This window comes from Faecalitalea cylindroides (genome assembly GCF_028321995.1).
Lineage (GTDB): Bacteria > Bacillota_I > Bacilli_A > Erysipelotrichales > Erysipelotrichaceae > Faecalitalea > Faecalitalea cylindroides.
The window spans coordinates 57,672-115,342 of the sequence record NZ_JAQLXG010000004.1; the positions used below are offsets into that span (position 1 = coordinate 57,672).

60 protein-coding genes and 7 tRNA genes (2 of these 67 cut by a window edge) are annotated in these 57,671 nt (G+C 33.9%); 47 read left to right on the forward strand and 20 right to left on the reverse strand.

Features of this window, described 5'->3' with window-relative positions; all coding sequences use genetic code 11:
* The 3 genes in view from rimO to PND65_RS03615 are tightly spaced (each overlapping or abutting the next) and all read left to right on the forward strand, a layout consistent with a single transcriptional unit that may run on beyond the window.
* Positions 1–485, forward strand: partial view of a 30S ribosomal protein S12 methylthiotransferase RimO gene (rimO, locus tag PND65_RS03605; protein ID WP_022356085.1) — the 3' portion only. It extends 820 nt beyond the left edge of the window; only the last 485 of its 1,305 coding nucleotides appear in the window; the start codon falls outside the window, past its left edge; its stop codon occupies positions 483–485.
* Positions 470–952: a DNA-deoxyinosine glycosylase gene (locus PND65_RS03610; protein WP_195294968.1), complete on the forward strand. Its 483-nt coding sequence runs from the start codon at positions 470–472 to the stop codon at positions 950–952. Before rimO ends, PND65_RS03610 begins: the two co-directional genes overlap by 16 nt.
* Positions 945–1,445 (forward strand): dCTP deaminase/dUTPase family protein, encoded by a 501-nt coding sequence (locus PND65_RS03615; RefSeq protein WP_022356087.1) that lies wholly within the window; start codon positions 945–947, stop codon positions 1,443–1,445. The genes PND65_RS03610 and PND65_RS03615 overlap by 8 nt, the downstream gene beginning before the upstream one ends.
* Positions 1,446–1,586: 141 nt before the next feature.
* On the opposite strand, the gene PND65_RS03620 is transcribed toward PND65_RS03615, so the two are convergent.
* Positions 1,587–2,468 carry a YitT family protein gene (locus PND65_RS03620; protein WP_035402215.1) on the reverse strand — a complete coding sequence of 294 codons (882 nt, stop codon included), beginning with the start codon at positions 2,466–2,468 and terminating at the stop codon, positions 1,587–1,589.
* 197 nt (positions 2,469–2,665) lie between these two features.
* Here PND65_RS03620 and PND65_RS03625 point away from each other — a divergent pair, with 197 nt between their 5' ends.
* The 4 genes from PND65_RS03625 to PND65_RS03640 all read left to right on the forward strand — a co-directional run bounded on the left by PND65_RS03625 (position 2,666) and on the right by PND65_RS03640 (position 7,253).
* Positions 2,666–4,573, forward strand: coding sequence for a BglG family transcription antiterminator (locus PND65_RS03625; RefSeq protein WP_271990583.1), 1,908 nt, complete (start codon positions 2,666–2,668; stop codon positions 4,571–4,573).
* Positions 4,574–4,588: 15 nt separating this feature from the next.
* The gene (locus PND65_RS03630) at positions 4,589–5,179 is read left to right on the forward strand and encodes an RDD family protein (RefSeq protein WP_015535902.1); all 591 of its coding nucleotides are present in this window, start codon (positions 4,589–4,591) and stop codon (positions 5,177–5,179) included.
* Between the two features lie 100 nt (positions 5,180–5,279).
* On the forward strand, positions 5,280–6,638 hold the full coding sequence (locus tag PND65_RS03635) for a PTS sugar transporter subunit IIC (RefSeq protein ID WP_271990585.1): 1,359 nt from the start codon (positions 5,280–5,282) through the stop codon (positions 6,636–6,638).
* Between the two features lie 93 nt (positions 6,639–6,731).
* On the forward strand, positions 6,732–7,253 hold the full coding sequence (locus PND65_RS03640; protein ID WP_271990587.1) for a GrdB-related putative oxidoreductase: 522 nt from the start codon (positions 6,732–6,734) through the stop codon (positions 7,251–7,253).
* A gap of 96 nt (positions 7,254–7,349) precedes the next feature.
* Here PND65_RS03640 and PND65_RS03645 read toward each other — a convergent pair whose 3' ends face one another.
* A complete protein-coding gene (locus PND65_RS03645; protein WP_271990588.1) occupies positions 7,350–8,453 on the reverse strand; it encodes an acyltransferase family protein in 1,104 nt (367 codons plus the stop codon).
* A 158-nt stretch (positions 8,454–8,611) separates the two neighbouring features.
* Between PND65_RS03645 and PND65_RS03650 the strand changes: the two genes are divergently transcribed.
* The 7 genes from PND65_RS03650 (at position 8,612) to PND65_RS03680 (ending at position 14,076) form a co-directional block, all read left to right on the forward strand.
* On the forward strand, positions 8,612–10,030 hold the full coding sequence (locus PND65_RS03650; protein WP_271990589.1) for an NAD(P)/FAD-dependent oxidoreductase: 1,419 nt from the start codon (positions 8,612–8,614) through the stop codon (positions 10,028–10,030).
* Positions 10,030–11,280 carry an NAD(P)/FAD-dependent oxidoreductase gene (locus PND65_RS03655; protein ID WP_271990590.1) on the forward strand — a complete coding sequence of 417 codons (1,251 nt, stop codon included), beginning with the start codon at positions 10,030–10,032 and terminating at the stop codon, positions 11,278–11,280. The genes PND65_RS03650 and PND65_RS03655 overlap by 1 nt, the downstream gene beginning before the upstream one ends.
* Positions 11,277–11,651 (forward strand): DUF1667 domain-containing protein, encoded by a 375-nt coding sequence (locus PND65_RS03660; protein WP_271990591.1) that lies wholly within the window; start codon positions 11,277–11,279, stop codon positions 11,649–11,651. The genes PND65_RS03655 and PND65_RS03660 overlap by 4 nt, the downstream gene beginning before the upstream one ends.
* An 80-nt stretch (positions 11,652–11,731) precedes the next feature.
* Positions 11,732–12,451: an SIS domain-containing protein gene (locus PND65_RS03665; protein ID WP_270460593.1), complete on the forward strand. Its 720-nt coding sequence runs from the start codon at positions 11,732–11,734 to the stop codon at positions 12,449–12,451.
* 217 nt (positions 12,452–12,668) lie between these two features.
* Positions 12,669–13,220, forward strand: coding sequence for a TetR/AcrR family transcriptional regulator (locus PND65_RS03670; RefSeq protein ID WP_271990592.1), 552 nt, complete (start codon positions 12,669–12,671; stop codon positions 13,218–13,220).
* Positions 13,221–13,233: 13 nt separating this feature from the next.
* A complete protein-coding gene (locus PND65_RS03675) occupies positions 13,234–13,650 on the forward strand; it encodes a hypothetical protein (protein WP_271990594.1) in 417 nt (138 codons plus the stop codon).
* 3 nt (positions 13,651–13,653) lie between these two features.
* A complete protein-coding gene (locus PND65_RS03680; protein ID WP_271990596.1) occupies positions 13,654–14,076 on the forward strand; it encodes a DUF2871 domain-containing protein in 423 nt (140 codons plus the stop codon).
* Between the two features lie 51 nt (positions 14,077–14,127).
* On the opposite strand, the gene PND65_RS03685 is transcribed toward PND65_RS03680, so the two are convergent.
* On the reverse strand, positions 14,128–14,967 hold the full coding sequence (locus PND65_RS03685) for an HAD family hydrolase (RefSeq protein ID WP_271990598.1): 840 nt from the start codon (positions 14,965–14,967) through the stop codon (positions 14,128–14,130).
* A 3-nt stretch (positions 14,968–14,970) separates the two neighbouring features.
* Positions 14,971–16,902, reverse strand: a complete 1,932-nt coding sequence (locus PND65_RS03690; RefSeq protein WP_271990600.1) for a BglG family transcription antiterminator — start codon at positions 16,900–16,902, stop codon at positions 14,971–14,973.
* Between the two features lie 188 nt (positions 16,903–17,090).
* Between PND65_RS03690 and PND65_RS03695 the strand changes: the two genes are divergently transcribed.
* From PND65_RS03695 to ltrA, 8 genes are all read left to right on the forward strand, one after another.
* Positions 17,091–17,408, forward strand: coding sequence for a PTS sugar transporter subunit IIB (locus tag PND65_RS03695; RefSeq protein WP_271990601.1), 318 nt, complete (start codon positions 17,091–17,093; stop codon positions 17,406–17,408).
* 115 nt (positions 17,409–17,523) lie between these two features.
* Positions 17,524–18,759, forward strand: coding sequence for a PTS sugar transporter subunit IIC (locus tag PND65_RS03700; protein ID WP_271990603.1), 1,236 nt, complete (start codon positions 17,524–17,526; stop codon positions 18,757–18,759).
* A gap of 35 nt (positions 18,760–18,794) precedes the next feature.
* Positions 18,795–19,121, forward strand: coding sequence for a PTS lactose/cellobiose transporter subunit IIA (locus PND65_RS03705; protein ID WP_271990604.1), 327 nt, complete (start codon positions 18,795–18,797; stop codon positions 19,119–19,121).
* 13 nt (positions 19,122–19,134) lie between these two features.
* On the forward strand, positions 19,135–20,580 hold the full coding sequence (locus PND65_RS03710) for a glycoside hydrolase family 1 protein (protein WP_271990606.1): 1,446 nt from the start codon (positions 19,135–19,137) through the stop codon (positions 20,578–20,580).
* A 60-nt stretch (positions 20,581–20,640) separates the two neighbouring features.
* A complete protein-coding gene (locus tag PND65_RS03715) occupies positions 20,641–22,089 on the forward strand; it encodes a glycoside hydrolase family 1 protein (RefSeq protein ID WP_271990608.1) in 1,449 nt (482 codons plus the stop codon).
* Between the two features lie 136 nt (positions 22,090–22,225).
* Complete coding sequence (locus PND65_RS03720) at positions 22,226–23,563, forward strand: MATE family efflux transporter (RefSeq protein WP_271990609.1); 1,338 nt, start codon at positions 22,226–22,228, stop codon at positions 23,561–23,563.
* A gap of 34 nt (positions 23,564–23,597) precedes the next feature.
* Positions 23,598–23,909, forward strand: a complete 312-nt coding sequence (locus PND65_RS03725) for a rhodanese-like domain-containing protein (protein WP_271990611.1) — start codon at positions 23,598–23,600, stop codon at positions 23,907–23,909.
* Positions 23,910–24,526: 617 nt separating this feature from the next.
* A complete protein-coding gene (gene ltrA / locus PND65_RS03730; RefSeq protein ID WP_271990613.1) occupies positions 24,527–25,819 on the forward strand; it encodes a group II intron reverse transcriptase/maturase in 1,293 nt (430 codons plus the stop codon).
* Positions 25,820–25,911: 92 nt separating this feature from the next.
* Here ltrA and PND65_RS03735 read toward each other — a convergent pair whose 3' ends face one another.
* The 5 genes from PND65_RS03735 to PND65_RS03755 form a co-directional block, all read right to left on the reverse strand.
* Positions 25,912–26,568, reverse strand: a complete 657-nt coding sequence (locus tag PND65_RS03735) for an ABC-2 transporter permease (protein WP_271990616.1) — start codon at positions 26,566–26,568, stop codon at positions 25,912–25,914.
* 3 nt (positions 26,569–26,571) lie between these two features.
* Positions 26,572–27,417, reverse strand: a complete 846-nt coding sequence (locus PND65_RS03740; RefSeq protein ID WP_035402199.1) for an ATP-binding cassette domain-containing protein — start codon at positions 27,415–27,417, stop codon at positions 26,572–26,574.
* A gap of 3 nt (positions 27,418–27,420) precedes the next feature.
* On the reverse strand, positions 27,421–27,792 hold the full coding sequence (locus tag PND65_RS03745) for a GntR family transcriptional regulator (protein WP_015535905.1): 372 nt from the start codon (positions 27,790–27,792) through the stop codon (positions 27,421–27,423).
* A 197-nt stretch (positions 27,793–27,989) separates the two neighbouring features.
* Positions 27,990–28,664, reverse strand: a complete 675-nt coding sequence (locus PND65_RS03750; protein WP_418766641.1) for an N-acetylmannosamine-6-phosphate 2-epimerase — start codon at positions 28,662–28,664, stop codon at positions 27,990–27,992.
* A gap of 322 nt (positions 28,665–28,986) precedes the next feature.
* Positions 28,987–29,127, reverse strand: a complete 141-nt coding sequence (locus PND65_RS03755; protein ID WP_271990619.1) for a hypothetical protein — start codon at positions 29,125–29,127, stop codon at positions 28,987–28,989.
* 181 nt (positions 29,128–29,308) lie between these two features.
* Between PND65_RS03755 and PND65_RS03760 the strand changes: the two genes are divergently transcribed.
* From PND65_RS03760 to PND65_RS03835, 16 genes are all read left to right on the forward strand, one after another.
* A tRNA-Arg gene (locus tag PND65_RS03760) sits at positions 29,309–29,385 on the forward strand.
* 9 nt (positions 29,386–29,394) lie between these two features.
* Positions 29,395–29,471: transfer RNA gene (locus PND65_RS03765), tRNA-Pro, on the forward strand.
* Between the two features lie 12 nt (positions 29,472–29,483).
* Positions 29,484–29,560, forward strand: a tRNA-Met gene (locus PND65_RS03770).
* Positions 29,561–29,571: 11 nt separating this feature from the next.
* Positions 29,572–29,648 (forward strand) — tRNA-Ile (locus PND65_RS03775).
* A 15-nt stretch (positions 29,649–29,663) separates the two neighbouring features.
* Positions 29,664–29,754 (forward strand) — tRNA-Ser (locus PND65_RS03780).
* A 14-nt stretch (positions 29,755–29,768) separates the two neighbouring features.
* Positions 29,769–29,845 (forward strand) — tRNA-Met (locus PND65_RS03785).
* Positions 29,846–29,848: 3 nt separating this feature from the next.
* Positions 29,849–29,924, forward strand: a tRNA-Phe gene (locus PND65_RS03790).
* A 104-nt stretch (positions 29,925–30,028) separates the two neighbouring features.
* A complete protein-coding gene (locus PND65_RS03795; protein ID WP_430734187.1) occupies positions 30,029–31,456 on the forward strand; it encodes a TldD/PmbA family protein in 1,428 nt (475 codons plus the stop codon).
* Entirely contained in the window at positions 31,449–32,774 is a 1,326-nt protein-coding gene (locus PND65_RS03800; protein WP_271990621.1) for a TldD/PmbA family protein, read from the forward strand. Before PND65_RS03795 ends, PND65_RS03800 begins: the two co-directional genes overlap by 8 nt.
* Before the next feature lie 4 nt (positions 32,775–32,778).
* Positions 32,779–33,552, forward strand: coding sequence for an enhanced serine sensitivity protein SseB (locus PND65_RS03805; protein WP_015535910.1), 774 nt, complete (start codon positions 32,779–32,781; stop codon positions 33,550–33,552).
* An 83-nt stretch (positions 33,553–33,635) separates the two neighbouring features.
* Positions 33,636–34,946 (forward strand): CCA tRNA nucleotidyltransferase, encoded by a 1,311-nt coding sequence (locus tag PND65_RS03810; protein WP_271990624.1) that lies wholly within the window; start codon positions 33,636–33,638, stop codon positions 34,944–34,946.
* 4 nt (positions 34,947–34,950) lie between these two features.
* On the forward strand, positions 34,951–35,898 hold the full coding sequence (locus PND65_RS03815; protein ID WP_087320168.1) for a DNA recombination protein RmuC: 948 nt from the start codon (positions 34,951–34,953) through the stop codon (positions 35,896–35,898).
* Positions 35,895–36,446 carry a macro domain-containing protein gene (locus PND65_RS03820; RefSeq protein ID WP_015535913.1) on the forward strand — a complete coding sequence of 184 codons (552 nt, stop codon included), beginning with the start codon at positions 35,895–35,897 and terminating at the stop codon, positions 36,444–36,446. The genes PND65_RS03815 and PND65_RS03820 overlap by 4 nt, the downstream gene beginning before the upstream one ends.
* Positions 36,418–36,951 carry a tRNA (mnm(5)s(2)U34)-methyltransferase gene (locus PND65_RS03825; RefSeq protein WP_022356416.1) on the forward strand — a complete coding sequence of 178 codons (534 nt, stop codon included), beginning with the start codon at positions 36,418–36,420 and terminating at the stop codon, positions 36,949–36,951. Before PND65_RS03820 ends, PND65_RS03825 begins: the two co-directional genes overlap by 29 nt.
* Positions 36,952–37,030: 79 nt before the next feature.
* Entirely contained in the window at positions 37,031–37,588 is a 558-nt protein-coding gene (locus PND65_RS03830) for a glucose-6-phosphate isomerase family protein (RefSeq protein WP_015535915.1), read from the forward strand.
* Positions 37,581–39,308 (forward strand): class I mannose-6-phosphate isomerase, encoded by a 1,728-nt coding sequence (locus PND65_RS03835; protein ID WP_271990627.1) that lies wholly within the window; start codon positions 37,581–37,583, stop codon positions 39,306–39,308. Before PND65_RS03830 ends, PND65_RS03835 begins: the two co-directional genes overlap by 8 nt.
* A 160-nt stretch (positions 39,309–39,468) precedes the next feature.
* Here PND65_RS03835 and PND65_RS03840 read toward each other — a convergent pair whose 3' ends face one another.
* Positions 39,469–40,071 (reverse strand): YitT family protein, encoded by a 603-nt coding sequence (locus PND65_RS03840; protein ID WP_271990630.1) that lies wholly within the window; start codon positions 40,069–40,071, stop codon positions 39,469–39,471.
* Positions 40,072–40,169: 98 nt separating this feature from the next.
* Positions 40,170–40,484 carry a cyclic-phosphate processing receiver domain-containing protein gene (locus PND65_RS03845; protein ID WP_271990633.1) on the reverse strand — a complete coding sequence of 105 codons (315 nt, stop codon included), beginning with the start codon at positions 40,482–40,484 and terminating at the stop codon, positions 40,170–40,172.
* A gap of 729 nt (positions 40,485–41,213) precedes the next feature.
* Between PND65_RS03845 and PND65_RS03850 the strand changes: the two genes are divergently transcribed.
* On the forward strand, positions 41,214–41,543 hold the full coding sequence (locus PND65_RS03850) for a hypothetical protein (protein ID WP_022356413.1): 330 nt from the start codon (positions 41,214–41,216) through the stop codon (positions 41,541–41,543).
* A 78-nt stretch (positions 41,544–41,621) separates the two neighbouring features.
* Complete coding sequence (locus PND65_RS03855; RefSeq protein WP_271990636.1) at positions 41,622–42,509, forward strand: PHP domain-containing protein; 888 nt, start codon at positions 41,622–41,624, stop codon at positions 42,507–42,509.
* Between the two features lie 27 nt (positions 42,510–42,536).
* On the opposite strand, the gene PND65_RS03860 is transcribed toward PND65_RS03855, so the two are convergent.
* Genes PND65_RS03860 through pfkB form a run of 4 tightly spaced genes read right to left on the reverse strand, consistent with a single transcriptional unit; the run spans position 42,537 to position 47,217 of the window.
* Entirely contained in the window at positions 42,537–44,009 is a 1,473-nt protein-coding gene (locus tag PND65_RS03860) for an ATP-binding protein (protein WP_271990638.1), read from the reverse strand.
* Positions 44,006–45,316, reverse strand: coding sequence for a vWA domain-containing protein (locus PND65_RS03865; RefSeq protein WP_271990641.1), 1,311 nt, complete (start codon positions 45,314–45,316; stop codon positions 44,006–44,008). Before PND65_RS03865 ends, PND65_RS03860 begins: the two co-directional genes overlap by 4 nt.
* A complete protein-coding gene (locus tag PND65_RS03870; RefSeq protein ID WP_035402688.1) occupies positions 45,317–46,252 on the reverse strand; it encodes a leucine-rich repeat domain-containing protein in 936 nt (311 codons plus the stop codon). It lies immediately after the preceding gene.
* A gap of 53 nt (positions 46,253–46,305) precedes the next feature.
* On the reverse strand, positions 46,306–47,217 hold the full coding sequence (gene pfkB, locus PND65_RS03875) for a 1-phosphofructokinase (RefSeq protein WP_271990644.1): 912 nt from the start codon (positions 47,215–47,217) through the stop codon (positions 46,306–46,308).
* A gap of 172 nt (positions 47,218–47,389) precedes the next feature.
* Between pfkB and PND65_RS03880 the strand changes: the two genes are divergently transcribed.
* The 3 genes from PND65_RS03880 to PND65_RS03890 are packed head-to-tail and all read left to right on the forward strand — an operon-like array spanning position 47,390 to position 51,363.
* On the forward strand, positions 47,390–48,652 hold the full coding sequence (locus tag PND65_RS03880; RefSeq protein WP_015536380.1) for a zinc-binding dehydrogenase: 1,263 nt from the start codon (positions 47,390–47,392) through the stop codon (positions 48,650–48,652).
* A 60-nt stretch (positions 48,653–48,712) separates the two neighbouring features.
* Positions 48,713–49,465, forward strand: coding sequence for a DeoR/GlpR family DNA-binding transcription regulator (locus PND65_RS03885; protein ID WP_271990646.1), 753 nt, complete (start codon positions 48,713–48,715; stop codon positions 49,463–49,465).
* Between the two features lie 47 nt (positions 49,466–49,512).
* Complete coding sequence (locus tag PND65_RS03890; RefSeq protein ID WP_035402682.1) at positions 49,513–51,363, forward strand: PTS mannitol transporter subunit IICBA; 1,851 nt, start codon at positions 49,513–49,515, stop codon at positions 51,361–51,363.
* Between the two features lie 22 nt (positions 51,364–51,385).
* Here PND65_RS03890 and PND65_RS03895 read toward each other — a convergent pair whose 3' ends face one another.
* Positions 51,386–51,979: a phosphohydrolase gene (locus tag PND65_RS03895; protein WP_271990649.1), complete on the reverse strand. Its 594-nt coding sequence runs from the start codon at positions 51,977–51,979 to the stop codon at positions 51,386–51,388.
* A 355-nt stretch (positions 51,980–52,334) separates the two neighbouring features.
* Here PND65_RS03895 and PND65_RS03900 point away from each other — a divergent pair, with 355 nt between their 5' ends.
* The 3 genes from PND65_RS03900 to PND65_RS03910 all read left to right on the forward strand — a co-directional run bounded on the left by PND65_RS03900 (position 52,335) and on the right by PND65_RS03910 (position 53,869).
* Positions 52,335–52,583: a hypothetical protein gene (locus PND65_RS03900; protein WP_087320151.1), complete on the forward strand. Its 249-nt coding sequence runs from the start codon at positions 52,335–52,337 to the stop codon at positions 52,581–52,583.
* A gap of 109 nt (positions 52,584–52,692) precedes the next feature.
* Positions 52,693–53,295, forward strand: a complete 603-nt coding sequence (locus PND65_RS03905; protein ID WP_271990650.1) for a hypothetical protein — start codon at positions 52,693–52,695, stop codon at positions 53,293–53,295.
* A 154-nt stretch (positions 53,296–53,449) separates the two neighbouring features.
* Positions 53,450–53,869, forward strand: coding sequence for an Hsp20/alpha crystallin family protein (locus tag PND65_RS03910; RefSeq protein WP_022355382.1), 420 nt, complete (start codon positions 53,450–53,452; stop codon positions 53,867–53,869).
* A 78-nt stretch (positions 53,870–53,947) separates the two neighbouring features.
* Here PND65_RS03910 and fucO read toward each other — a convergent pair whose 3' ends face one another.
* Complete coding sequence (fucO, locus tag PND65_RS03915) at positions 53,948–55,093, reverse strand: lactaldehyde reductase (RefSeq protein WP_271990653.1); 1,146 nt, start codon at positions 55,091–55,093, stop codon at positions 53,948–53,950.
* A gap of 91 nt (positions 55,094–55,184) precedes the next feature.
* Positions 55,185–55,730 carry a TetR/AcrR family transcriptional regulator C-terminal domain-containing protein gene (locus PND65_RS03920; protein ID WP_015536375.1) on the reverse strand — a complete coding sequence of 182 codons (546 nt, stop codon included), beginning with the start codon at positions 55,728–55,730 and terminating at the stop codon, positions 55,185–55,187.
* A 164-nt stretch (positions 55,731–55,894) separates the two neighbouring features.
* Here PND65_RS03920 and pyrE point away from each other — a divergent pair, with 164 nt between their 5' ends.
* Positions 55,895–56,560 (forward strand): orotate phosphoribosyltransferase, encoded by a 666-nt coding sequence (gene pyrE / locus PND65_RS03925; RefSeq protein WP_015536374.1) that lies wholly within the window; start codon positions 55,895–55,897, stop codon positions 56,558–56,560.
* A gap of 45 nt (positions 56,561–56,605) precedes the next feature.
* Here the strand turns inward: pyrE and PND65_RS03930 are convergent, their stop codons facing one another.
* Both PND65_RS03930 and PND65_RS03935 read right to left on the reverse strand, forming a co-directional pair.
* Positions 56,606–57,499 carry a D-2-hydroxyacid dehydrogenase gene (locus PND65_RS03930; protein WP_271990656.1) on the reverse strand — a complete coding sequence of 298 codons (894 nt, stop codon included), beginning with the start codon at positions 57,497–57,499 and terminating at the stop codon, positions 56,606–56,608.
* A protein-coding gene (locus tag PND65_RS03935; RefSeq protein WP_022355384.1) for a xanthine phosphoribosyltransferase crosses the window boundary here: on the reverse strand, positions 57,487–57,671 show its end. The gene runs 385 nt beyond the window's last position; the window shows 185 of its 570 coding nt (coding positions 386–570); its start codon lies off the right edge, out of view — the gene reads right to left on this strand; the stop codon is at positions 57,487–57,489. Before PND65_RS03935 ends, PND65_RS03930 begins: the two co-directional genes overlap by 13 nt.

A 57,671-nucleotide genomic window follows, 5' to 3' on the forward strand; every position in this document is an offset into this window, starting at 1 on the left:
CGTTGATCCATAAGATTCGCACTATGTTCCCTGATGCCACTTTAAGAACGACAATGATTGTTGGTTTCCCAGGAGAAACGGAAGAAGAATTTGAAGAGTTGATTGACTTTATCAAAGAGGTGAAGTGGGATCGCATGGGTGCTTTTACTTATTCAAAAGAAGAAGATACCCCATCCTATGATTATCCTGATGAAATCGATGAAGATATACAAAATGAAAGGTTATCTGCTTTGATGGAAATTCAAAGAGAAATCTCACTTGAAAAGAATAAAGAAAAGATCGGTAAAGTAATTGAAGTACTTGTAGAGGAAAAAGAAGGATTGACAAATCGTTATCGTGGACGTTCGAAAGCGGATGCGCCAGATGAAGTTGATGGGCAGGTAATTTTCAGATGTGATGAAGATTTAGATATAGGTTCATTTGTACAAGTTGAGATTACAGATGCAAAGGAATATGATTTATTTGGAATATGGAAAGAATCATAGGGTTTGAACCAATTGTTCATGGTGATGATACAATCTTGATCTTAGGCTCAATGCCAAGTGAAGAAAGCTTAAAACAAAACATGTATTATGCTAATAAAACAAATCGGTTCTGGAAAATTTTGACAAGTCTCTATCAAAGGCCTAGTAATACACTAGAAGAAAAATTTGCTTTGTTGGAATATGCGCATATTGCCTTGTGGGATATTTGTCATTCATGTGTTCGCCAAACAAGTGCGGATGCGAAAATTCGTGATGTAATGGCAAATGATATCGATAGTTTGTTACAGAAAAATCCATCGATTCAAAGGATTATTTGTAATGGGAAAACGAGTTATCATAATTTATGCCGTTTCTTTCCACAATTGATTGAGAAAACAATCGTATGCCCGTCCACATCGGCGGCAAATGCTAAGTTTAGCTTAGAAGATTTGATCTATGAATATGAAAGGGTCTTGAAAAATGAGTAAATTATATTGGGCAAAAGTAAAAGAGGATGCTATTATCCCTACAAAACGTGATGAAGACGCGGGGTATGATCTTTATCCTTGTTTTGAAGAAGATTATTTGGAAATTAAACCATTACATACACGCCTAGTACCATTAGGTGTAGCTACGGCATTTGATGCCAGTTATGTAATGATCTTAAAAGAAAGAGGTTCTACAGGAACGAAAGGAATCGCTCAACGTTCTGGAGTTATTGACTCAGGATATCGAGGCGAATATATGGCTCCAGTCACAAATGTAAATGATAAACCGATTTGTATCATTAAAGAAGCGGCATTGGAATCATGGAGCGAACAGAAAAAAGAAGAGTATATTATTTATCCTTATGAAAAGGCTTTGTGCCAGGGCGTGCTTTTGCAGATGCCACAATTGGAAAGTGAAGAACTTTCTTATGAAGAACTGCAGAAGATGGAGTCTAAGCGAATGTCGGGCTTATTAGGAAGTTCGGGGAAATAGACTAAATCAATCGTGTTTTAAGGAGACCGTCAGGCCTCCTTTATTTTTGGGCAAAAAGAAAAAACATCTTTCGATGTTTTTCATTAATTAAGAAGTACTAAGTGATATTGAGCAATAAAGATTTATTGAAAGAAGAAAACTTTACTCAATGGGTTTATGATAAAAACTACCATAAAAGTGATTGGTTTTATAAGAGTTGATGATCACATTTGGGTTGATACTTCTTATACAATCAACAACGTCGGCTTCTTCATAACTACTTACGACAGCTTTACAAATATAAAAGTGTTTCTTGCTGAAAGCTCCATAAGCATCTACTACACTCATTCCATGTCTAAAATTAGATATAAAGGCTTCTGTTACAGGTTCTGGATCATCTGTGGTAATCTCTACTGTGATCTGTGCATATCGATGATGGAAACTGGAAATCATGCGGGTAGAAATAAACTGGAAGATAATTGAATATCCAGCGGCTTTCCATCCAAATAAAGCTCCAAAGATAATGATCATACAGGCATTAAAGATAAATACATAATCCCATATGCTTTTATGAAGTTTATCTGAAATATAGAGTGCGATAAAGTCGGTTCCTCCAGTTGATCCATCAGCTTTTAAAGCGAGTACGATGCTCATTCCATAAAGAGCTCCACCAAAGAAGACATTTAGTACCAGGTCATCGAAGAATGGATCAAAGGAAAGCGTCTGCAAGAATAGAGAAGTTAGTCCAAACTGCAAACAACTAAGAAAGGTAAAACGTTTGGACACGCTTTTAAAACACAATAGAGCGGCTGGTATATTCAGTGCCAAGATTGCCAGAGATGTAGATATGTTGACACCAACTAAAGTACCTATTTTATTAAGTAAAATAGCGACTCCGGTAAAACCGCTGGATAATAAGTTGCAAGGATCCATAAAAACCTGGATCGTATATACCTGCAATAAAGAACTGGCAATGGTCATAATGACTGAAATGACAAAGCGTACCCATTTATATTTTCTTAGGTTTTTAATTTGTTTAGCCATAATAACTCTCCTCTAAACACAAATGATATTATAGTGATAAATTGAAAATATGATTATAAGATTGTTTCCTAAGCATTGGGAAAAGTGCCATTTCCTAATATTAGGAAATGGCAAGGCAAACAAAGTGAATGAATGTAAGTTATAATGAATAAGCTGATAATGCCATATTAATTATATGGAGAAAGGATAATGAAAATATGTTAAACAAGCGACAGGAGAAGATAATCATGTTGCTGGATGAATCGAAAAGTTGGATCACCGGAAAGGAAATTTCACGGTTGATGAACGTTTCGGATCGAACAATTCGAAGTGATATAGAGAATATTAATCGATTTTATGATAAACAGCTGATCGAATCCAATTTACGAAGTGGATATCGTATCAATGCAGATGTTCTTGTTACGCTACCTATTGAATTAAATTCAGCAATTCCTCAGACACCACAGGAAAGGTGCGTGTATATCATACAAGAATTATTATTTGAAAAAAAAGAAATTAATTTATTGGATCTGCAGGATCAGGTCTTTATTAGTGGATATTCAATAGATAATGATATAAAACGAATTAAAATTATGTTGGAACCTTATGATAATTTAAAACTGGTTCGTTCTAGAAATTGTATTCGTTTAGAAGGCAGTGAACAGAGCAAACGATTACTATATAAAGAACTCTTGTCGCAGGAAACGCAAGGAAATTTCTTGAATTTAAATAAATTATCTAGCATGTTTGTGGATTTTGATTTATTGAAAGTAAAAGAATATTTAGAAGAGACATTAGATAAATACAATTATCATGTTCGTGAAATGGCAATGCCTTTATTGATGATTCATGTAGGTATTTCAATTGAACGTATGTTTCGCCATAACTATATTGAAACAACACGTAATGTACAGGATTTAAAGAAACGAAAAGAATACGTCATTTCAAGAGAATTTTTCACAAAACTGTCTAAAAAGATGCCTATCGAAGTTAAGGAAGATGAAGTTATTTTGTTTGCTTTGCAATTAATGGGAAAACGTTCGATAGATGTACAAAGTGATCTGGTAGTCAAAAAGACAGGAATGAATGTTGATGAATTTATTGAAGATATCATTAAGATGATCAAAGATGAATTTGATATAGATTTTTCTAAAGATTTAGATTTAAAAAATGGATTGGCAGTGCATTTACAAGGCGTAATGGAACGCATCAATCGCGATATGGATATCTCTAATATTTATCTTCAGGAACTGAAGCGTAAATATCCGCTGGTATTTGAATTGGCTGTTCGTGTTGGAAGACAAATGGAAAGTACTTTGGATATGAAAATATCTGAAGATGAAATAGGTTTTCTTGCTTTACATCTAGGGGCAGCTTATGAAAGAACAAGTATCTATTCAAAATATAGAGCTGTGATGATCTATCCTGTAGAGCAGGCGATGAGCAATATGTGTTTAAGAAAGATTGAAAATCTTTTCTCTGAAAGAATGGATATTGTAGAATGCGTTAGTTTTTTTGAAGAAAGTGCAATACGTAAATTAGAACCAGATCTAATATTGACAACACTTCAGCTTAAACATAATTTGGATATCCCAACTGTACAAATTTCGTTGTTTTTGAATACAGAAGATGAAAGCAAAATTTTTCAAACATTAAATGTTTTGGATCGAAATACATTTAAAAGAGATTTTGAAGACAGTTTGATCGGATTGATTCAAAAAGAAACATTCCATTATGATCTAGATCTTAAAACACCTTCAGAAGTTATTACATATATATGTGATCATTTAGAGAAACTTGGCTATAGCAATGCTGAATTCAAACAGTCTGTATTAAAAAGAGAGGAAATGGCAGCAACGAGTTTTGTATATTCTTTTGCGGTTCCACATGCTTTGAATGTAAGAAGTTATCGTCCGGCTATTTCTGTTGCATTTTTGAAAAAACCAATTCAATGGGGTGAATTTGAAGTAAAGATGGTCATACTTTTAGCAATCGATGAGGAACATCAGGATGTATTGCGAATGTTCTTTACCTGGTTAAGCAACATGATCAATGATGCAAATCATTTTGCCTCATTGTTAGAAACGAAAGATTATGAAGATTTTCTTACAAAAATTGTAGACTAAAGAAAGGATGAAGACATGAGTAAAAATCAAAATGGAAAATTTGGAGTTCAGCTAAAGAAAGTCAATGTGAATAACTTTTCCCGTATCGTTGCCTATATTATAGACTGGTATGTCGCAACGATGGTTTCCAGTATTCCTATCGTAATCATTACATCTATAGTCAATCATACGACTGTAATTACTCAGGAATTGAATAAATTGCCTTTGATGTGGGGTGTTATTACGGGGATTTTAGCGATTATATTCTATTTAGGATATTATTTTGTCTTGGAGCTAAAAGTATATAAAGGCCAGACTTTTGGAAAGCGCATTATGAAATTAAAGGTTGTAAAAGATGATGGAAATGATGTTGATTTTAAATCAATCTTATTGCGTGAAGGACTTGGCGTGATGATTATTGAAGGGTATCTTGCGAACAGTTCAAGTTATCTTCGTCAGATCATTCAGCTATTTACGGATGTAAATATAATGGATATATCCGTATATCTGTTTGGGATTATTAGCGCTATCTCTATTTTGATGGGTGTAGCTAGTCCAAGTCGTAAGATGATCCACGATCATATTGCCAAAACACATATCATTTCTACAAAAGAAGAACAAGTGTGAGAAAATGGAAAGAACTTCCTAAAATCTAGGAAGTTTTTTAGTTTTTAAGGAAAAACAAAATAATATAGAATACTTTATAGAAAGAGAGGGTGTATTTATTATGATGGATAAACTTGAAAAAATCCTGATGCCTTTAGCCGATATTCTTACAAAGAATAGAGTGCTGATCGCAATCCGTGATGGCTTCTTGATCACTACACCACTGTTGATCGTCGGATCTATTTTCTTGTTATTTGCAAACTTCCCAATTCCTGGATGGGAAGAATTCTGGACAGGAATCCTAGGCACTGATTGGGCAGGATGGTTTACAGCTGTATCAAGAGCATCATTTAACTGTACTGGTTTGTTAACTGCACTTGGTACAGGTTATGCAATGGCTAGAGAATTTGGTGGGGATAAGATCCAAGGTGCTGCTGTTGCAATGGTTGCATTCTTTATCATGATGCCAACATCTCATTTAGGTTCTGATGCAGATGGAAATTTAGTTGAAGGAGTTACTGTTTCTGGATTAAGCTTTGACTATATTGGTCCAAATGGTATCTTTATGGCATTGATTGCTGCAATTTTAGGCGTTTGGTTGTTCTGCTATGCTTATAAAAAAGGTTGGACAATTAAGATGCCTGCAGGTGTTCCTCCTGCTGTAACAGATTCATTTGCGGCTTTGGTACCAAGTGGTATCGTTATGGCTGCAGCATTCTTGATTCGTATCTTGTTCTCATTCACAGAATTTGGTTATGTACAAGACTTCGTAGTTGCTGTACTTCAAACTCCACTTTCTGGATTAGGAGATACTTTAGGAGCTAACGCTTTATACACATTCATGTGTTCATTCTTATGGTTCTTCGGTATCAATGGTCCTGCTGTATGTAACTCTGTTTACTTCATCGGTAACGTATTGACTGCAGAACAGTTGTTAGCATTCGAAGCTGGTGAACCATTACCTTATATCTTTACTAACCCATTCTCAAACTTCTTCACAAACTTCGGTGGTGGAGGTTCTACCCTTGGATTAGTAATCTTAATGTGTACAGTATGTAAATCTCAGCGTATCAAACAATTAGGTCGTTTATCAATTGTTCCTGGATTCTTCGGAATCAACGAACCAATTATATTCGGTCTTCCAGTTGTTTTGAACCCAATTATCATTATTCCATTCATGTTGTGTCCACTTTTGAACTTGATTCTTTCATACTTTGCAACAGTTGCGGAAATTATTCCAAAAACAACGGGTGTTAACTTACCATGGACAACTCCAATTGGATTCTCTGGCTGGTTATCAACTGGATCTTGGACAGCTAGTGTTTGGCAGTTATTCTTGTTAGCAATGAATATGGCATTATACTTCCCATTCATTAAGACTTTGGATAGAAAATATCTTGAAGATGAAGCTAATGCAGAAGCTAACGCTGGTGAAGAGGAAGAAATTTCATTTGATGATTTAGATCTTGATGATCTATAGGATGTAAAATAAAAACAGGCCATCTGATCTAAGAGCCTGTTTTTATTGTATAGAAAGGGTTATAATAAATACATAAAAGGAGTTGAAAAAATTATGAAAGTAATGATGATATTTGACCAAACTCAAGCGGGTTTAGGTGGAAAAGAATCTCCAGATCTTCCAATGGGCGGAAAGCCAATGGCCATTGGTTCATGTGGTATGTTCCAACGTTTTATGGATCAAAATGATGGAAAAGTAATCGCTACATTATGGTGTGGTGATGGAACGTTCAAAGAAGATCCAGAAAAAAATGCAAAGAAATTCGCAGCTATGGCTAAAAAATTTCAACCAGATGTAGTTATCTGTGGTCCTTGTTTCAACTATGCAGGATATGGATTGATGGCTGCAAAAACAGCATTAACAATTAATGAATTGGTTGGTATTCCTGCTTTTGCGATCATGTCTAAAGAATGTGAACAAGCGATTGAAGAATACAAAGATAAAGTTACAATCTTGAAAATGCCTAAAAAAGGTGGAACAGGGTTAAATGAAGCTTTAAGTGAGATGTGTAAATTTGCTAAAATGCTGACAGATAAAGAGGATACTACAGCATTTAAAGCTGAGCATGCATATTAATATTAAATGACTATTTCTATAAAATAGTTGAAAGTGTTTTTCATTTTTTGAAAAACACTTTTTTTATCTTAATTTAGAGAAATTGCAATTATCTAATTACATAGGTAAAGAAGGATAGTGTTTTTTGATATATAAACATACTAAAGTTAGAATATGTGTCATTGTCAAGGATAGAAAAAATATCAAAGGAATACTATACGATGCTTTGAAGTAGAATAATAGTTCTAAAACAAAAGGATGAACGAAAAAATAATATTTAGATAGTCTACGAAGTTTTCTTTTATCAATAAATGGAAGAAGTTGCGGTGAGTATAAAACACGGAGAAAAAGGAAAAAAACAAAGAAAGGTGCACTAATTAAAATATTTCGATCTATTCCAGGAGTTGTTTGCGCAATCATACAATCTAAGGTAAAAAACAAAAGTGTAATAATTAACAAATAGTTGTATTGATTTTTCCAAACAAGTTGTTTCTTTTGCATCATGTATCCTAGGGTCACATAAAAGAGTCCGAAGAAAAGAAAATTTCTTGTTGTGTAAAAAATAGAAAAATAATAGGTTTGAAAAATGTTTTGCCAAAAGTCATTAAAATAACCAAAATAACTTTCAGATGAGCCGATAATCAGTAAAAGAAATGAAATAAAAGTTAATAGAGAAATAGACCATCTTTTCTTCCAAAAAGATAGAATGCATATTGAAAAGAAAAGGGCAGGAAAATACCATAAATGATAATAAATTCCTATATATAAGATACCTAGTAAAATAGCAATAGGATATAAATACCAAGCAATATGTAGGTTTATTATGTATCTTAAACCAAACGGAAGATATAAAATGCTCCAGAAAAGGTATGTTTTAAATAATTCTATTAAGTAGTTTTTGATGTAATTGGGTCCCTTGTTTTCATTTTGAGCAATTAGAAATCCTGCAATAGTAAAAAAGAAAGGCACGGCAAGGCGAGTGATGACATCTGTGATTATAAAATCTATCTTATAAACCACTTTCATATAAATATTGATATGAAATAATATTATGAGGATAGAGGAGATATATTTCAGTATATCTAGGTTTTCGTAACACATTTGTCTTGTTGTTCTTTTTTTGTAAAAGAGAATATAAAGTATATAAATGAAAATAAGTAAAAAAAGAATTAGAAAACTATAAAATTTTTCATTGGAAAATTGAATAAGATTGTTAATCATAAGAACTCCTTTTAAATGATTCTATCACGATTATATCTATTCTGATATAAATTCGGTAAAAAGACTTTAAGGAACATTGTTTTGAAAAAGTAGAAGTTATAAAATGAGAACAGAGATAACTTATTAAAAAAATTAAATAATATAATGGGAGGACAAAAATGCAAGATATTGTGATAATTGGTGCAGGTGTTGTCGGTAGTTTTCTTGCTCATGATTTGTCTAAGTATGATTTAAAAGTCACGGTGATAGACAAAGAAAATGATATTGCAAATGGAACCACGATGGCTAATAGTGCGATTATTCATACTGGATATGATCCTGAGGATGGAACATTGAAATCTGAATTGAATGTAAAAGGTGCAAAAATGTATCCAGAGATATGCAAAGAGCTAAAAATAGACTATCAAAAATGTGGTGCATATGTAGTTGCATGTGATAAAGAAGAAATCAAAATACTTGATCAACTAAAAAATAGAGCTGATAAAAGAAATATTAGAGCACATTATATGGAGCGAGAAGAAATTGTAAAAAATGAGGTAAATATATCAGATGATGTAATTAAGGCAATTAGTTTTCCAGACACAGCAATAATATATCCATGGCAATGTGCAATCGCTTTGATGGAAGAAGCTGTTATAAATGGGGTTGATTTAATCTTGGGGGAAAAGGTTTATAAAATTGATGAAAAGCAAGGTTTTTTTACTGTTTATACAGAAAAAAAGGCTATCAACACCAAGGTGATTATTAATGCAGCAGGTTGTGGAGCTGAAAAAATAGCTAATATGATTGAAAAATCTCCATTTCATATAGTTTATAAAAAAGGAGAGTACTTTGTTTTGTCTAAGCAGGCAAATAAATTTGTGAACCATATCATTTATCCAGTTCCAACGAAGGTTGGTAAGGGTGTTTTGGCAGTTCCTACAACGCATGGGAATATATTGTTAGGCCCAAATAGCAATATTTGTGAAAGCGAAGATCTTTCTACAACTTCTGAGGGATTGGAATATGTTAGAAATCATTTGAATCGAATTGTCAAGAATATTCCTTACCATGAAGTGATCCGGAGCTATAGTGGATTACGTCCAACAGGAAATAATGGTGATTTTTATATTAAGCCTTCATATAAAAATAAAAATATTATTCATTTAGGATGTATTGATTCACCGGGGTTGGCTAGTGCACCTGCTATTAGTGCATATGTCATTCAAGAGTATATAAAAAAATGTTTAGATTTATTACCAAAAAGGAAATATGTCAAAAGAAAAGCGCCACCGGTAATGAATCAATTGTGTGAGAAAGAAAAAAATGATATGGTCAAAACTCAGCCTTTATATGGAAAAATTGTTTGTAAATGTGAAAAAATATCTTATCAAGAAATTGTAGATGCCATACATTCTCCATGTGGTGCAAAGACCATAAAGGCAATAAAAAAACGCGTTCGTCCAGGCATGGGAAAGTGCCAAGGTGGTTTTTGCGAAATAGAGGTTGCAAAAATTTTATCTAAAGAGTTAAACATTCCGCTAGCTCAGGTTCTGTATGATGAAAAACATTCAAATTTAGGGACGGAGGCAAAATAATGGTAAATATAGATGTTGCAGTAATTGGCGGAGGAAGTGCTGGAATGGCAGCTGCCCTATCTGCTAAGGAAAATGGAGTAGAAAATATATTGATTTTAGAACAAGGAAATGAGCTTGGAGGTATTTTGCAGCAATGTATTCATAATGGTTTTGGTCTTCAAATATATAATGAAGAGCTAACAGGTCCTTCTTTTGCTCAAAAATTAATAGACGAAGTTAATAACAATAACATTGATTATCGCTTAGAAACGACTGTTATATCAATAACAAAAGATAAACAGATTACTTATGTAAATGAAAAAGAGGGCTATGTTTCAGTAAAGGCAAAATCTATTATTCTCGCATGTGGTTGTTATGAAAGAAATCGTGGAGCAATTTCAATTCCAGGAGTACGAGTAAAGGGAATATATACAGCAGGAGAAGCACAAAAGCTTTTGAATATTGAGAATATATTAGTTGGAAAAAGAGTGTTTATTTTAGGTAGTGGTGATATAGGGTTGATCATGGCCAGAAGAATGATGTTAGAAGGGGCGAAAGTATTGGGGGTTGCGGAAATAATGCCTTATTCTAATGGTTTAATGAGAAATATTGTACAATGTTTAAAAGATTTCGATATTCCGCTTTACTTATCACATACAATAATAGATGTTCAAGGTAAAGAGCATGTTGAAAAGATTACGATTGGCAAAGTGGATAAAAACAAGAAACTAATAAAAGGAACTGAGAAAGATTTTTGGGTTGATACATTGTTATTAGCTGTAGGATTGATTCCAGAAACGAGTTTAACACAGACTGCAGGTATTCAATTAGATGCTCATACTAAAGGCCCACTCGTTAATGATCGGTTTGAAACAACTGTGCCGGGCATTTATGCATGTGGAAATGCTTTGCATGTTCATGATTTGGTTGATTTTGTAACAATGGAGTCAAAATTAGTAGGACGTTTTGTAGCAGAAGACATTTTATCATATACAACAACGCCAAATTTAATCAATGTATTTCCACTTGAGGGAGTTAATTATGTGCTTCCGCAAAGATTAAACAAGGATGTAAAAGAAAAAGTTACATTTTATTTTCGTGTTAATAAACCCTATAAAGAAAGTAAAGTTGAGTTTCTAGATGGAGATAGAGTAATAAAATCTGTTAAGAAAAAATATATGTTACCGGCAAATATGGAAAGGATAACTTTAAAAAAAGATGAAATAAATAATATTTCATTCGACTTGAAAGTGAGGGTGAGTGAAATATGATCAAAGAATTAATATGTATTATTTGTCCAATGGGATGTCATCTACAAATTGAAATGGATGACATGAAAAATATAAATTTAGTGACAGGAAACTCATGTCCAAGAGGGGAAAAATATGCTTGTAAAGAGTTGATTCATCCGGAACGTATACTTACATCAACTGTGAGAATTGAAGGTGCTATTCATCCTATGTTACCTGTTATGACAGATAAAGCAGTTGCCAAAGACAAAATGTTTGACGTAATGAAAAAGCTAAAAGAAGTAAGGATAAAAGCTCCAGTCAAATATGAAGACATCATAATAGAAAATGTATGTGATACAGGAGCAAATATCATAGCTTCAAGAAGCATGGATAAATATGAAAAACTATAATATCAAAGTAAGAAGAAGTTTATGATATGAAGATATGCTCTATAATAAATATATACAATTAGTATATAAAGGAGAAACTTATGAACGAAGTGTTTAAAGAGGGATTAAAAATTTTAAATAAATTACAGGAAACACAAGGCGATAAATTAGAACTAGCCGGCAGAATCATCGGTAAATCATTTATGGAAGGACATAAATTCTTTGTTACAGGAAGCGGGCATTCTCATACTATGGCAGAGGAATTTTATGCACGTGCTGGCGGATTGGCATTTGTGGTTCCAATTTTGACAACTGAATTAACAATGACAGAACACCCAACCAAAAGCTCTTATATTGAGAGACTCTCTGGCTATGCCAAAATATTAGTGGAATTATATAATGTTTCTAAGGGAGATGTCGTATTAATCACATCGAATTCAGGTAGAAATGCATATCCGATTGAAATGGCACTAGAAGCTAAATCAAAAGGAGCTTATGTTATTGCGGTTACTAGCAAAAACCATTCAGATAGTGTCACTTCAAGACATAAGAGTGGTAAGAAATTGATTGATATTGCAGATTTAGTTATTGATAATTGTGGTGTTGTTGGTGATTGTATACTACAAGTTCCAGGACTTCATGAAAAAATGTGTCCTACGAGCAGTATGGCGAATGCTTTTATTGCTCAGAGCATCAACGTAGCCTGTGCAAAGTATCTGATTGAAAATAATTGCGAAGTTCCTGTTTTTGCATCTTTAAATTGTGATGGTAATGAGGATCATAATGAAGCCTATTTTAACAAATACACAAGGATGTATTAGTATAGTTCAATATTGATGATCTTGGAAAAAAATCATATATATAAGCTTGGACCATTGAGTGCAGTAAGTATTATATGAATGGCTATAACTATAAGATTTGTTTGATTTCTAACTAGATATATTAAAAAGCCTAAAATGATATGTATCCGAAGTTTGGAATAATTGACAATCTGTCTATAAAACTATAATATGAACAATGTTCATATAGGAGGATATAGTGAAAAACAAATCAACATCAAATTCGGAAATTATAAATGCGTGCAAAGAAATTTTTAAAGAAAAAGGGCTAAATAGTTTGAATATGAGGGAAGTTGCCTCTAGGTGCAATGTTGCTCTTGGATCTATATACAATTATTATCCAAGCAAGAGCATGTTGTTGTTAAATACGATTGATTCTATTTGGAAAGAAATACTGCATAAATTCAATTTTGAAGGTAATCGCTTTGATGAAAAAGTACGTGATTTATTTTATTTGATTCAAGAAGGAAGTGAAAGTTATCCTGATTTTTTTAATGTACATGTTTATATTCTACCAAAAATGGAAAAAGCACGAGGTAGAGCTGCAATGGAGAAGTATTTTCAAAATATTAAAAACAAGTTGTTAGATTGCCTTAATCAAGATAAAGAAGTAAATCCAGTTTTTTTTAATGAAGAAATGGCGAAAGAACAATTTGTTGAATTTGTTTTTGATAATTTGATTAATTTGCTTTTGCGAAAACAAGATAATTGTGATGGATTGTTATATGTTATTCGCAGATGTATATATTAGAAAGTGAGGAAATATGAAAGTAAATAGAAATTGGTTATTAGCTATAGCATCTTTAGTGTGGTTTATAGCAGGATTTAATATTTTGAGAATCGGAGTTCAAGCTTATAAACATAGTGTATATTTATCAAATGTTATTCTATCAGTTTTAGTGTTTAGCATTTTTGATATATTTATTTTTAGTCGATTAGTTAAAAAACATACGATTCGAATAAGAGCTCTAGAGAGTGAGAAACAATATTTTTGGAATTTTTTTGATAAGTCATCATTTTTAATCATGGCATTTATGATGACTGGGGGAATTTTATTAAGGTATTCAGGTGTTGTACCTACTTTGTTTATTGCTGTGTTTTATACCGGACTAGGTGCTGCGTTAACAATGGCAGGAATAATGTTTGGTGTTAATTTTATTGATGAAAAAAGGAGGGCTTAAAAAATGAAAAAATATTTTAATTTAGCTATTATTTATGCAATTTTAGCGATGATTAGTGGAGTGTTTTACAGAGAATTTACAAAATTTCTTGATTTTGAGGGGACTACAACCCTTGCATTTACGCATATTCATTTTTTTGTGTTAGGAACCATAATGTTTTTGATTCTAGCGTTGTTCTCTATGCATACTGATTTAGAAAAGATTAAAGGAATGCGTAATGCGATTATTTTATATAATATAGGCTTGCCTTTGATGGTTTTCATGTTTTATGTTCGAGGAATCTTACAGGTTATGGGATATGATCTTAGTGCAGCTATGAATGCGTCATTATCTGGTGTTGCTGGGATTTCACATATTATTTTAGGGGTTGCCATTGTTTGGATTTTAATGTGTTTAAAAAAAGTGAAAATAGGATTGAAATCATAGTTTCTAATAAATGGATTTTAATATAAAAACTCAAACGATATGTTTGAGTTTTTATATTAAATGAAAATATTGTAATGCATATGCTAGACCATCATCTCCAATATCTTTTGTAACAAAATCAGCTCTTTCTTTTAGTTCTTGGACTCCATTTCCCATGGAAATTCCAATTTTTGCATGCTTCAACATTTCGATATCGTTTAAACTGTCGCCAATCGCAATGGTATCTGATAAGCTTGCATTCTCATAAGCGATTATTTTATCAATACCTGTGGCTTTGTTGATGCCTTTCATGGAAATTTCTCCATTGACCAGACCATAGTTTTTATTCTTATAAATAAAACCTTGTAATGAGTCCGGGATATGATCCATCAGATCCTGACAGCGTTCCCAGTTAGAGGAGAACAAAGATATTTTGAGAATTTGCTCAAGATCTTTTTCTTGAAATTGATCAAGATGATACATTCGTTTTTGGGCCATTTTAGCACGAGCCAATTCGGAATTTTGATTTTCATTTTGCAAGATCAAACTGGAAAATATATGAAAAGCTTCATCGCTGAAATAGCTTTTTTTATAGCCATCTAAAGCAAATCCTATATCATTTTTTAACATATATTCCATTAACTGTGTCAGTTCATTTCTTGGATAGTTTGCGAGATAAATGATTTTATTATCTACAATAACTTGTGCTCCACAAGAGAGAATCATACCTGAAATTGGTAGAGCAGAGTATTCATAATCGATTTCGGTATTGGCTCTGCCGGTACTTAAATAAATCTTATGGCCTTTTTTGTGAGCTTTATTTAAGGCTATAAGTGCACTCTCTGGAATACTTTCTGTACTATGATCAAAAAGAGTACCATCAATATCGATAAAAATATATTTTTGGTTCATTAATCAACTCTCCTTTTCGCCAATCCATGTATAGATGTAGGATTCAAATTCTTTAAAGCTGTTACAGTTTCGCATTTCTTGTAAGATTCGGTTATCTGAAAATAAAGAAATCAAAGATTCATATAAATTTCGAAAAGTTCTTCTATCTGCTTTATTAATCGCAAGCAGGAAGACGACATGAACTGTGTTGTTTCCCCATTGAAAACCGTTTTTTGATATGGCTACAGCAACACTTGTTTTAATAGCATTCATTTCTGCTGCATGAGGTATTGCGATATTTCCAAATGCAGTTGTAGCAGCATTTTCTCTTCTATAAACATTTTCTTCAAAATCTGAATCAACATAGTTTTTACATAGGAGTTTATCACAAAGATAGGTAATGATTTGCTGTTTGGAATTAAGGTTTGGGTTTGCAACAAAAAGATCTTCTTCAAAGAAATTGTGAAAATTTATTTTTAGCTTATTATCTCGGTATTCTTCTTGGCTTTTTAGTATGGCGTTTTGAATAATATCAAATTGTGACTGTAAATTGATTGGTGAAAAATGAACAATAGAGATATTTGGCAAAGCCTGATGTATAGGGACTGCTGTCAACAAAATCGCGATAGGGTTTGTAAATTTATGAATATCGTTTTCGTTATGTATACAGCCTAATAAATTGATTTGATTGCCAAAATTCATCATTAGGGTATTCATGGTCTGTTGAACGATGTCATGATAATTTGGACATAATAGAACGACAGGGATTTTTGTTTTATTGTCTGCTTGACGTTCGATCTCGGCACCGACATGCATGGCTAGAAAAGCAGTTTCATCTTCGTTGATATTGATATGAAAACGATCCATGAGGTCTAAGGAAATATAGATCGCAATGTCAAAAACAACGGGACTGTTATTTCTAATCGTATCAGCCATTGGATTACTGGTAAAACGTCCTTTCTCTGCTCTAAAAAGTAGGTTTTTAAGGTGCAGAGAAAAGGGTGTTGTAAAAGTATCACTTGAAAGATCGATCATATAAAGTGAATTAATATCTTTTACATATTTTTGCGTTAGTTCCAGTATATCAATACCAACCACACTCTTAAGATCAGTATTGGAAGAAGACAAGGAGAAATTCGCATTGGCTTTAAAAAGCATATAAATTTCAAATCGCTCAAATGGGTTTATTTGGATGTTGAATTGAGATTCTAATCGTGATTGGAGCTCGTTTAAAAATTCTTTTTCTTGAATGGTATCAAATTCAAATTGATCTTTTCCAGAATTTAAATGATTACCATTCATCTCACAATCTACAATGATCAATATGTGTAACAACAAATTAATGGCCGAAAAGTCATTAAGATAGAAATTATGTTTTTTGAAAGTCGTAAGAATGATTTTTTGAAGTTCGTCAATATCAATAGAATTAAAATTTGACTTTAAAATTGCGGTGTTCATAAAACTGTTTTTAGATTCTTCGTTGATCACGTAACTTAAAAGTTTACGTTTATTGATTTCATCACCCTGTATGCGAACACAGTCATTTTTACATGTAAATTCAATATTATAAGTAGAAAAAGATTTATTCATTTTTGAAATGATTGATTTGATCGTAGAGTAGCTAACGCATAAATAATCACATAAATCAAAAATTTCGATTTCTTTAGAATGATTTAAGATCAATTGCTTGATAATATAAAAAGAACGTTCTTCTAAAGTTTGTGGAATGGCCGTGTCTTCTTTGGATAATAGCAAAGAATAATTACTAGTAGGATTTAACTCATAACCTGAACGTGAAGATAAAATGATATTTTTTCCATAAAGCTCATTGATTTCATGTACATAGTTTTTAATGGAGCGCGAAGATATATTTAAAGCATGAGCTAGTTCTTTACTATTTACGGGCTTGTTGTTTTCCGATAAATATTTAATTAACTCGCTTTGTTTTTTCTTCATATTTCGCCCTCACTTTTCTTTAGATATTATAGCAATTCAGATATCCTGTGTCGATTTTTAACTTTCACCGTAGAGTGCAAATTCATATTTTATGGTTATGCCCCCTAAAGTGAAAAAGACAAGTTGAGGCATAATAAAAAAAATAGAATAATGATGGTGTCAGAAATAAAAAAGAAAGGAGGATCATTATGGAAAATTTAAGAGTATTACTTTGTTGCGGTGCTGGTATGTCTAGTGGATTTTTAGCAAGTGGAGCTAGAAAAGCAATTAAAAAGCAAAAACTTCCAATGACTATCGAAGCAAGAAGCGTTACAGAAGCAGGAGACTTCATGAGCAGTGTTGATGTTATGTTGCTTGGTCCACATTATGCAAAGGATTTGGAAAAATACCAAGAAATTGCAAAACCTTATGGCGTACGAGTTGGTGTGATTTCAGATAAAATCTATGGATCATTAGATGCGAATGGATTGATTGAACTTGCACAACAAATCGCAAAAGGCGAATAAAAAAAAGCTAAGACGGCAATCTTAGCTAAAAAGAAATCTACATGTGAAAGACTTCTCTTTGAATATTGTATAACAAAGAGAATAAATTAGTAAAGATGATTAGGAGAATAAAAATATGAACAAATTTATGAGTTGGCTAGAGGATTCATTTGTACCAAAGGCCAATAAACTATTTAGTAAACCATTTATCGCTGCATTCTCATTAACGATGCAGAAGATTATTCCATTTATTTTAACAGGGTCAGTTATCTATTTCTATAATGTTTTCAAATCATTTGTTCCTGTATTACCTGATTTAACTCCAATTTTAACGTATAGTTTTGGCATTATTACAGTCATTGTTACATTTATGATGGGAAACCAATTGATGGAAAAACTTGGACATCCAGATTATGTAATTAATGCTGGCCTATGTGCTGTAGGTACATTGTTGATGGTTGCGATGCCATTAGGAGATAATGCCGACAGTATTTCAAGTTTAATGGGTAATTTAGGAGCTGCAGGTATTGCGGTAGGATTAATTGTTGGTTTATATGTAGGAACTGTTTTCCATTTATGGGGAAAACTTCATTTCTTGCAAGATAGCAGTTGTCCAGACTTCGTTGTAGCTTGGGTCAATACGATTGTTCCAAATATAATTACTTTAGGAATTGCGATGGTTTTGATCAATGTTTTGAAATTAGATGTATATTCATTGGTTATTGCAGCCTTTATGCCATTGGCAAACATTGGACAAACTTTACCAGGATTTATCTTAATTTGCTTAGTGCCTGCATTCTTCTATACAATGGGAATTTCAAGTTGGACGTTTGGTGCAATAACAACTCCAATTTTTATGGCTGGTATCCAAGCAAATATTGATGCAGTTGCAGCTGGTGGAGTCGCAACAAATATTGTTACGAATGAATCTGTATTCACATTAGCATTCATTACAATGGGTGGTATGTGCGCTACTTTAGGTTTAAATGTATTGATGTGTTTCTCTAAATCAAAACAATTGAGAATGTTAGGACGTGTGTTTATTGTTCCTTCAATTTTCAATATCAATGAACCTGTGATGTATGGTGGAAAAGTTGTAATGAATCCAGTGTTAATGATTCCTGGTTGGTTAAATTCAATAGTTGGACCAATCTATGTATGGATCTTAATGAGTACAGGGTTATTAAATATTCCTTCAAAAATGATTCAAGTAGGACAAATTCCTGCACCAATCTGTAGTGTTATGATTACCGAAGATATGAGAGCTATATTATGGTGGGCTGTATTATTTGTGATTTACTTAGCAATATGGTACCCATTCTTTAAAGCTTATGAAAAAATAAAATTAGCAGAAGAAGCAGAAGAAAATTAATAAACTAGAAAGATCATAAAGAGGTAGAAAAGTGTATGGATAAACAAATGGAATTGGTACAGGTAGCAATGCAGATTATCTTGCATGCAGGAGATGCAAGAAATTACGTAACAGAAGCTTTAAAGGCAGCCAAACAATTTAATTTTGAAATAGCGGATGAGAAGATGAAGCAAGCAAATGATTGTATTTCTTTAGCTCATAAAGCTCAAACTACAACTGTTCAAAGTGAAATGAGCGGAGAAAAGTATGAATATTCTATGTTGTTTGCACATGCTCAGGATACTTTAATGACTATTATGTCTGAAATTAATATGAGTCTAGAAATGATTGATATTTTAAAAATCATAAAAAATAGCAAATAGGAGGAAAGAATACATGGATAATAAGTTTTCTGAAGATTTTTTATGGGGTGCAAGTACAAGTGCTTATCAAGTAGAAGGTGCAGCAACGAGTCATGGTAAAAAATTAAGCCAACAGGACGTAATTAATAAAGATAGTTATGAAAAATTTGGCTTTGCGACTGCAGAAATCGCAAGTGATGAATATCATCATTACAAAGAAGACGTTGCTTTAATGAAAGAAATGGGATTTAAGGCATATCGCTTTTCGATTGCATGGTCTAGAGTATTCCCAGATGGAATAGGGCCAGTTAATGAAGAAGGTATTCAATATTATCGTGATTTAATTGACGAACTAAAGGCAAATGATATTGAACCAATTGTAACTTTATATCACTATGACTTACCGATGGCACTGGTGGATAAGTATGATGGATGGATCAGTCGTGAAGTCGTAAAAGACTTCGAATATTATGCTCGATATGTCATTAATGAATTTAAAGATAAAGTAAAATATTGGACAACAATCAATGAACAAAGTATTATTGTACAATTTATTGAACAGAAGTGTTATATTCCTGAAAAATATAAGGGGAATAATCAAATTCGTTACCAAATAAATCATCATATGAATTTAGCACATGCAATTGCATGTAAATTGGTACATGAATTGGTTCCAAATGGATTAGTTGGTGCAGCAATTGGATATGCTCCAGTCTATCCATTAACATCAAAACCTGAGGATGTAATGGCAGCACAAAATGCAAATGATCTACATAATCAATATTATTTAGATATTTATTTTAAAGGTCATTATACTAAGTCAGCTATGATTTATCTGGAAAAAACAGGCATGGCACCAAAAATCGAACCGGGAGATATGGAATTGATTAAAGAAGGATATTCAGATTTTTTGGCACTAAATTATTATGCGAGTGAATGCGCAAAAGCGTGTCCTGAACAAGAAGGAAAAGAAATCCGCTTTGCAGGAGTAAATCGTTCTGGTAAAAAAGGTGAAATGTCTGGATATGAAACACAACCTGGATTCTTTGAAATGTGTAAAAATCCTAATCTCGATACAACGGATTGGGATTGGGCAATTGATCCAACAGGATTGGAATATATTTTCCGAGATATTTATTGCCGTTATGAAAAACCATTGATGATTACAGAAAATGGTTTGGGAGCTTATGATGAATTGACAAAAGATGGCAAAATTCATGATGAATATCGTATTGATTATTTAAGATCTCATATTAAGGCGATGAAAAAAGCGATGAATTATGGAGTTGAAGTATTAGCTTATTGTCCATGGTCAGCTGTTGACTTATTGTCAACAAGTAATGGTGTGAAGAAACGTTACGGATTTATTTATGTAGATAGAACAGATGATGATCCAAAAGAATGTGCCCGAATCCGCAAAGATTCATTCTATTGGTATCAAAAAGTGATTCAATCACAAGGAACAGATTTAGAATCTTGATAAAACATAGGCACACGATTTATTCATGTGCCTAATTTAGTATGAGGAGGAAATAATAATATGAAACAATTACCAACAGGATTTAATAAAGATTTTTTATGGGGTGGAGCAGTAGCAGCATGCCAAATTGAAGGAGCTTATGATGTCGATGGTAGAGGACTTTCTACTTCCGATATCCGTGCTTATGATAAAAACATGAATCGTGCTCATATTGAAAAAGAAGGGGGAGGAACTCTTGCAGAAATCAAGACATTGATTCAAGATACAGAAAGCTATTTTCCTAAACGTCATGGAATAGATTTCTATCATACATATAAAGAAGATCTTGCCTTATTAAAAGAATTAGGATTAAAGGCATTTAGAACAAGTATCTCATGGTCAAGAATTTTCCCAAAAGGAGATGAATTGGAACCCAATGAAGCAGGACTTAAATTCTATGACAACTTGATTGATGAAATTATCAAAGATGGAATGGAACCAATCATTACCATGTCACACTATGATATTCCATTATATCTAGTCACAGAATATGGGGGATTTGCGAATAAGAAGACGATTGAATTCTTTGTTCGTTATGCCAAAGTATTATTAGAAAGATATAAAGGGAAAGTTAAATATTGGATCGTATGTAATCAAGTGAACTTAGTTCCAACTGTACAATTTGGATCCTTAGGAATCTATGATGATCAAGCAGAGAACATGGAAGAATTGATGTACCAAGCCGTTCATAATCAATTTGTAGCTGGAGCTAAAGTAGTAGAATTAGCTAAAGAAATAGATCCAGAAGCAGTAATGGGAACAATGCTTGCGGATGGTACTCTATATCCAAAAACTTGCAACCCAGAAGACATTGTAGGTACTTTAAAGAAAAATAGAATGCAACAATATTTCTTTTCAGATGTACAACTTCGTGGAGAATATCCAGTTTATGCATTACGCCATTTTAAAGAGAAAAATATTGATTTAAAAATGGAGGCTGGAGATGAAGAGCTTTTAAAAAATAATAAGATGCAATTCTTGGCAATTTCATATTATACTTCACATGTATTCAATCATGAAACAGATGATGGAACTCCATTTAAAGCAGAAAAGAATTCTTACCTTAAACCTACACCTTGGGAATGGAGAGCAGATCCATTAGGCTTCTATAATTGTTTAAGTCAATTGTGGGATCGTTATGAAATTCCTTTGATGATTGCAGAAAATGGATTGGGAGCTTTGGATACGATTGAAGAAGATGGATCAATTCATGATCCATATCGTATTGAATACTTGCAACAACATATTGAACAATTAAAAGAGTGTGTAAAAGATGGTGTTGATATTTTAGCTTACTTAAGTTGGGGACCAATTGATATTGTTTCTTCATCAAGTGCTGAAATGAGTAAACGTTACGGATTTATTTATGTAGATTTAGATGATTTAGGAAAAGGCTCTGGTAAACGATTGAAGAAGGATAGCTTCTATTGGTATAAACATGTTATCGAGACAAATGGAGAAGAATTATAATAAATATCAAATCAGCGACCTATGGTCGCTGATTTGTACTTGAATAATAAACGGGTTACAGATTAAAATAATATCGTCGTTTTTCTTGAACATCCCCTATGAAACTGTTCAGGGAATAAGTAAGGAGTGAAAATAGATGACGACAAATAAAATGGAAGTAATGGAGATAAAAAAATTGGTTTTGACAATGTCAATTCCAATTATGATTTCAATGTTAGTTCAAGCACTTTATAATATTGTTGATAGTATGTTTGTTGCTCGTGTAAGCGAAGATGCTTTGGCAGCAGTATCATTATGCTCGCCCATTCAAACGATCATGGTGGCAGTAGCTTGTGGAACCGGAGTTGGTATTAATGCAATGATGTCTCGTTATTTAGGGCAACATGAGCAAAAAAAAGCACAATCAGTATTGTGTCATGGTTTGATATTATCGGTAATAAGTGGAATTGTTTTCGCTATTTTAGGATTATTTGGGACTAAGTTTTTTTTAAATCTTTTTACGCATGATTCATTGATTATTCAATTAGGAGAAGAATACTTGTCTATTTGTACTTCTCTTTCAGTATTTGTATTTGTCCAAATTGCATATGAAAGAATAATGCAGGCAACAGGGCATGCTTTTTATAATATGATTATGCAGGGCGTAGGTGCTTTGATAAACATTATTTTTGATCCAATATTTATTTTTGTACTTGGTTTTGGGGTTAAAGGAGCCGCAATTGCAACCGTACTTGGTCAAATGATAGCAATGATGATTGGAATTTGGATTACGAATAAAAAAATCAAAGAAGTCGAAGTCAATTTTAAAGATTTTTCTCTTAATTGGATAGTCATTAAAGAAATATATCAGATTGGGGTTCCAGCAATATTGATACAGTCTATTATGAGTTTCATGACAGTTTTTATGAATATGATACTTATAGCTTATGGCGCACTTACGGTTTCAGTTTTTGGCATTTATTTTAAGCTTTCTACGTTTATTTTTATGGCTGTAAATGGAATCAACAATGCTTTGATTCCAATAGTTTCTTTCAATTATGGTGCTCGTCATTTTGATAGAATTTTTAAAGCAGTTCGTTTTTCTTTATTGTTAACGATATGTATAATGTTTTTAGGTACATGCTTAGCTTGGGGGATGCCTGATCTTTTGTTGGCGCTATTTGATGCAAGTAAGCAAATGTTAGATATTGGTATTCCAGCAATAAGAATAATAGGTTTATGTTTTATACCGGCAGGAATAAATGTTATTTTGGGGGCTGCTCTGCAAGCGACAGGCTTTTCAAAGGCTTCTCTAATGATAACTCTCTGTAGACAATTGGTTTTTTTGATTCCTTTGTCTTATGTCTTGATGAATTTGTTTGGGTTAGAGATAGGATGGAGTGCATTTGTTATTACAGAAACTTTATGCATGTTAATTTCGTTAGCGTTTTATAGAAGAACATGCAATCAAATACAACGAATTGAGCGTGTATGATAAAGCAAATGTTTAAACTTTAAAGGAGAATTTTATGTTTTTTAAAAGAAGAAAAACTTTTGATGAGTATGTTCAAGAGGGTAAGAAAGATTCTAAAGTCATATTTTTAGATGTTCGTGAAGAAGATGAATATGCATCAGAACACATAATTGGCAGTATTAATTGTCCATTATCTAGGATAGAAACTTTAGATATAGATCGTTCAAGCGAATTATTTGTTTATTGTCGAAGCGGCGCAAGAAGCTATAAAGCGTGTAAAATTTTGAGGAAAATTGGATATAATAATGTGATAAATATTGGTGGCATTATGGATTCAAAAAGCAAGTATTTATATATTAATAAATGACATTAAATTTATTTGATTAAGTAGGAAAGCAGTTATTTACATATAATATAGATAACTGCTTTTTATTGTGTGCCGGGCATAGCATGCATTCAACTGGAGTTAAACCAGTCGCGTATGGAATCTACCGCCGAAGCGTAGTGAACCACAAGTCGTTGACAGTGATGTCAAGGATGAAGGAAGTGGTGTAGCGATTCTTTCGAGCGTACGAACAGAAATCGGATACAAGGCTAAATGGTGGATAAGGTTGCAGTTCAAATCAAAGTCCAAAAGGGTAGACGTATTAAAAACCAAGACAGTAAATCCGGACGTTGTGAAAGATGTAGGATGACATGAATTACCCCGGGAGATCTTGTGGACGATGAAATCCAATATCTTTAAAAACAGTGATGGTACCATCGGTCGAAAAAGGTTTATCGTAAGAAGTCAGCTGAGGTCATAGTAGGTAGAAACACCGCTACTGAAGGACCTAATGTTTATATGGTGCAACTCACCATACGCAATGTTTGGATAGTTCGAATTCGAGGAATGTTCCATAAGTGAGGAGTCGTAAACTTCACGGGAACGGAAGTCGATGGAATGGTTCTGAAAGTATCTACAAATGGAAGGAGAAGCGCAACATGAAATTGATGGAAGTGATTCTACAGGATGAAAATCTTGAGGAGGCTATCAAAAGAGTCAAGAGTAATAAAGGTGTAGCCGGAGTCGATAAGATGACGGTGGATGAAATTGACGAATACTTTAAGTCCAATAAGGAAACAATCAAGAAACAGATATTGGAAAAGAAGTACAGGCCCCAACCTGTCAGACGAGTCTATATCCCAAAGTCGAATGGAAGGAAAAGACCGCTTGGTATTCCTACAGTAGTGGACAGAGTGATTCAACAGGCTATAGCCCAAGTATTAACAAAAATCTATGATGATACTTTTAGTGATAATAGCTTTGGCTTTCGACCAAATCGAAGTGCACAAAACGCTATTATGAGAACGCTTGACTATCTCAACGAGGGCTATGAATGGGTTGTTGATTTAGATATTGAAGCTTATTTTGACACAGTAAATCATGATAAATTAATTTCAATTCTTAGAGAGCGTGTATTTGATTCAGCTACCTTACATCTTGTTCGTAAATTCCTGCAGGCAGGAATCATGGAAAAGGGGCTCGTTAAATCAAATACAATAGGTATGCCACAAGGCGGGCCACTGAGTCCAATCCTTTCGAATATCTATCTTGATAAGTTCGACAAGGAATTGGAACAGAGAGGCTTACACTTTGTACGGTATGCAGATGATAGTAATATCTTCGTTAAAAGTGAAATGGCAGCCAACAGAGTCATGAAGTCGGTTACATCCTGGTTGGAAAGAAAACTGTTTCTGAAGGTCAGTTCCACGAAAACAAAGGTGGTCAGACCCACAAACAGCAACTTTTTAGGGTTCACCTATTGGAAGGGTTCTTCCAAATGGGAGTGCAAGCCTACAAAGAAGAGTAAGAAAAGCCTGTATGACAAATGTCGAAAGGAACTCATTCGAAAGAAATGTGTAGCACAGACCAACGCTAAAACATTCACCAGGATAAACCAAATCGTCAAAGGATGGATAAACTACTTTCGAATCGGAAGGATGAAGAACTTCATAGATGAATTTGGACAATGGTTGAGGCACAAAATAAGGGTCATTCTCTTAAAACAGTGGAAAACACCATCGAGAATATATAAAAATCTACAAAAGTTGAATGAGAAATTGCCTTATCACTTCAGTGATGAACAACTCTACTCGGTAGCGAATACAAGGCTTGGCCTATATAAACAAGCAAATGGGAATGTAGTTAATTTCTTACTTAATGCGGATATTCTAGCCATAAGAAAAGAGGAAAGACCTGGATTGGTCAATCCTCTAGCATACTATCTAAGATAGGTTGTATTAACATATAAATGTAGCGCCGTATACGAGACCCGTACGTACGGTGCAATGAGAGGGGCGAAGATTAATTTCTTCCCTCTACTCTATTAAAATTCTTTGTGTTCCATGATTTTGGTGCTGATCTTATAGGAAATCCATAAACAAATGAATGCAATCAGGATCAATAGGCCAGCCAACACGCTGATATTGATAGTGGGAATGTTTTCTAATAGTAAGTTTATGTTGATGTGAAAGATTGAAGTTAAAATTTGATTGATCGCAATACCGATTATGGCGATTATTCCGAAAGCTCCAATTAATGCGATCCTTCCTTTTTCGCCTCCAAATTTGAGTTGAAATGGTAGAGTCATGGCAAGAATTGCAATCATCATAGCTAAAATTAATATGGCACTGATCATAAATTCATCAATAGGTAAGGTATTTCGGTTTAGGCTTACCAATAAGCCGAAAAGTGTTATCAAGATCCAGCTAAATGACCCTAACAATAGACCGAAACAATATTTCTCTTTAACATATCCTTTTCGAGTGATTGGTAAAGTGAATAAGAAAGCATATCCGTTATTATAATCATCATAGCTAATTGTACTGATCGTGAATAACGAGATTACAAAGATTAAAAAGCCTAATGGGAAGATTACATCATCGGAGAATAACAACATTCCAACACTTAGAGCAATCATCAAGCAGAAAAAGTTCTTTTGATTCAGTATTAACTTATAGTCTTTAATAAGCAGTCCTTTCATAATTTATTTCCCCCTTATCATCATCGTGATCAATTCATCGATTGAACCTGCTTCAATTGTTATATTGGGATAGTTTTCTAAATAATATTGTCTTTCATTTGTAAGACAGCTATATCCATAGGACTCTTTTTTTACACGAAGGATATAAGATTTATCCAATGCCTCGTATTGTTTGTCATCGACTTTTAATAAAGCGTAGTTACTTAAAAGAATATCAGTATCTTCATGAAGGATGATCTTTCCATCATGAATCATATATAAATCATCACATAAGGATTCTAAATCACTGGAAATATGAGAACTGATCAAGATTGAGCGTTCATCATCTTCCTCTAAAAATTCTCTTAGCATATCTAATAATTCATCTCTTGCGATAACATCTAATCCAGCAGTTGGTTCATCTAAGATCAAAAGTTTAGCACCATGTGAAATCGCAACCAAGACCTTTAGTTTCGCTTTCATTCCTGTTGAGAAGTCTTTGATTTGCTTGTCCATCGGAAGTGAAAATCGTTGAACTTGTTTGATGAAAAAAGAGGAGTCAAATTGTCTATACATGTTTTCAAGAATAGGAATGATATCTTTAATTCGTAGATATCCACTGAAACCTGAATCGGATAATACAACGCCTAGTTTTTCTTTATCCTCTGGTGTAATGTCTTGATTGTCTTTTCCAAATAAAGTGATAGATCCACCATCTGGATGAATTAAATCCAATATAGCTTTAAATGTTGTGCTTTTTCCAGATCCGTTTTGACCAATAAGACCAGTCACTTGTCCGGGGTTTACCTGAAGTGAGCATTCTAAGAAAAAATTATCATAATGTTTCTTTAAGTTTTCTATTTTCAACATGGCTTATCCCTCCAATATAAGTTCAAATAGTTCTTTAATCTCTTCATCACGGATACCGCAACGTCTTCCTTTTTGGATGGCTTGTTCTAAATCAGCTTCTAATTCTTTTTTCTGTTCTTCTAAGAGTAGTTCAGTATTTGTTGCAGCAACATAAGTGCCTTTTCCATGCACTGTAATGGTAAAACCTTCACTTTCCAAGTTGTCATAAGCTTTTTTAACGGTGAGTGCACTGATTTTTAATTCTTTGGCTAGAGAGCGAACAGAAGGAAGAATATCATTTTCTTTTAATTCTTTGTTTCGAATCAGTGTTTTTATTTGATCTACAATTTGTTCGTATATTGGCACCATTGAAGATGTGTTAATAATAATTTTCATGTTATATCGACCTGTCTTTCTGTAAACAGTATATAACAGTATTTAACTGTTGTAAAGTGTTATATGCTGTTTATTAAAATGAGAGAATAACTTGGAATTTTTTATGTGCTAGAGGGATTAGTATTTTTTATAAAATATAAAGGCCAGAAATAGAAATCTGACCTTTATGTTATAAAAAATAAAATTTGTTAATTGGGTTATTTTATAGCGTCTACAAATCGTTTAGTGATAACTTGAGGGCGTGTGATGATAGATCCTACAACAACGCTGTAGCAGCCTAAATCCAATACACGTCGTACTTTTTCAGGCGTATCAATGTTTCCTTCAGCAATAACTGGATGTTTAGCTTTTTCAAGCAAGCTACGAATAATTTCAAAATCATTGGCTTCAATTTTGTTACCTTTACTTTGTTCTGTATACCCAACTAAAGTTGTACCAATAAAATCAAATCCAATTTCATCAGCATGTAGCATTTCTTCTAATGTTGAGCAATCAGCCATCAATAGTTGATCTGGGTATTTTGCGCGGATTTCAGAAACAAATTTATCTAAAGTTTTTCCATCAGGTCTTGTGCGGCAAGTAGCATCTACTGCGATAACTTCTGGTTTAACTTCCATTAACTCGTCGATTTCTTTCATGGTTGGTGTGATATATACAGGATTGTCACCATATTCTCTTTTGATGATACCGATGACAGGAAGATCTACTTGTTCTTTGATTTCCTTAATATCCACTACAGTGTTGGCACGAATTCCTTTTGCACCTCCTTCTTTTGCGGCTTTAGCCATTCTTCCCATGATGAAAGAAGAATGTAGAGGTTCATTTGGCAAAGCCTGGCATGATACAATTAATTGTCCTTTTGTTGTTTCCATTTTATTCATAATACTAGTCTCCTTTATGCTAATTTTATCACTAGAAATGTTACACGACAATAAGTGTTAAATTGTATTTAATAATAATTGTTGTGTTAGAAAACACGATTAAGTAATGCTAAAGAATAACGATTAAGTAATGCTAAAGAATATATATAATAATAAAAATATCTAATAGGATCATTAAAAGATGATTTGTTGATATTTGTTGGTTTCTAATTTATAATTCATGTGTCGATGCAAAAAGAAAGGGAGAAGTTGCCGCTTCTCCCTTTCGCCTTGTTTAGAAGTCGATGCTTATCACAACTTGATTGTGACTATATCAGAAGATGATTATTTCCGATATATTCAGCTGAATACCAGTAGGATCAACAAGATCAGAAGTAATTCTGTTGTAGAATACATTTCTGAAAGGCTTCTTTCCTTGATGGCCTACATCAAACTTCAATGTAAACTGCCGCATTTAGCCGACCTCCTTATCAAGGCGCATATTTTATCGTATGCATCTATATTGTTTCAAATAATTCTTACAAAAGAATGACATTACATTTATGCTTTATCGCAAAAAAATAAAAAAAATTAAATATTGTCTTGCATGTTAAAAAGGGTTGTGCTATATTAAATAGGCACTGAATGTGTTTTGTGCGCCCATAGCTCAATTGGATAGAGCGTTTGACTACGGATCAAAAGGTTGTGGGTTCGACTCCTGCTGGGCGCGCCATCTATTATTCGGGACGTAGCACAGCTTGGTAGTGCACTTGATTTGGGATCAAGGGGTCGCAGGTTCGAATCCTGTCGTCCCGACCATCAATTTTATTTGGCTGGGTAGCTTAGATGGCTAGAGCATCCGGTTCATACCCGGAAGGTCGTGAGTTCGAGTCTCACTCCAGCCACCAACGAGTTTAATGGACCCTTAGCTCAGTTGGTCAGAGCATCCGGCTCATAACCGGCGGGTCGTAGGTTCGAGTCCTACAGGGTCCACCATTCAATTAAATAAATGGAGAAGTACCCAAGTGGCTGAAGGGTCCGGTCTTGAAAACCGGTAGGTCGTTAGCGCGGCGCCTGGGTTCGAATCCCAGCTTCTCCGCCATTCTTAATTCACATCGCGGGATAGAGCAGTCTGGTAGCTCGTCGGGCTCATAACCCGGAGGTCGTTGGTTCAAATCCTTCTCCCGCAACCATGTGGTCTCATAGCTCAGTTGGTAGAGCAAAGGACTGAAAATCCTTGTGTCGTTGGTTCGATTCCGACTGAGACCACCACTTTGTTAGATTGCCTTTATCTATTTTAGATAAAGGCTTTTTATTTTTTAATTAAATTTATGTGTATAGTGATAATAGTTTGGATTATAAATAAGGAAAATAATATGAATTTTGATATAATAAGAAAGATTGAAGGTGAAAAAATGTTGAAAAAAGAAAACTTAGAATTTTTATTGTCAAGAGCTATGGAATCAGAAGCTGATTTCGCAGAGATCTTTGAAGAAGAAACAACAAATGAATCCATATCAATGTTGAATGGAAAAGTCGAAGATGTTAATAAAGTTTTGCGTTCAGGTATTGGTGTTCGTTTGTATAAAAATGTACAGTCCGTTTATGGATATACCGATGAATTGGATATGACTTCCTTAACAAATTTAATTGATGAATTAAAGGAAGCATTTGGATCGGTTGAAAACAAACGAAGTGTTCAATTAACGTATGAAGAGATTGAAAATAAACATCCAGTAAAAATTGATCCAATTCAGGCAAATTTAGAAGATAAAGTAGCTTTAATGAAAAGAGCACACAAAGCGTGTAAAGCTGAAGATAAACGAATCGTTAAAGTTCAAGTTAACATGTTAAATGTAAAGCAGCATGTTCAAATTTCAAATTCAAACGGAAAACTTGTTCAAGATACAAGAATAAGAACAAGGATGCCTGTTACGGCATATGCGCAGGATGAAAAATCAATGCAGTCTGGTTTTGAAGGGCCAGGTGCAAGCATGGGTCTTGAATTCTACGATACAACTCAACCAGAGGATATTGCCAAAGAAGCTGCAAGAATTGCTCTTGTTATGTTAGAGGCAAAAGATTGTCCATCTGGTAAGATGCCGGTCGTTATCGACAATGGTTTTGGAGGTGTTATCTTCCATGAAGCCTGCGGACATGCTTTAGAAGCCAGTGCCGTATCAAAAGATCAAAGTGTCTTTACGAACAAGTTAAATACAAAAATCGCATCAGATTGTGTGACAGCAATTGATGATGGAACCATTCCAAATGCATGGGGATCACAGAATGTTGATGATGAAGGAAATCCGCAACAAAAGCGTGTATTGATCAAAGATGGTGAGTTGACTTCATATATGATCGATACATTGAATGGTCGAAGGATGAATATGGCTTCTACTGGAAGCTCAAGAAGACAATCATATAAATATGAACCAACAAGTCGTATGTCTAATACATATATCGCAGCTGGAAAAGATAAATTTGAAGATTTGTTCAAAGGAATTAAAAAAGGACTATATGCGAAAAAGATGGGTGGAGGAAGTGTAAATCCTCAGACTGGAGAATTCAACTTTGCGGTCAATGAAGGGTATATGATCATTGATGGTAAGATCACATATCCTGTAAAAGGTGCTTCTTTGATTGGAAATGGTGCAGAAATATTAATGAATATTGATAAAGTTAGCGATAATTTGAAAAGAGCGCAGGGAATGTGTGGCGCCAGCAGTGGAAATATTCCAACAGATGTAGGGCAGCCAGCTATTCGTGTTTCCAGCATTACCGTAGGAGGTACTGTCAATGAATAAGAATAAATGGATCGAATATGCCTTATCACAAGGTATGGAAAGTGTAGAAATTTATCAATCCTTATCAACTCAAAAAGAAATTACATGGTTTTCAGGTCAGATGGATACTTTTGTTTCCAGTCACGTACTGGGAACTATGATTCGAGGAATTGTAGATGGAAACATGGCCAGTATGGCTTTGGAAGATACCGATGATGATAAGATGGAAGAAGTGATTTCTAGTTTGATCAAACAAGCTAAGACCGTCACGACAAAAGAAAAAGATTCCTTAAGAAAGCCGGAAAAAACAGAGGAAGTTGTTAAAGAAAAAGAATTTGTCAAACCAAGCATGGATCAGATCAAACAGACCTTGGAATTGATTGAAAAGAAATGTTTAGCTTATGATCCAAGAGTGATTCAAGTATCTTATTTGTCTTTTGAAGAGGCGACAGGAACACGAGAAATCACCAATTCTTATGGTGTTCAGGTTTATGATGAAGACAAGATGAATGCGGTTGGATGCAGTGTTGCGGTCAGCCAGAATGACGAAATCAAAGATGATGCTTTGGTAAAGGTAGTATATGATCTAGAAAAGTTTGATGTAGACGCCTATGTAAAAGAACTATGTGACAAGGCGCTCTCTAAGTTAAACGCAACTTCTTTAAAATCAGGCAGTTATCCCGTTATCTTTGAAAAAGATGCAATGACCAGTCTATTCGCAAGCTTTGTTGGTTTATTTAGTGGTGATTTGATCTTTAAAGGAATTTCACCATTGAAAGGAAAAGAAAATACAAAAATTTTCTCTGATAAGATTACGATTATTGATAATCCTAGAAATTTAGAAGCCTTGACCATTGCCAATTATGATGATGAAGGGTGTCCAACAAAAGAAAAAGTACTGGTTGATAAAGGGGTATTCAATAGTATGTTACACGATACAAAAAGTGCTCTTCGAATGCATGCTGAAAGTACAGGAAATGGCTTTAAATCCGGATATGCATCTAATGTGGGGGTTTCTCCAATGAACTGTTATATTCAACCTGGAGATAAATCATTGGATGAACTTTGTCAGGATATGCAGGAAGGGCTGGTAATTACTGAACTTGCAGGGCTTCATGCAGGAATTGATTTTGTAACAACAAATTTCTCGTTACAGTGTTCAGGTTACTATGTAAAGAGCGGAAAACGCGATCATAGTGTTTCGCTGATCACAGTAGCAGGAAACTTTTTAGAAATGATGAATGATGTAAAGGCAGTCGCAAATGATTTAGAATGGGAGTACAAACAAATTGTTACACCAAGTATCGCATTTAATGCGTGTGCAATAAGTGGAGAATAGAACTATGGTAAATGAATTTAAAAACACACAGATGAAAGAAGCTTTGGCAAAAATTAAAGAAAAACAGACAACAGAAACGATCAATACAATGCTTGCGGCATTGATGACGACAAAATTTTTGGCACCGGCAACATGGGATAAAGAGCCAACGATGAATGATAAAGGACAAATGATCTTTGAACCGAACACAAAATTTCAGTTAATGATCATTGAAACAAATCAGAAAGATTGTTATTTTCCAATGTTTACCGATATGGAAGAGTTGAGAAAATGGAATTCAGATCCTAAGATTCGATCTTTGGTCTTAACGTTTGAACAGTTTATGCCATTTATTGAATTGGCTAAAAATGATATCAAGGGTATTGTTTTTGATCCTTTTGGAGCAAATTTACCAATCACAAATGAATTCTTATTTAAGCTTCATGAGCAGCAGAAGACTTCTTTACAGGAAAATCAAATCAAAAAAGGTGATAAGATCTACATGAGAGAACCTGTGGAAAATATCGATGATCTAAAAGCAGCTGTTTGTGAATACGCTAAAAATGATTCAAATATTCTTTCTGTATATATCAAAGAAAGAGTCGATAAAGAAAAACCAAGTCATTGGTTTATGATCGTTGAAACCGCAAATGAAGATGTTGAAGTGTTCAAACAGATTGGGCAGGCTTGCCGTTCAGTCAATCATGGTAAAGAAATTGAATTCATGTTTGCCAGCGCAAGCTTAGCGAAAAATGTAATGGCGAACACAAAACCAATTTATGTAAAAGAGAATAACTAACATTATGGCAACCTTAGGGTTGCCAATCTTTTTATAAACATTAAATAGAATGGTATAATATTGCGTGATAGGGGTGAGAGATCATGAAGCTTCCAGGCTATGTCAAAGAAATCATTGAAATATATCATAGGGCAGGCTATGAAGCTTTTGTCGTCGGTGGGTGTGTACGCGACTATTTACTGGGAAAAGAACCACATGATTATGACATTGCGACCAATGCTCTTCCTGAAGTTACGATACAATTGTTTGATCATGTCATCTTGACCGGGTTAAAACATGGAACGGTTACGATCCTTTCAAATGAGCCGGTTGAGGTAACAACTTTTCGTTTGGAAAGTGAATATAAAGATCACCGTCATCCTGAAACTGTGCGTTTTGTGAATACGATTGAAGAAGATCTTTCACGGCGTGATTTTACGATCAATGCCATGGCTTATAATGATATAAGAGGTCTGATCGATCCATTTCATGGACAAATTGATCTTGAAAAGAGAAAAATTCGATGTGTGAATGATCCAGATACGCGATTTAAAGAAGATGCCTTAAGAATGTTAAGAGCACATCGGTTTGCGGCAAAGCTAAACTTCGAGATTGAAGAACATACCAAATTGGCAATTGAGAAAAATTCTTCTTTGTTACGTTACATCTCTATAGAGAGAATTCGTTTGGAATTAGTGGAAATCATGCGCTATGATCCTTATGAATTAGAAAATATGACAGAATTGTTGATCGATATTTTACCGCAGTTAAAATTATGCAAGGAATGTGAACAAAATTCTCCATGGCATGATACGGATGTATTACATCATACATTAAGAGCACTAAAATTTTTAAAACCTTTTGATGAAACTTTGGCTTGGGCTATTTTGATGCATGATTTTGGCAAGCCGGAAACAAAGACAACCAAGGATGGAAGAGATCATTTTTATGGACATCCTCTTATCAGCAAGAAAATATCTTTGGAATTATGTAAGAAATTTAAGTTGACCAACATACAAAGAAAGAGAATTCCTGTGTTGATCGAATATCATGATGATCATTTAAACGCAAATTTAAAAACAATTTTTAAGTTTAGGATCCAAAGAAATTTTGATGAAGAAATGATGGATCAGCTTTTGACATTGAAGTATTGTGATATCATGGCGCATTCCTTAAAAGGAATCCAAAGCATTGAAAACTGGAAAGCTTTTAAAACGTTTTATGAAAAAGAAATAAAAATTCGACCTGTATCGATCAAAGATCTTGCGATCAATGGAAGTGATGTGATCCAATATACAGATCGAAAAGGAAGTCAGATTCATGAGTTTTTGTATAATGCGCTCATTGAGTGTTTTTATGAACCTCAAAAAAACAATCGAAAATATTGGATCGATCGAATGACAAGAAAGAAGTGAGAGAATGGAGCTAATTAGTATAGTATTGATTATTTGTCTTTTGATTTGTCTTGTGGTCCTGGTTTATTTGATCAAAAAATTATCGGATAAATCAGAAGAAAATACATATCAGATCTTAATGAATAATAAGGAAGAAGCGGCAAGAAATGAAGCATTTGATAAACAGATGAAGCAGTCTTTTAATTATGTTTTAAATCAGGTGCAGGAATTAAGAAAAGATCAGGCTTTATCTAAACAATCCATGGATATTGTTGAGAATAATATTCGTTCAATGAATCAAATCATGTCCAATGCCAAAACGCGAGGAAACTGGGGTGAATATCAATTGGATATGTTGTTGAAAATCTATGCCGGTCAAAACCCTTCTGTTTACAGCATGCAGTATACATTATCTAATGGAAGAATTGCAGATGCCGTATTACATATGCCGCAAGATAAACGTGTTTTATGTATAGATTCAAAATTTCCTATGGAAAATTATTTGAATATGGTCAATGATAACAATGAGATATATTTAAGACAGTTTAAGGCAAATGTAAAAAAACACATTGATGATATAGCTAATAAATATATCAATGCGCAAACTGTAGATCAGGCTATCATGTTCATTCCAAGTGAAGCCATATATCAATTTATATGTTCAGAATGTATTGATACGCTAAACTATGCTTTAAGCAAGCATGTAATGATGACATCGCCAACTACTTTAATAGGAATCGTTTATACCTTGATTTCCAGTACGAAAGACTTTTATCGTGCAAGCAATATCCAGGATATTGAACGAAATATTATTTTATTAAAAGATGATATGGAAAGATTAGTCACAAGAAGTAGAAAGGCAGAGAAATCTTTAGAGAGTCTTGTGGAACAATTTCATCAAGTTTCGATTTCTGCTCAAAAAATTGCGACTAGAGTCAATAAATGGACAGATGGAAAGGAAGATGAAGAATGATCTCAACATTAAAGGCGGATATTACAGGACTTGATTTTGATATTATCGTGAATGCTGCAAATTCGCGTCTATTGCCAGGTGGTGGTGTATGTGGCGCTATCTTTTCCAAAGCTGGAAAAGAATTAGAAGAGGAATGTCAAAAGATCGGTCATTGTCAAACTGGACAGGCTGTCATTACGGATGCCTATGCACTTCCTTGTAAGGCAATTATTCATACAGTGGGACCTATTTATAAGGATGGCAAGCATAATGAAGCAGAATTTTTAAGTGCTTGTTACTGGAATTCCTTGTCATTGGCTTATAACTATATGCGTATGCATGAAATGGTGCGTTTGACGCTGGCGTTTCCTTGTATTTCGACAGGGATTTATGGATATCCAAATGAAGAGGCTTGTAAAATTGCGATTTCTACAGTGAAGAAATTAATGTCACAATATCCGGATGCCAAGGCCATTGATGTGATTTTTGTTTGTTACTTGGAAAAAGATTATATGTTATATAAAAAGGAGCTAAGAAGACATGAAATCAATCGTCGATCAATCGCATGATTTCTTAAAGGATGTTCTTCATAAAGGTGCTATCTGTATTGATGCAACTTTAGGCTGGGGAAAAGATACGGATTTCTTTTTGAAAAATAACGTTCGAAAAGTTTATGGTTTTGAAATTCAACAAGTAGTATTTGAACAAACTGTTTCAAATATAAAAGACAGCCATTTTGTTCCTGTTTTCGATGGGCATCAAAACATGGATGCCTATGTAAAAGAAGAAGTGGATGCGATTATCTTTAACTTTGGCTATTGTCCTGGCTTTGATTCACAAGTTAAGACAAATCCTAAAACCAGCCTTGAGGCTATTGAAAAAGCTTTGTATCTATTGAAGAAAAAAGGGAGAATGGCACTTGTGATCTATCCTCATGAAGAAGGAAGAGAAGAATCAAAAGCGATAGAAATGTATTTAAAAAAATTGGATTCTCACGCTTTTTATATTGAAAAAAGAACGCAATTGAACCAGGATCATTCTCCATATCTTATTGGAATTGAAAAACTTAAATAATTACTTGTGTTTTTGAAAATCATTTAGTATGATTAGCGTGGAACAAATGTTATAACATTATAACACAGGAGGAAATGTTATGAAGATCATTGAACCATCCCTTATACATGATTGGGATAAGGAACCCTGTGGAAAAGAGGTAACAGTTTCCACAAAGCTCTACAAAGATGCTAAAGACTTCTATGAAAGTGTAGATGAGTCCTTACATGACGATACCGTAATGTATGAAGTCTATAGTGTTTCATCTCAGTCAGAACCAGGTAAATTGAATTGGGGATTGACTGTTATGCATCCTGTAAAAGTAAATGGAGAATGCAACATGACTAGAGGACATTTTCACGAAAACATGGACTGTGAAGAATACTATTGGTGCTCAAAAGGAACAGGTCTGTTGATGTTAATGGATGAAGAGGGTAAATGCTGGTGTGAAAAGATGTATGAAGGTTCACTGCATCACATTCGATCCGATTGGGCTCATCGTTTGATCAATACAGGCGATACATATTTAAAAGTTGTTGCCTGCTGGCCAGCTGATGCAGGACATGATTATGCAAGGATCGAGCATTCTGGATTTACGTATCGTGTATATTGTGAAGGTAAAGATATCATAGTAAAGGAGAGAAGAACAAATGAGTAATTATGATCGTTTTCCTGCAACAAAGATCAAGGGGTATGAAAACACAGCTGTTCGAGGATATGATGCGATCTTCGATGTATTAAAAGAAAAAATGCAGGGTAAAAAAGTATTGGTTATGGAAGCTTACCCTGGAGTTAGTGATGATCTAGTGTTGGAACAAATTAAGAAATTAGAACCAACTTTAGTCATTGATATGCGTAAGATCTTCAAAGATGAAAAGACATTGAACGAACAACTTCAATACCATATTACAGATGATAGAATTTTTGGAAGAATGTACTATGGAAATGTTATTGATTTCATCGATCTAGAACGCTTGGAAGCAGCAAAAAAAGAAGTCAAAGAAGCTCAGGGCTTGGTTGTTGTTTATGGTTTTGGCGCTTCTTTGGTAGCTGAACACGATGTTTTGGTTTACTTAGATATGGCTCGTTGGGAAATCACATTACGTTATCGTAAAGGCCTTCCTAACTATAACTGTACAAACTATGATGAAGATTCTTTAAGAAAGATCAAACGTGGATTCTTTATTGAATGGCGTGTTGCGGATAAACATAAGATGACATGTTTTGAAGATGTTGATTTCTTTATTGATACAAATAATGATGAAGACGTAAAAATGGTTCCTGGTGAAGGAGTACGTGATGGTTTAAGACAAATCGCATCACAACCATTTAGAACAGTGCCATATTTTGATCCAGGTGTATGGGGTGGACAATGGATGAAAGAAGTCTGCAACTTGGATAAAGATCAGGATAACTATGCATGGTCATTTGATGGTGTACCAGAAGAAAACTCTTTATATCTTGATTTTGAAAACGCAACAATTGAAATTCCTGCGATGGATCTTGTATTGTATCAACCAAAAGAATTATTAGGAAAAGATGTGTTCGCAAGATTTGGAGCAGAATTCCCGATCCGTTTTGACTTCTTAGATACGATTGGTGGACAAAATCTTTCTTTGCAGGTACATCCATTAACAGAATACATTCACCGTCAGTTCGGTATGGCTTATACACAGGATGAAAGTTACTACATCTTGGATGCTAAAGAAGGTGCAAGTGTTTATCTAGGATTAAAAGAAGGTGTTGATTCTAATCAAATGATCGAAGATCTAAGAAGTGCAAATAGAGGGGAAATTATTTTTGATGCAGAAAAATACATCAATAAATTCCCAGCTAAAAAACATGATCATTTCTTGATTCCTGCAGGAACTTGCCATTGTTCAGGTAAAGATGCAATGGTACTTGAAATCAGTGCCACTCCATATTGTTTCACATTTAAACTTTGGGATTGGGCACGTGTTGGTCTTGATGGACTTCCTAGACCAGTTCATATCGAACATGGTAAAGAAGTTATTCAATGGGATCGTACAACTCCATGGGTTAAAGAAAACTTGGTAAATGCAGTTTATACAGTGAGAGAAGATGAGCATGTAAAAGAAGAACATACTGGTCTTCATGAATTGGAATACCTAGAAACTAGAAGATATTGGATCAAAGATGAAGTTGTAGTGGATAATGAAGCAAATGTCAATATGTTGAACTTGATTGAAGGAAGTCAATGTCGTATTGAAAGTTTGGATGGTTCTTTTGAACCATTTGAAGTACACTATGCCGAAACATTCATTGTTCCTGCAAAATGTAATAAATATAAAATTGTAAATGAAACGGATTCAACAATTGGTGTCATTCGTGCATATGTAAGAAAACCACAAGCCTAAAATGAAAAAGAGATTTCTTGACAAAAATTGTCTTGAGATCTCTTTTTTTACAGTTTTTAATGATTTTAGTTGTGACAAAAATAGAGGTGTGCCATGGTTGGTAGAAATTGAATACATCTAGTACAACTGAAATAATTTTTTTAATGTACTTGCGTTAAAATTATTTTTTCATTAGATATCCGATTAATTGGCCTGAAATGGTAACAGTAATCAAAGAATAGATAATTTTTGTAAAAGGAATATAAGTCAAGGATAACACTAATACAACAAGGTCGGCCAATAAGTATGCCCATTGAATCTTTAAAGGTGTGTAACGTGAAATCAATAATGCCAAGGCATCATCTCCACCAGGCGCTGCTCCTGATCGCATTGCGATACCTACACCAAAACCAACAAAGCAGGCCCCTAGAATACTGCACATTAAAGGATAGTTAGAAATCCATGGGAAAAGTGGTCCGATTGTTTCAAAAATGGCATAAGATACTGAATAGACAACAATAGAAATCAGAGAATATACCATAAATTTATTACCCATTTCTTTCCATGCTAGACCATAACATATTAAGTTGAGAATAGCGCTGGTGATTGATGGTGAAATGGAAAACCAGTTATACAATAAAAGTGTTAAGCCAAGAATACCACCTTCACTGATTTGTGATTGAGAATGAATATTAAATAAGCCAAATGCTAAAATAACGCTTCCTAAAGAAGCGTATAAAATTCTATCTTTTTCTAGAGATTTTAGTTTATTCCAAATATACATAGATATCCTTTCTATGGTATCGAATTAGTACTTTAAGCTATTTATCGTGTTACATAAGTCATCATTGTATGTTAGAAAAACACTACACACTTCATTAATTACTCACTATAAGGGCAATATAAATATTTCACATCTTTAAAATTAGCCTTAATATATTTTTCCATTTTTCTTACCCCTTCGAGGTGTGTACTATGAATATATATTTCTTTAACTTCGATATTATTTCCCTTCATATAAATCAAAATATCTAATCCTGTTTCTTGTCCACCTAAATCATAATCTAAATTAATTATTTCAACTTTTTTATATATTGAAAGTAACATTATACAATTTTTATATGATAGAACACATATATAAGCACTTTTTATAGCTTCATCCAAATTTCTCTTATCATCTACAAATATTTTTTTCATAAAATTCCTCCATCTTATACTAATTTATGTTTTATCAACCTTTTAATAAAAACGATGAAATCTTTCTAACAACAAATCTATTCAGTACATGCTCTCTTCTTCTGTTTTAGGCATATTATCTAGTTTTCCTTTAGTTACAATAACATATTTATAATCTTTATTAACTCTTATATAAAGAACTTGTTCCTCAACTAATACATCACACTCTAACTTCTCTTTATATACTTTTTCAAAAAATTTAGCGGATGATGGAATTTTTTACACTCCATCATCATACTCCACATACATACCATATCTAGTGATAAAGAGTGATCTTGTTTCTGTAATATAATTATAAAATATGGAAATTACTGTTTTTTGATAAAATAATTCTAATGTTACCATATTGCTTGTTATAGGAATTAATTTTTCAAATTCACTCTCTTTAATATTTTTATATTCTTCAGTGAATTTATTTTTAATGTATTCAAAATCATATCTTATCCGTATGAATCGATATCTTGCTAACAAAAAGCTTTGTTAATGCACTAGATATATTGTAACATATTAAATTATTCCTGCAAGGAGAGCAGAATTTTCCAAATTATGAACCAATTTTTCTATTTTTATTGAAAATATGCAGGAATGGAATATGTTTAGATAAAGAAGTGTTTAAACAAGCATAACTATTAAAACAATATAGATGTATTTAAATGCTAGAATACAGCGTTCATAAAGGAGGTGTTGTTATTGAAGCAGTATTTCAGTATTCAAAAAGATTCGATCACATTTTTAAGATCACATCGCAAAGTAGCTTTAAAGGATATAGAAGATGTATCAATTGAAGTTTCTTCGCTCCCTACTTCTGTAGATGGAGTCATTTTCGGCACTGTTTTGGAAAACGAAGATCATTTATTCGCTAATGAATCTAAGTTTGTGGATATTTGTTTAAAGATAGATATCAAAAGTCAGGATCCCGAGATCATTGTTCTTAACGATAGACTGATGACAAAGAATAACCCATATTATCGTGAGATCATGAAAGAGGCAAAAGAGCTTCAAAAGAATATTTACTGTTGAGTTAAAGTTACATATAAAAGCAGGATGTTTCCTGCTTTTATACATGTTATAATTTTTTCACGAAAAGAGGATTTGAAGATGTGTAGTTATATAGATTTACATATGCATACCAAATACAGTGATGATGGCCAATTTGAACCAGCTAAATTGGTTGATATGTGTAAAGAAGCCGGTGTAAAAATCATGGCAATTGCTGATCATAATACAGTTAATGCGATTCCAGAAGCAATAAAACAAGCACAAAAAAATGGGATGAAGTGTATCCCAGCTATTGAAATTGATTGTACGTATAAAGATGTAAATTTACATGTATTGGGGTATGGAATTGATTATTTGGATCCTGTATTCAATCAGATTGGAAAAGATATTGAAGATCAGGAAATAGCATCCAGCTTGAAAAAGATCGAATTGACCAATGCGTTAGGCTTTGATGTGGCAAAAGATATGTTGGATACTGTCTCTTCCAACGGTGTTTATACTGGAGAAATGTTTGCCGAAGTCTTATTGAAAGATGAACGATATTTAAATCATAAATTGTTAAAACCATATCGTGAAGGAAAAGATCGTGGAGATAATCCGTATGTGAATTTTTATTGGGATTATTATTCACAGGGAAAGCCTTGTTATGTAGAGATTCAATACTTGTCCTTACAAGAAACGATTCAGATCATTAATGAACATGGTGGGATTGCCGTATTAGCGCATCCAGGAAATAATCTAAAAGGCAAGTTTGAATTATTTGATGAGATGGTCAAAGAAGGGATTCAAGGCGTAGAATGTTTCTCTAGTTATCATAGTGAAGAGGTTAACAAGTATTTCTATGAAAAAGCGAAAGAATATAATTTGTTGTATACATGTGGAAGTGATTTTCATGGAAAGACCAAACCTTCTATTTCCTTAGGACACAATGGCTGTAAACATCCTGAAGAAGTAGAAACTTTATTAAAGAAATATGAATTAATTTAAAAAAGAACGCAATTACAACGCGTTCTTTTAATGTGTCAGATCATCTAAGATCTCAGCTTTTCTTGTTCCAATCAATAAAGCTTGTTTATGGTTTTCATATACAGGAATTTCATGCTCACTTAAAAATAAAGCAGCATTGGAAGATAGGGAAAGGTTGGTGATGAAGATAACCATCTCTTGTCCTTTTGAGAAGGCATCTTCCATAAATTGAAGGGCATGGTTGATGGAATTGAGTGCCTTGGTTTCGGCTGTTTCTAAGATTTCTCTTTGTCTATCAAAAGGTTCTTTGGCAATATCGAAAGCCTCTAAACTTGAAAGTCCTGTGGGGATGTTTACTTTAGATAGTTGTTCAAGCAAATATCTTTGATGGTGAAGCTGATCTTTTGTCAAAATATCGGCTTTTTTGTTTTGTTCAAATAACACTAGCTTTTGATTTAATAAATCTTGATAGGAAATGGTATCTATGTTGTTTCGATATTCCTTTAAGAATGCATACCAGGTATCTGTATAGTATTTTTCCAAAGTATATTGATCGAACAATTTGAATAAGCCATCAAGAAGTAGATTGACAACAGAGACTCTTTCATCAAAGTCAGCCATAGCGAGTCTTTGATATGTTTTGGTGTTGACTTTTCCATCTAAGATATCCATGATTCCATAATTATCCTGATATTTTTTATATAACAGATAATAAGCTTCTACATCTTCGGCTACTTCTTCATGATGAAGGTATTGATAGATGGTTTCTTTGTTGATATCCAGATTTAATTTTTCATAGAGCGTAATTAAATGAGAGAGATCTTCCCATCCGCGGGCTGTTACAAATTCCATGCCATCAATGCTGGTTTCGATACGATAGAACTGGCTTGGCTTTAATTCTAGATAGCTCAGGATCATAGGATGAAGATGTTTTGAAAGGGCATATTCTTTCCAAATGTGATAGTTCGCTTCTACATTGATATAACGCACACGATCAAGTGTGACCATATCAAATTCACGAACAGACTTATTGTATTCAGGTGGGTTTCCCGCTGCGACGATGATCCACCCTTCAGGTACTTTTTGATTGCCAAAAGTTTTATTTTGAAGGAACTGTAACATAGTTGGAGCAAGTGTTTCAGAAACACAATTTATTTCATCTATGAATAAGATTCCTTCTTTTAATCCAGTCTCTTTCATTTTTTGATAGATGCTGGCGATGATTTCGCTCATTGTATATTCTGTAATGGAATAAGTTTTTCCTTCAAATTCTTCTTCTTTGATGTAAGGTAGGCCAACAGCACTTTGGCGAGTGTGGTGTGTAATGGTATAAGATACTAAGCCGATTTTACATTCCTTGGCAATCTGTGCCATGATCTGGGTTTTTCCTATACCAGGAGGACCAATTAATAATAATGGTCTTTGATTGATGTTTGTGATTTGGTATTCACCATAAGCATTCTTTGTCAGATACGCTTTTACGGTGTTTTTGATTTCTTCTTTTGCTTGTTGTATATTCATTGTCCTGCTCCTTTAAAATCTAATGGATCTAATCGTAGTGTAATGGCCCATGGTGGAATTGTTGTTGGATCATAATCATCTAAAAAGATAAAGGCACTTTTGTAAGATGGGCGCTTCTTTGGATAGATACCTTTTCCGTCTGTGAAATAGATCAACCCGCTTAAATGATTGATTTTCTTTTCCTCTATTAATTGATCGACATATTGAAAAGCACTTCGGAAGTCAGTGCTTCCACCACCCACCAAAGTAAATTGATTTAGTAATACTTCCATTTCATTTTGACTGTGGATCACATCCTCTTTGCGAACGGCATCATCGCATTGTAAGATGCGTATATAAGTTTTTCTAAAGAAACTGTCGCTTTCAGATAAGAGCGTGTATGTTTCCTTTAAAAAGTTTTTTACGAGTTCTCCATTTGTAGAATAGCTGGTATCGATCACGATAACAAGCTCACTGATCTTATGTACTTCTTTGGTTTCGGTTTCTTCAATTAATGGCATATTTTTATAAAGATGAAGCCCATATGTATAATAGGTGAGGTCAAATTCATCTGGATTGGCATGAAGTTCTTCTCTAGAAATTGTGAACTTCTTTAAAAAGTCTTTATAGCTTCGCTTTGTCTTTGAGGCTTGGATCTGTCTTGCCATCAATGAAGAACCTTCTTCTTCGTTATCTTTGCCTTTTTTTATTTGATCAAGCATAGTTTGACGAGCAATTTTCTGCCAGGAATCCTGTAAGGAATTATTGGACATATTAGCTTGACTGTCTTCTTTTTGCGGCCAATAGCGATGATCATCAGTGAAGAATTCATAAACCAATTCATGAATATTATCTTGTTCAAACAACCAGGAATAAATCGCAGGGGCACTGATGTATTGAACATCTTTTTCCAGTTTTTCGTATGTTTCTTTACGAATCAAACTTAGGATTCGCTTAGTGCATGGTTTGTTTAAATGGTCGATCGTATATTCTACCGCAATATCACAGGCTAAATTCCAGTGATTTTGTTCTTTATTCTGACGAATCCAGAGGTGTGAAAACATGCAGTGAAATAGAGAGTGAAGATAAGCTCGATCGATGTATTTTTGATTGTTTTTAAACAAGTGGATCATCTTGGAAGCTGAATAGAATAGGTTTCTTCCATCGGTTGCCATTGTTTCAATTTGCTCATCGTTTACTAAAGTAAGTGCGTTTAGAGCAATGGACATATAAGGCATATCAATGAAGAGTTCATTTTGAACAAATTCCAAGATTTGCGTAGCCATTTGAATTTCCCATTCCTGCTGGGTTTGTATATGTTTTTTCATTTAGAAGTCCTCAAAGTCATATTTTTGTTTTTTTGTGAAATACTTTTTCTTCCACGTAATCAAGGTCGTAGTGATTTCTACTTGATTTGTATTCGTAGAAAAAGTGATTAGATCATCCAAAATGGTTGATTCTAACCATCCTTGCAGCAGCATAAACTCTATTTTATCGAGTTTTTCTTGATTGTCCATTGATTTGAATTTTAAGATATATTCGCAAATATATGTTTGATTTTGAATGATGTAATCCTGATAAAAAGATGGATTTTTTTTGAGGCGATGCATCACAAAATGAGCAAGTGTATCTTTGTTTTCCTCTACGCAAAGTTTGGGAAATGTCGCATCATATTCTTCTAAAGAGACAAGACCATCTTTAAAACATTGGCGTAAACGAAAGCCTTCTCCGGATATATTTAAACTGAATATGTGTGCCGGTCCAATTTCGTCATAGATTTCATAATATTCAGGATAAAATAAAGTAGCGTCATTAAAACAAATATCAATATCCCAGGATATTTGCGTCAAGATCTGTTTAAGCATGGTTGGTTCGTTGATACTTGCATGAATATAAATTGTGCTAAGTTCATGACAATTGAGAAACATATCCGACCCAATTTGTTTCAGTTTATTGGAAAGATGAATTTCTTTTAGCTTTTTACAGTTATAGAAACAAAAGGAACCAAGTTTTGTGACTGTATCAGGAATATCGATATATTCAATATTCTCTTTATTTAATTCATAGAGGTTTTCGTCTGAATTGCAAATCAATGTATCTTCTAAATGATTGTTTCGTGTAGAGAAACAGTGGTCTGCTAATTCTGAAACAATTCTGCCATCGATCACTTTTGGAATTTGAATATATGGAACGTTGGAATAGATGCGATATAAGGCGATGGTTCCATCGTTTTTTATTTTGTAGCGATAAGAGTATTTGTTCATGAGTTTAATTATATCATAAAAAGAAAAAAACGCTTTTTAGCGTTTTTTAAGAATTATTGATTTAATGATCTTAAGAGATCTTCAACCTCTTCTTTTGTACAAAGATTTGGGGAGAAAGCACTGGCACTTCCAGCGCATATTCCTTTTAGTAAGGCTTTCTTGTAATCGCCATCTGAGTTTAAGTAACCGGAAATAAATCCTGCAACCATGGAATCTCCAGCTCCTACAGAATTCACAACAGTTCCTTTTGGAGCAGGGCTTTTATGTATGGTCTTTTGTTCATCAATAAAGACAGCGCCCTGGCCAGCCATAGAAATTAATACGTTTTGAGCACCCATTTCCTGTAGTTTTAGTGCGTAAGGAATTACTTCGTCCTGCGTGTTTAAAGTTACATCGAACAATTCCCCAAGTTCGTGGTTGTTTGGCTTGATTAAGAATGGTTTATATTTTAAAACGTTCATCATAAGATTTTTTGTTGCATCAACAATGATCTTAATATGTTTGTCTTGTAGATGCTGCATGATTCTTTCATAGATATCATCTGGTAAAGTACTTGGGATGCTTCCAGAGATTACAAGGATATCCTCTTTGGTCAATTTGTCTAGTTTTTCAAATAATTCTTGAATGTTTTCATCTGTTATTTTTGGTCCCATACCATTGATTTCAGTTTCATTATCCGATTTCATTTTTACATTGATACGAGATAGTCCGTTTTTAACTTGAATAAAGTCTGTCTGGCAACCGAAGTTATTCATGCGGTTTTCAATTTCTTTTCCTGTAAAGCCTGCCATAAAACCAAGGGCCGTACTATCATGTCCTAAATTGGAAAGAACGATAGAAACGTTGATTCCTTTTCCGCCGGGCAAAATATTTTCGTAGTATGTTTTGTTGATTTCGCCGGTTTGAAAGTGGTTAACGCGTATAATGTAGTCTAATGATGGATTAAATGTTACTGTGTATATCATTTTGCTTCCTCCTAAAATAGATGTGTTTTCTTTTTACACTCAAAGGGTATCATTATAATTGTTGAAAGTCAAATACAAATTGTTGAAATAACAGTTGACAAGGGGTAAATGTGTGCTAATATAGAATTGTAATTGTTGAAACAACAGAATAATAGAAAAGGAGATTGTTGAAATGAAAGCAAAAGCAGTAAGATTACATGGTGCAAACGATCTTAGGCTGGATGAATTTGAATTGCCAGAGATCAAAGATGATGAAATTCTTGTAAAAGTTGTATCGGATAGCGTTTGTATGTCAACCTACAAATGTGCTATTCTTGGTACGAAACACAAACGTGTTCATGAAGATGTAGCTGATCATCCAGCTATCATGGGACATGAAATGGCTGGAGATATTGTCAAAGTAGGGGCAAAACACCAGGACAAATTTAAACCAGGTATGAAATTTACTTTACAGCCTGCATTGAATTATAAAGGAACAATGTGGTCTCCTGGATATTCTTATGAATTTTTTGGTGGAGATACCACTTATTGCATCATTCCAGCAGAAGTAATGGAATTAGGATGTTTATTGGAATATAAAGGGAAAGCATATTATGAAGCAAGCTTAGCTGAACCTATGTCATGTAGTATTGGCGCGTTTAATGCCAATTATCATACAAAGATGGGTGTCTATACACATGAAATGGGAATCAAAGAAGGTGGAAAGCTTGCGATCTTAGCAGGTGCTGGTCCAATGGGATTAGGAGCTTTGACTTATGCTTTGCATCGTGATGTTCGTCCTGGTATGATCGTAGTAACAGATATCAATCAGGAACGCTTAGATCGAGCTGAACATTTATTCCCAGTAGAAGAAGCAAAAGCTGATGGTATTGAATTGCATTTTGTCAATACAGGAAACATGGAAGATCCAGCTGCTGAACTGATCAAGATTACAGGCGGAACTGGTTTTGATGACGTATTCTGTTATGCACCGGTAGCACAGGTTGTCGAATTATCAAGTGCTGTTCTTGGTAGAGATGGATGTTTGAATTTCTTTGCGGGACCAACTGACAACAAATTTAGTGCTAAGATGAATTTTTATGATGTTCATTATAACTCAACTCATGTTATGGGAACGACTGGTGGAAATACGGATGATATGATCGAATCTTTACGTTTAACAGCTGAAAACCGCATTAATCCAGCTGTTATGGTGACTCATATTGGTGGTTTGGATGCAGCTTGCCAGACGACTCTAAATCTGCCAAAGATCCCAGGAGGAAAGAAATTGATCTACACCCATTTAGAAATGCCTTTGATTGCATTGACAGATTTAAGAAGTCGTGCTGATGAAGACAGTCGTTATGGTGAACTTGCAGATATCGTAGATGCTCATAAAGGTTTATGGTGTCCAGAAGCTGAAGAGTATTTATTGAAAAATTTTATTAAAGAATAGTCGAATCAGCCTTGGCTTTGGCCTGGACTGATTCAGGCTGAAGTGGAGGAATGAGGAAGTATGGAACAAAGACGAAATGATATCGTATCTTTTGTCAATGAGAATGGCAGTGTGACTTTTGCCCAGATCAAAGAGCAATTTGCAGGCGTATCCGAGATGACTTTGCGTACAGATCTAAAGGTTCTAGATCAACAAAACCGAATCATTCGAATTCATGGTGGAGCAAAATCATTGGATCAAGTTACGAAAAATGATGATTTCTTAAAACAGCGTTATATACGAAATACCGAGGAAAAAAAGATCATTGCGCAAAAGGCACTGGATTTGGTGAAACCAGGACATACAATATTTATTGATTCTGGAAGTACGACAACAATGTTGAGCCATATTTTAAAAGATCAACCGAATACATTTGTCACAAGTGGGTTAACTTGTGCTATTGAGATGGCAAAATTGAAAAGTGCGAAAGTATCGTTGACAGGAGGAAACCTGAATAATCGTTCTTTAAGTGTAAATGGTTTTGAAGGATTGCGTTTGATTGAACGAGTGAATTTTGATGAAGCTTTTATTGGGGTAACTAATTTTAGCTATAAAACAGGGTTCACCTGTGAATCAGAAAGCGATGCCGAATTAAAAAAAACGGCTATACAAAAAGCCAACAAAGTTATAATATTAATGGATTCTTCAAAATATGAAAGAAAAGGTACATATACGATCTGTAATCTAGATGACGTTGCAGCAATCGTTTCGGATGATAAACTTCCTCAAGAATTTATAAAGAAATGTGAAGAATTGGGGATCATAGTCTATTAGTCATAATCTTCTATTTTCCTCTAAATTCTAGAGAGGAAATAATAATAATGAAAACTGCACTTCAGAAGTTTGGTAAATTCCTTTCTGCGATGGTCATGCCTAATATTGGAGCTTTCATCGCATGGGGATTTATAACAGCTATATTTATTGCGGATGGATGGTGGCCAAATGAACAATTGGCTTCCATTCAGCCTTATATGTTGACTTATTTATTACCTATCTTGATTGCGGCAACAGGTGGTAGAATGATTGCCAAAGATCGTGGTATGGTCATGGGTGCTATCGCAATTGTTGGATGTATTGCTGGTGTTGGCGGAACGGAAGGTCAGCCTATGTTGATGGCTGCAATGATCATGGGACCGTTTGCCGGATGGGTTATTAAAAAATTTGATCAGATGATGGAAGGTCATATGCCTGCAGGTTTTGAGATGTTGATCAATAACTTCTCTGTTGGTATCTTGGGCATGATTCTTGCGATCATTGGTTATTATTTCATCGGTCCTGTTATGACAGGTATCTTGTCTGTATTATCTGCTGGTGTTGCATTATTGATTAATAATAGTTTATTGCCTTTGGTTGCGATTTTTGTCGAGCCGGCAAAAGTATTATTCTTAAACAATGCGATCAATCATGGAATCTTTACACCAATTGGTGTGGAACAAGCTGTTGAAGCAGGAAAATCAATTATGTATATGTTGGAATCCAATCCAGGGCCAGGACTAGGAGTCTTGTTGGCTTATTGGCTGTTCTCAGCTGATAAAACAACAAAAGATTCAGCACCGGGCGCCATTATCATTCATTTTTTGGGTGGTATCCATGAAATCTACTTCCCATATATCTTGATGAATCCAGTTGTGATCATAGCGCCAATTTTAGGAAATATTTGTGCGATTACTTTCTATACACTATTTAACTGTGGTTTAAAAGGGCCTGCAAGTCCAGGTTCAATCATTGCCTATCTTTCTATGGCGCCAAAAGGTGAGACCTTGATGGTCTTGTTGGGTGTTTTGATTGCGGCAGGTGTATCGTTCTTAGTTGCCAGCCCAATCATTAAACTATCCAACGCTAAGGGAACAAGTCTTGAAGCTGCCAAAGATCAGATGCAGACAATGAAAGCTCAGTCAAAGGGACAAAAGAGCATTCTTACAGCTAAGAAAATCGTCTTTGCGTGTGATGCAGGTATGGGTTCCAGTGCAATGGGAGCTACGAAATTTAGAAATCGTTTAAAAGCAGTTAGACCTGATATCGTTGTTACAAATACATCTGTCGATAATATCCCTAGTGATTGCGATATAGCAGTTGTTCAAACTGTGTTGGCTGACCGTGCAAGAGAATGTGCACCAAATGCAGTGTTGATCACTATAGGAAACTTCTTAGCGGATCCGGCCTTGGATGATCTGTTCTTCCAGTTATCAACAGGGGATCCATTGATGACAGAAGCAGTTAATGAAGAAACAGAAACACAAACAAGCATTGATCCAAATATTCTTGTTCCAGAAGGAATTATATTGAATCAAAAGTCTGTGACCAAAGAAGAAGCTATAACGGCGGCTGGTCAATTATTGACAGATCTAGGTTATGTAGATAAAGAATATATTCCATTGATGTTAGAACGAGAAAAGATCGTTACAACATATATAGGTATGGGTCTTGCGATTCCTCATGGAACTACACATGATGAAGGTATTATTCATAAAACAGGTATTGTATTGATCCAATATCCTGAAGGTATTGATTTTGGTGATGAAAAAGCTCAGCTTGTGATCGGAATTGCCGGTAAAGGTGGAGAACATATGGAAATCTTATCTAAGATTTGTACAGCACTTGAAGATGAAACAATCTTAGAAAAGATGAAAACAACAGACGATAAAGAATGGATCATGAAACAATTATCTTAAAAAAGAGGACTGTTATCGCAAATTAGATAACAGTCTTTTCTAATGTTTTGACAAGATTTATATATGTTTCTTCAATTTCTTTACATTCATGTACATCTAAATCAGGGGTTGAATAAAATTGAGGTAAGGGTAGATTTTCATCGCCGGGCATTAAATATTTTAGCTCAATTTGTAACATGGCATCATCGATATCTTTCCATTGTTTGATTTCTGCTTCGTTTAAATCGTCTACATGATATTTTTGTAAGATCACGTTCATGATCATGGATTCAATTTCTAAATAATTGGTCAAGTGTACTTTAACAGGACGAATGATATCCGAAATATAGGCTTCACTGGCATCGTGTAGTAAGGCGGCCAAAACAACTCGATTAGAGTAATTTCTAGCTTTAGCTTCTTTTGCACAATTGATGCAGTGCTGTCCAACTGAATAAAATTGTTTTAAATGTCCGCCGCCTCGACACAATAAAGAAAGAGCATGTGCTATGTCAACGATATCAACATCTTCTACAGTTATTTTCATAGGATCAAATTGTCTTTTTGTATATGTATTCATTTCTGGCATATTTATATTGTAAGAGATGTTGTGGTAAATGAAAATAGTAAAATATTTCATATGCTATCACTAGTAGAATTTATTATAATTAAAGTGAAAAAAGAAATTAGTGATCAGAATGTCATTGATATTAAAAATTTTAATCTTTTCGATCTGTGTTTTTATTTATATAAAGTATTTTGATTACTTGAATAGAAGAGAAGATAAATATTTAAAAACAAAGCACATGATAGCTCGTATTATATTAGTCTTTTTTTCCTTCTATATACTATTTTTGGCAAACAGTTGGCAAGATGTATTGTGGTATGGGTTTGGGTTGGTATCTCTTACTTTAATAGTAATGATAGTATACTTATTTATGAAATGGTATACAAATCAATATCAATAAGTAAATAATAGAAACAGGTGATGAAGGATGTTGGCGTTAAGAATTATAACTTTGAGTGTTTGTTTTTATATAGGATATCGCTATATAAAAGATTTAAATATGAAACAAGACAAGAATAGAGATTTTAAAGTTGGTATAGTTGTTCTTTTGATGGGAGCAGTATGTTACTTGTTATTTATAACAGATGAATTACGAGAAACAATATTTTATTGTTCAGGTATTCTTCTGTTTATTGTGGTTTATTTGTGCATTATTTGGTATCGAAATAAAAAATGATTGATGTAAAAGATAAACAATAGAAAAATCACTTTAATAAAGAGTGAAGAACTTTAGTAAGGGTGTTAAAAAAACACCCTTTTGTGTTATTCTATCTAAGGTGATTAAAATGAAATTACATGAAATAAACTTTCGAGAGATTGATCAACAAATTGTACGAATCCAAGGTAATGAGGTTTTAAAACAGCTTCATTCTATGAATTTGGATGTGCAAGGTTTAACAGCTGGTATGTTTTACTGTTATATTGATCATGAAAAAGGACTTACGTTTGAATTGCTGGCTTTAGAATTAGAAAACGGAAACTTTCTTATTGCCCCTAAAGAATATAGTTATAAGCTAAGATGTCGTCCATTATTAGATGAAGAAATAATGATTTTAAAAGATGTAAATACAGAAGTGTTTAAAGAAAAAATCGAAGCAATTAATGAAACATATAAAGTAAGTGAAGATATTTTAAAAACACGCTATATTAAAGAAATAGATGATTCAAGACATAGTGAATATCCAGATGATGTTCGAGTATTTTTATTAAAAAAAGATAAAGATCCTGAAGCTTGCTGGGTAAGGATCACTGGAACAAATGGAAGAAAGCTAACAGGAAAAATCTTAACAAAGACGATGCAGGATTTTGATTTAGAGCTTGAGGAAATTATTGAGTTTGGTACTATGACCATGGAAGATAATTCAATATCCTGTGTATGTATTTTATAAAAAATTTTAGATTTTAGCACTCTTGTGTTGACTTTGCTAAAATATAGGATATAATATAAGTGTAATCAAGGTAAGGTATCTTGATTGAAGAAGTATTTCATGAACAACGGCTGCAAATGAATTACAACCGCTAGTTTAGATGGAGGCGATGTATATGAAATTCTTCCCTAGAACTTATGATTTATTTGATGATGTATTTGATGACATGTTTAACACACCATTCTTTACAGGTCGTAACAATGGCTTGATGAGAACAGACATCACAGAAAAAGATGATCATTACTTGTTGGATGTTGAATTGCCAGGATGTAAAAAAGAAGATATTCAAATTGGCTTAAGAGATGGTTATCTGAATATCAGTGCATCTCGTAATTCAAACAAAGAAGAAAAAGATGACAAAGGCAATTTGATTCGTCAGGAACGTTACAGTGGTAGCTTCTCACGTAGTTTCTATGTTGGTGAGAATGTTGAAGAAAAAGATATCAAAGCAAGTTATGACAATGGTGAATTAAAGATCACATTCCCTAAGGAAAAAGAAAAATTGCCTGAGAACAAGACAATTATGATTGAGTAATTCACATGTAGGACCGAGTGATGCGGCCCTTTTACTTTGAATGAAAAAAGGTAGACGTTATGTCTACCTTAACTGTAATTACATTAATTTTCTAAATAGATCTTTTAGATCTTCAATGCTGGCATCTTTAGGGTTGCCTGGAGCACATGCATCTTCATAAGCGGATTTAGCTAAGAAATCAAGATCTTCTTCTTTTAGTGCTTCAAGTTTAGTAGGGATACCTACATCAACAGAAAGTTGTTGAACGGCATCTACTGCAGCTTTACGATATTCTTCCTGTGTCATAGAATCTACATTTTTAACACCCATTGCTCTGGCAATTTCACGATATTTTTCCCCAGTGCAGTCTGCATTGTATTCCATAACGATTGGTAACATCATAGCACATGCAACTCCATGAGGAGTATCATAAACAGCACCTAGAGTATGTGCCATAGAGTGAGCAATACCTAAACCAACATTAGAGAATCCCATACCGGCAATGTATTGACCTAAAGCCATACCTTCACGACCTTCTTTTTCATTAGCAACAGCCCCGCGTAAAGAACGGCTAATGATTTCGATAGCTTTTAGATGGAACATATCTGTCATTTCCCAAGCTGCTTTTGTTGTATACCCTTCGATTGCATGAGTTAAGGCATCCATGCCTGTAGAAGCAGTTAATCCTTTTGGCATAGATGACATCATATCTGGATCAACAACTGCAATGATTGGCATGTCATGAGGGTCAACGCAAACGAATTTACGTTTTCTTTCAACATCTGTAATTACATAGTTGATCGTTACTTCTGCTGCAGTTCCTGCTGTTGTAGGTACGGCAATAATAGGTACACATGGTTTTGTTGTTGGAGCTGTTCCTTCTAAAGAGCGAACATCTTCAAATTCAGGATTGGCAATGATGATACCAATTGCTTTTGCGGTATCCATTGAAGATCCACCCCCAATCGCAATAATGTAGTCTGCTTGAGCAGCTTTAAATGATTCAACACCATGCTTTACATTTTCAATAGTTGGATTAGCTTTGATATCGGAATAAATTTCATATTCTAAACCAGCATTGTCTAATACTTTTGTAACTTTTCCTGTTACACCAAATTTAATCAGATCAGGATCAGAACAAACAAAAGCTTTTTTGAACGCTCTTGCCTTTGCTTCTGTGGCAATTTCCTGAATTGCGCCACTGCCATGATAAGATGTTTCGTTTAACATAATTCTATTAGCCATTTAGTATTCCTCCTTTATGTAAACGTTTTCCAATCTTATTTTAACAGTCTTGATACTCTTTTATAAGTGACAGAATCAGCGATTTGTCACTTTATATTAAGTGTAATTCGACAAAGGTTTTCTTTACAACTTCAGGCATTGAATCTGTTAGAAGTTTGGCCATAGTTTGGCAGGATTCTTTTGTACCATCTAACAACCATTTTACTGTCATATAGACAGATCCTTGACAGTACATTTCTAGTTGAAACATCAATTCTTCGGATAGATTATCTCCCATTTTTTCTTTGATCTTGTTTGTATAAAAAGCTAAAATCAGTTCAAAATCATGTTTTCTTAAGTTGTTTTGATCATCGTTTTTAAATGCAGCAGTAAAGAATAGTTTTTCTTTTTGGATAAAAGTCAATTTATTAATCAAGGCTTCATAGATGGTCTTACCAGTACCCATATGTTCAAAAGATTCATTCAAAATTTTTTCAAAATACCAATTGACTAAATCTTGTTTATCTTGAAAATGGCGGTAGTACGTTTGCCTTGATATTCCGCAGGTGTCCGTAATATCTTTTACAGTTATTTTTTCCAATGGAGCTTTTTTCATACATATTTTTAAAGCTTCTGCCAACAGGTATTTTGTGTCCATGATTTATTTCTCCTTTTTGTCTTTATTATGATAAGGAAAAAAAGTGAAAATTAAAATAGATTTAATAGTTTTTTTGTATGATGAATAATTTCATAATAAGGGTATAAATATAACAGGGTAAATGGTAAAATTAGATAAGAAAAAATAAATATGGAGGGTTAAAGATGGAACAATATAAACAGGAATTTATCGATTTCATGTTGGAAAGTAAAGTTTTAAAATTTGGTGACTTTACTTTGAAATCAGGAAGAAAAAGCCCATTCTTTATGAATGCGGGTGGATATGTTACAGGAAATCAGCTAAAAAGATTAGGTGAATATTACGCAAAGGCAATCGTAGATAATTATGGTTTAGACTTTGATGTATTGTTTGGACCAGCTTATAAAGGAATTCCTTTGGCTGTTGCGACAACAATTGCTTTAGATAACCTTTATGGCAAAGAAGTCCGTTACTGTTCAGATCGTAAAGAAGTAAAAGATCATGGAGCTGATATGGGCGGTTTATTAGGAACAAAACTTCAGGATGGTGATCGTGTAATTATGATCGAAGATGTTACGACATCTGGAAAATCTATGGAAGAAACAGTTCCTAAAGTAAGAAATGCAGCTAATGTGGAAATCAAGGGATTGATTGTTTCCTTAAATCGTAACGAAAAAGGAAAAGGGAATAAAACTGCATTAAAAGAAATTGCAGAATTATATGGTTTTCCAACAGCGGCAATTGTTTCAATGCCTGAAGTTGTTGAGTATCTTGAATCAAAAGATGCATTGGATGCAGAATTAAAAGAGCGTATTGATGCGTATTATGCGGAATATGGAGCTACAGAATAAAGTGGAATTTTCCACTTTTTTCTTTTACATATAATAAAAACAGCATTACTGGATGCTGCTTGATATTTGATTGATAAGAGGCTTGTCATGAATAAAGGCATGAACGTTTTGTCTTGCGATATCTAAGAATATTTCTTTTGCCTTTGCAAGCTGAAATGTACCGGATACATGTGGTGTGATGATTACATTTGGATCTAACCACAAAGAAGAGCCTGGATCTAAAGGTTCATTTTCAATAACATCTAATACCATACCTTGAATGATCTTTTCATGCATTACTTTTTCCAAAGTGTGTCTTCTAACTAGATCACCGCGTCCTACATTACAAAACAGGGCGCTTTTTTTCATAAGATGAAAATGTTCTTCGTTTAAAAGATATCGTGTATCTTTTGTGCTTGGTAGAGTACAGACTATAATATCGGCTCGAGGCAATACTTTGTTTAATGAATCAATCGTATAAACTTCATCAACGATATCACAATCTTTTTTAGATTTGCGTATACCAATTGTATAAGCTCCAAGAGCCTTAGCTTTCTTAGCAAATGTCGATCCTAAATCGCCTAAGCCAAGGATCAATATACATGAACCGGAAATAGATTGAATCGTATCATCAAATCGATTCCACTTTCTTTGATCTTGGCTATGCATATGAGCTTTCATATGTCTTAGACTCATCAAGATCGTACATATTAGATATTCACTGATTCCTAACCCAAAGCTTTTAGATGCATTACATACAGGACAAGCGAACTTATTTTCGTATTGTTCATAGCCGGCGCTTTCTAATTGAATGAATTTGGGATGGATGTCATAAACTTTAGGATTTCCTATGATAATGTCTGCCTTATATATGTCATCGATCCATTCAATCTCTTGAAATGAGGCTTTTTCCTCTTTGTTTAAATCAGCACAGGCAAACGCTGTTATTATTTGGCCCATGTTATTTTCTTGTCTTTGATTGATGCGATTGAAGCTAATGCGCAGAAGTCATATCCTGCATCAACAATGTATTTGTGTCCTTTTTGGAAGGCTTTTTCAATTACGATCCCAACACCGGAAATATTGGCACCACATTCTTTAATTAGATTTTCTGCAGCTTTAAATGCTTCTC

What these genes read in the sequence shown, in the direction of transcription:
- PND65_RS03625 (WP_271990583.1), top strand. Translation starts at nt 2,666, where the DNA reads ATGTTAAACAAGCGACAGGAGAAGATAATCATGTTGCTGGATGAATCG.
- PND65_RS03655 (WP_271990590.1), top strand. Translation starts at nt 10,030, where the DNA reads ATGGTAAATATAGATGTTGCAGTAATTGGCGGAGGAAGTGCTGGAATG.
- PND65_RS03610 (WP_195294968.1), top strand. Translation starts at nt 470, where the DNA reads ATGGAAAGAATCATAGGGTTTGAACCAATTGTTCATGGTGATGATACA.
- PND65_RS03805 (WP_015535910.1), top strand. Translation starts at nt 32,779, where the DNA reads ATGGTAAATGAATTTAAAAACACACAGATGAAAGAAGCTTTGGCAAAA.
- pfkB (WP_271990644.1), bottom strand. Translation starts at nt 47,217, where the DNA reads ATGATATACACAGTAACATTTAATCCATCATTAGACTACATTATACGC.
- PND65_RS03695 (WP_271990601.1), top strand. Translation starts at nt 17,091, where the DNA reads ATGGAAAATTTAAGAGTATTACTTTGTTGCGGTGCTGGTATGTCTAGT.
- PND65_RS03735 (WP_271990616.1), bottom strand. Translation starts at nt 26,568, where the DNA reads ATGAAAGGACTGCTTATTAAAGACTATAAGTTAATACTGAATCAAAAG.
- PND65_RS03835 (WP_271990627.1), top strand. Translation starts at nt 37,581, where the DNA reads ATGAGTAATTATGATCGTTTTCCTGCAACAAAGATCAAGGGGTATGAA.
- PND65_RS03645 (WP_271990588.1), bottom strand. Translation starts at nt 8,453, where the DNA reads ATGATTAACAATCTTATTCAATTTTCCAATGAAAAATTTTATAGTTTT.
- PND65_RS03870 (WP_035402688.1), bottom strand. Translation starts at nt 46,252, where the DNA reads ATGAACAAATACTCTTATCGCTACAAAATAAAAAACGATGGAACCATC.
- PND65_RS03640 (WP_271990587.1), top strand. Translation starts at nt 6,732, where the DNA reads ATGAAAGTAATGATGATATTTGACCAAACTCAAGCGGGTTTAGGTGGA.
- PND65_RS03710 (WP_271990606.1), top strand. Translation starts at nt 19,135, where the DNA reads ATGGATAATAAGTTTTCTGAAGATTTTTTATGGGGTGCAAGTACAAGT.
- PND65_RS03665 (WP_270460593.1), top strand. Translation starts at nt 11,732, where the DNA reads ATGAACGAAGTGTTTAAAGAGGGATTAAAAATTTTAAATAAATTACAG.
- PND65_RS03725 (WP_271990611.1), top strand. Translation starts at nt 23,598, where the DNA reads ATGTTTTTTAAAAGAAGAAAAACTTTTGATGAGTATGTTCAAGAGGGT.
- PND65_RS03755 (WP_271990619.1), bottom strand. Translation starts at nt 29,127, where the DNA reads ATGCGGCAGTTTACATTGAAGTTTGATGTAGGCCATCAAGGAAAGAAG.
- PND65_RS03750 (WP_418766641.1), bottom strand. Translation starts at nt 28,664, where the DNA reads ATGGAAACAACAAAAGGACAATTAATTGTATCATGCCAGGCTTTGCCA.
- PND65_RS03885 (WP_271990646.1), top strand. Translation starts at nt 48,713, where the DNA reads ATGGAACAAAGACGAAATGATATCGTATCTTTTGTCAATGAGAATGGC.
- PND65_RS03865 (WP_271990641.1), bottom strand. Translation starts at nt 45,316, where the DNA reads ATGAAAAAACATATACAAACCCAGCAGGAATGGGAAATTCAAATGGCT.
- PND65_RS03880 (WP_015536380.1), top strand. Translation starts at nt 47,390, where the DNA reads ATGAAAGCAAAAGCAGTAAGATTACATGGTGCAAACGATCTTAGGCTG.
- PND65_RS03630 (WP_015535902.1), top strand. Translation starts at nt 4,589, where the DNA reads ATGAGTAAAAATCAAAATGGAAAATTTGGAGTTCAGCTAAAGAAAGTC.
- ltrA (WP_271990613.1), top strand. Translation starts at nt 24,527, where the DNA reads ATGAAATTGATGGAAGTGATTCTACAGGATGAAAATCTTGAGGAGGCT.
- PND65_RS03650 (WP_271990589.1), top strand. Translation starts at nt 8,612, where the DNA reads ATGCAAGATATTGTGATAATTGGTGCAGGTGTTGTCGGTAGTTTTCTT.
- PND65_RS03720 (WP_271990609.1), top strand. Translation starts at nt 22,226, where the DNA reads ATGACGACAAATAAAATGGAAGTAATGGAGATAAAAAAATTGGTTTTG.
- PND65_RS03810 (WP_271990624.1), top strand. Translation starts at nt 33,636, where the DNA reads ATGAAGCTTCCAGGCTATGTCAAAGAAATCATTGAAATATATCATAGG.
- PND65_RS03855 (WP_271990636.1), top strand. Translation starts at nt 41,622, where the DNA reads ATGTGTAGTTATATAGATTTACATATGCATACCAAATACAGTGATGAT.
- PND65_RS03795 (WP_430734187.1), top strand. Translation starts at nt 30,029, where the DNA reads ATGAATTTTGATATAATAAGAAAGATTGAAGGTGAAAAAATGTTGAAA.
- PND65_RS03675 (WP_271990594.1), top strand. Translation starts at nt 13,234, where the DNA reads ATGAAAGTAAATAGAAATTGGTTATTAGCTATAGCATCTTTAGTGTGG.
- PND65_RS03930 (WP_271990656.1), bottom strand. Translation starts at nt 57,499, where the DNA reads ATGGGCCAAATAATAACAGCGTTTGCCTGTGCTGATTTAAACAAAGAG.
- PND65_RS03705 (WP_271990604.1), top strand. Translation starts at nt 18,795, where the DNA reads ATGGATAAACAAATGGAATTGGTACAGGTAGCAATGCAGATTATCTTG.
- PND65_RS03845 (WP_271990633.1), bottom strand. Translation starts at nt 40,484, where the DNA reads ATGAAAAAAATATTTGTAGATGATAAGAGAAATTTGGATGAAGCTATA.
- PND65_RS03890 (WP_035402682.1), top strand. Translation starts at nt 49,513, where the DNA reads ATGAAAACTGCACTTCAGAAGTTTGGTAAATTCCTTTCTGCGATGGTC.
- PND65_RS03635 (WP_271990585.1), top strand. Translation starts at nt 5,280, where the DNA reads ATGATGGATAAACTTGAAAAAATCCTGATGCCTTTAGCCGATATTCTT.
- pyrE (WP_015536374.1), top strand. Translation starts at nt 55,895, where the DNA reads ATGGAACAATATAAACAGGAATTTATCGATTTCATGTTGGAAAGTAAA.
- fucO (WP_271990653.1), bottom strand. Translation starts at nt 55,093, where the DNA reads ATGGCTAATAGAATTATGTTAAACGAAACATCTTATCATGGCAGTGGC.
- PND65_RS03740 (WP_035402199.1), bottom strand. Translation starts at nt 27,417, where the DNA reads ATGTTGAAAATAGAAAACTTAAAGAAACATTATGATAATTTTTTCTTA.
- PND65_RS03895 (WP_271990649.1), bottom strand. Translation starts at nt 51,979, where the DNA reads ATGAAATATTTTACTATTTTCATTTACCACAACATCTCTTACAATATA.
- PND65_RS03615 (WP_022356087.1), top strand. Translation starts at nt 945, where the DNA reads ATGAGTAAATTATATTGGGCAAAAGTAAAAGAGGATGCTATTATCCCT.
- PND65_RS03715 (WP_271990608.1), top strand. Translation starts at nt 20,641, where the DNA reads ATGAAACAATTACCAACAGGATTTAATAAAGATTTTTTATGGGGTGGA.
- PND65_RS03660 (WP_271990591.1), top strand. Translation starts at nt 11,277, where the DNA reads ATGATCAAAGAATTAATATGTATTATTTGTCCAATGGGATGTCATCTA.
- PND65_RS03825 (WP_022356416.1), top strand. Translation starts at nt 36,418, where the DNA reads ATGAAATCAATCGTCGATCAATCGCATGATTTCTTAAAGGATGTTCTT.
- PND65_RS03910 (WP_022355382.1), top strand. Translation starts at nt 53,450, where the DNA reads ATGAAATTCTTCCCTAGAACTTATGATTTATTTGATGATGTATTTGAT.
- PND65_RS03700 (WP_271990603.1), top strand. Translation starts at nt 17,524, where the DNA reads ATGAACAAATTTATGAGTTGGCTAGAGGATTCATTTGTACCAAAGGCC.
- PND65_RS03830 (WP_015535915.1), top strand. Translation starts at nt 37,031, where the DNA reads ATGAAGATCATTGAACCATCCCTTATACATGATTGGGATAAGGAACCC.
- PND65_RS03840 (WP_271990630.1), bottom strand. Translation starts at nt 40,071, where the DNA reads ATGTATATTTGGAATAAACTAAAATCTCTAGAAAAAGATAGAATTTTA.
- PND65_RS03815 (WP_087320168.1), top strand. Translation starts at nt 34,951, where the DNA reads ATGGAGCTAATTAGTATAGTATTGATTATTTGTCTTTTGATTTGTCTT.
- PND65_RS03820 (WP_015535913.1), top strand. Translation starts at nt 35,895, where the DNA reads ATGATCTCAACATTAAAGGCGGATATTACAGGACTTGATTTTGATATT.
- PND65_RS03860 (WP_271990638.1), bottom strand. Translation starts at nt 44,009, where the DNA reads ATGAATATACAACAAGCAAAAGAAGAAATCAAAAACACCGTAAAAGCG.
- PND65_RS03680 (WP_271990596.1), top strand. Translation starts at nt 13,654, where the DNA reads ATGAAAAAATATTTTAATTTAGCTATTATTTATGCAATTTTAGCGATG.
- PND65_RS03800 (WP_271990621.1), top strand. Translation starts at nt 31,449, where the DNA reads ATGAATAAGAATAAATGGATCGAATATGCCTTATCACAAGGTATGGAA.
- PND65_RS03685 (WP_271990598.1), bottom strand. Translation starts at nt 14,967, where the DNA reads ATGAACCAAAAATATATTTTTATCGATATTGATGGTACTCTTTTTGAT.
- PND65_RS03745 (WP_015535905.1), bottom strand. Translation starts at nt 27,792, where the DNA reads ATGAAAATTATTATTAACACATCTTCAATGGTGCCAATATACGAACAA.
- PND65_RS03620 (WP_035402215.1), bottom strand. Translation starts at nt 2,468, where the DNA reads ATGGCTAAACAAATTAAAAACCTAAGAAAATATAAATGGGTACGCTTT.
- PND65_RS03920 (WP_015536375.1), bottom strand. Translation starts at nt 55,730, where the DNA reads ATGGACACAAAATACCTGTTGGCAGAAGCTTTAAAAATATGTATGAAA.
- PND65_RS03690 (WP_271990600.1), bottom strand. Translation starts at nt 16,902, where the DNA reads ATGAAGAAAAAACAAAGCGAGTTAATTAAATATTTATCGGAAAACAAC.
- PND65_RS03900 (WP_087320151.1), top strand. Translation starts at nt 52,335, where the DNA reads ATGTTGGCGTTAAGAATTATAACTTTGAGTGTTTGTTTTTATATAGGA.
- PND65_RS03905 (WP_271990650.1), top strand. Translation starts at nt 52,693, where the DNA reads ATGAAATTACATGAAATAAACTTTCGAGAGATTGATCAACAAATTGTA.